This window comes from Oligoflexia bacterium (assembly GCA_035326705.1).
Taxonomy (GTDB): domain Bacteria; phylum Bdellovibrionota_G; class JALEGL01; order JALEGL01; family JALEGL01; genus JALEGL01.
This window is the reverse complement of sequence record DAOLES010000008.1, coordinates 1-57,671: the sequence shown is the minus strand read 5'-3', so window position 1 is coordinate 57,671 and position 57,671 is coordinate 1. Positions and strand designations below refer to the sequence as shown.

The 57,671-nt window shown below is 36.9% G+C and carries 45 protein-coding genes (1 of these 45 running past the window's edge); 30 read left to right on the top strand and 15 right to left on the bottom strand.

All coding sequences use genetic code 11. The features are described from left to right. Together PKC21_09720 and PKC21_09715 are read left to right on the top strand one after the other, a co-directional pair. Positions 1-2,134, top strand: partial view of a hypothetical protein gene (locus PKC21_09720; protein ID HMR25616.1) — the 3' portion only. The gene continues 1,307 nt to the left of window position 1, outside the view; 2,134 of the gene's 3,441 nt are visible here — the last part of the coding sequence; the start codon falls outside the window, past its left edge; its stop codon occupies positions 2,132-2,134. A gap of 80 nt (positions 2,135-2,214) precedes the next feature. Next, entirely contained in the window at positions 2,215-3,069 is an 855-nt protein-coding gene (locus tag PKC21_09715; protein HMR25615.1) for a DUF4097 family beta strand repeat-containing protein, read from the top strand. Positions 3,070-3,102: 33 nt separating this feature from the next. Here PKC21_09715 and pepE read toward each other — a convergent pair whose 3' ends face one another. Continuing rightward, on the bottom strand, positions 3,103-3,831 hold the full coding sequence (pepE, locus tag PKC21_09710) for a dipeptidase PepE (GenBank protein HMR25614.1): 729 nt from the start codon (positions 3,829-3,831) through the stop codon (positions 3,103-3,105). Positions 3,832-4,075: 244 nt separating this feature from the next. On the opposite strand from pepE, the gene PKC21_09705 reads away from it, so the two are divergent. The 7 genes from PKC21_09705 (at position 4,076) to PKC21_09675 (ending at position 14,233) form a co-directional block, all read left to right on the top strand. Then, entirely contained in the window at positions 4,076-5,512 is a 1,437-nt protein-coding gene (locus PKC21_09705; GenBank protein ID HMR25613.1) for an OmpA family protein, read from the top strand. 131 nt (positions 5,513-5,643) lie between these two features. Continuing rightward, the gene (gene recF, locus PKC21_09700; GenBank protein ID HMR25612.1) at positions 5,644-6,753 is read left to right on the top strand and encodes a DNA replication and repair protein RecF; all 1,110 of its coding nucleotides are present in this window, start codon (positions 5,644-5,646) and stop codon (positions 6,751-6,753) included. 160 nt (positions 6,754-6,913) lie between these two features. Further along, positions 6,914-9,322 carry a DNA topoisomerase (ATP-hydrolyzing) subunit B gene (gyrB, locus tag PKC21_09695; protein HMR25611.1) on the top strand — a complete coding sequence of 803 codons (2,409 nt, stop codon included), beginning with the start codon at positions 6,914-6,916 and terminating at the stop codon, positions 9,320-9,322. Positions 9,323-9,455: 133 nt separating this feature from the next. After that, on the top strand, positions 9,456-11,921 hold the full coding sequence (gyrA, locus tag PKC21_09690; GenBank protein ID HMR25610.1) for a DNA gyrase subunit A: 2,466 nt from the start codon (positions 9,456-9,458) through the stop codon (positions 11,919-11,921). Between the two features lie 280 nt (positions 11,922-12,201). Continuing rightward, a complete protein-coding gene (locus PKC21_09685) occupies positions 12,202-12,681 on the top strand; it encodes a hypothetical protein (protein HMR25609.1) in 480 nt (159 codons plus the stop codon). Between the two features lie 33 nt (positions 12,682-12,714). Next, positions 12,715-13,329: a hypothetical protein gene (locus PKC21_09680; GenBank protein HMR25608.1), complete on the top strand. Its 615-nt coding sequence runs from the start codon at positions 12,715-12,717 to the stop codon at positions 13,327-13,329. A gap of 124 nt (positions 13,330-13,453) precedes the next feature. Further along, complete coding sequence (locus tag PKC21_09675) at positions 13,454-14,233, top strand: tetratricopeptide repeat protein (protein ID HMR25607.1); 780 nt, start codon at positions 13,454-13,456, stop codon at positions 14,231-14,233. Positions 14,234-14,239: 6 nt separating this feature from the next. On the opposite strand, the gene PKC21_09670 is transcribed toward PKC21_09675, so the two are convergent. Next, positions 14,240-14,815, bottom strand: coding sequence for a hypothetical protein (locus PKC21_09670; GenBank protein HMR25606.1), 576 nt, complete (start codon positions 14,813-14,815; stop codon positions 14,240-14,242). A 250-nt stretch (positions 14,816-15,065) separates the two neighbouring features. Here PKC21_09670 and hemL point away from each other — a divergent pair, with 250 nt between their 5' ends. The 8 genes from hemL to PKC21_09630 all read left to right on the top strand — a co-directional run bounded on the left by hemL (position 15,066) and on the right by PKC21_09630 (position 22,135). Next, positions 15,066-16,355, top strand: coding sequence for a glutamate-1-semialdehyde 2,1-aminomutase (gene hemL / locus PKC21_09665; protein ID HMR25605.1), 1,290 nt, complete (start codon positions 15,066-15,068; stop codon positions 16,353-16,355). A gap of 42 nt (positions 16,356-16,397) precedes the next feature. Continuing rightward, positions 16,398-16,859, top strand: coding sequence for a YHS domain-containing (seleno)protein (locus PKC21_09660; protein HMR25604.1), 462 nt, complete (start codon positions 16,398-16,400; stop codon positions 16,857-16,859). 37 nt (positions 16,860-16,896) lie between these two features. After that, positions 16,897-18,015 carry a permease gene (locus PKC21_09655; protein HMR25603.1) on the top strand — a complete coding sequence of 373 codons (1,119 nt, stop codon included), beginning with the start codon at positions 16,897-16,899 and terminating at the stop codon, positions 18,013-18,015. A 75-nt stretch (positions 18,016-18,090) separates the two neighbouring features. Then, positions 18,091-18,471 (top strand): hypothetical protein, encoded by a 381-nt coding sequence (locus tag PKC21_09650; GenBank protein ID HMR25602.1) that lies wholly within the window; start codon positions 18,091-18,093, stop codon positions 18,469-18,471. Positions 18,472-18,501: 30 nt separating this feature from the next. Next, entirely contained in the window at positions 18,502-19,251 is a 750-nt protein-coding gene (gene atpB / locus PKC21_09645) for a F0F1 ATP synthase subunit A (protein HMR25601.1), read from the top strand. A gap of 246 nt (positions 19,252-19,497) precedes the next feature. Beyond that, the gene (locus PKC21_09640) at positions 19,498-19,836 is read left to right on the top strand and encodes an ATP synthase F0 subunit C (GenBank protein HMR25600.1); all 339 of its coding nucleotides are present in this window, start codon (positions 19,498-19,500) and stop codon (positions 19,834-19,836) included. Between the two features lie 184 nt (positions 19,837-20,020). Continuing rightward, positions 20,021-21,136 carry a molecular chaperone DnaJ gene (dnaJ, locus tag PKC21_09635; GenBank protein HMR25599.1) on the top strand — a complete coding sequence of 372 codons (1,116 nt, stop codon included), beginning with the start codon at positions 20,021-20,023 and terminating at the stop codon, positions 21,134-21,136. Between the two features lie 186 nt (positions 21,137-21,322). After that, a complete protein-coding gene (locus PKC21_09630; GenBank protein ID HMR25598.1) occupies positions 21,323-22,135 on the top strand; it encodes a hypothetical protein in 813 nt (270 codons plus the stop codon). A 4-nt stretch (positions 22,136-22,139) separates the two neighbouring features. On the opposite strand, the gene PKC21_09625 is transcribed toward PKC21_09630, so the two are convergent. From PKC21_09625 to PKC21_09610, 4 genes are read right to left on the bottom strand one after another with little or no spacing between them, the layout of a single operon-like run. After that, positions 22,140-25,349 (bottom strand): UvrD-helicase domain-containing protein, encoded by a 3,210-nt coding sequence (locus tag PKC21_09625; GenBank protein HMR25597.1) that lies wholly within the window; start codon positions 25,347-25,349, stop codon positions 22,140-22,142. Next, positions 25,337-28,267 carry a PD-(D/E)XK nuclease family protein gene (locus PKC21_09620; GenBank protein HMR25596.1) on the bottom strand — a complete coding sequence of 977 codons (2,931 nt, stop codon included), beginning with the start codon at positions 28,265-28,267 and terminating at the stop codon, positions 25,337-25,339. The genes PKC21_09625 and PKC21_09620 overlap by 13 nt, the downstream gene beginning before the upstream one ends. An 8-nt stretch (positions 28,268-28,275) precedes the next feature. Further along, on the bottom strand, positions 28,276-28,848 hold the full coding sequence (locus PKC21_09615; GenBank protein HMR25595.1) for a hypothetical protein: 573 nt from the start codon (positions 28,846-28,848) through the stop codon (positions 28,276-28,278). Between the two features lie 17 nt (positions 28,849-28,865). Then, on the bottom strand, positions 28,866-30,713 hold the full coding sequence (locus PKC21_09610; GenBank protein HMR25594.1) for a S41 family peptidase: 1,848 nt from the start codon (positions 30,711-30,713) through the stop codon (positions 28,866-28,868). Positions 30,714-30,907: 194 nt separating this feature from the next. Between PKC21_09610 and PKC21_09605 the strand changes: the two genes are divergently transcribed. Further along, positions 30,908-31,399, top strand: coding sequence for a hypothetical protein (locus PKC21_09605; GenBank protein HMR25593.1), 492 nt, complete (start codon positions 30,908-30,910; stop codon positions 31,397-31,399). 112 nt (positions 31,400-31,511) lie between these two features. Here PKC21_09605 and PKC21_09600 read toward each other — a convergent pair whose 3' ends face one another. Further along, on the bottom strand, positions 31,512-32,198 hold the full coding sequence (locus PKC21_09600; GenBank protein ID HMR25592.1) for a uracil-DNA glycosylase: 687 nt from the start codon (positions 32,196-32,198) through the stop codon (positions 31,512-31,514). A gap of 376 nt (positions 32,199-32,574) precedes the next feature. On the opposite strand from PKC21_09600, the gene PKC21_09595 reads away from it, so the two are divergent. The 7 genes from PKC21_09595 to PKC21_09565 all read left to right on the top strand — a co-directional run bounded on the left by PKC21_09595 (position 32,575) and on the right by PKC21_09565 (position 39,815). Beyond that, positions 32,575-34,146, top strand: coding sequence for a phosphoenolpyruvate carboxykinase (locus tag PKC21_09595; protein ID HMR25591.1), 1,572 nt, complete (start codon positions 32,575-32,577; stop codon positions 34,144-34,146). 97 nt (positions 34,147-34,243) lie between these two features. Beyond that, entirely contained in the window at positions 34,244-35,638 is a 1,395-nt protein-coding gene (locus PKC21_09590) for a TolC family protein (GenBank protein ID HMR25590.1), read from the top strand. Between the two features lie 90 nt (positions 35,639-35,728). Then, positions 35,729-36,505 carry an ABC transporter substrate-binding protein gene (locus PKC21_09585; protein HMR25589.1) on the top strand — a complete coding sequence of 259 codons (777 nt, stop codon included), beginning with the start codon at positions 35,729-35,731 and terminating at the stop codon, positions 36,503-36,505. 130 nt (positions 36,506-36,635) lie between these two features. Next, positions 36,636-38,057: a radical SAM protein gene (locus PKC21_09580; GenBank protein ID HMR25588.1), complete on the top strand. Its 1,422-nt coding sequence runs from the start codon at positions 36,636-36,638 to the stop codon at positions 38,055-38,057. Then, complete coding sequence (locus PKC21_09575; protein ID HMR25587.1) at positions 38,054-38,827, top strand: DUF547 domain-containing protein; 774 nt, start codon at positions 38,054-38,056, stop codon at positions 38,825-38,827. The genes PKC21_09580 and PKC21_09575 overlap by 4 nt, the downstream gene beginning before the upstream one ends. After that, positions 38,814-39,368: a chalcone isomerase family protein gene (locus PKC21_09570; protein ID HMR25586.1), complete on the top strand. Its 555-nt coding sequence runs from the start codon at positions 38,814-38,816 to the stop codon at positions 39,366-39,368. The genes PKC21_09575 and PKC21_09570 overlap by 14 nt, the downstream gene beginning before the upstream one ends. Further along, positions 39,369-39,815: a hypothetical protein gene (locus PKC21_09565; protein ID HMR25585.1), complete on the top strand. Its 447-nt coding sequence runs from the start codon at positions 39,369-39,371 to the stop codon at positions 39,813-39,815. On the opposite strand, the gene PKC21_09560 is transcribed toward PKC21_09565, so the two are convergent. Further along, on the bottom strand, positions 39,797-41,842 hold the full coding sequence (locus PKC21_09560) for a DUF2298 domain-containing protein (protein ID HMR25584.1): 2,046 nt from the start codon (positions 41,840-41,842) through the stop codon (positions 39,797-39,799). The genes PKC21_09565 and PKC21_09560 overlap by 19 nt on opposite strands. 352 nt (positions 41,843-42,194) lie before the next feature. On the opposite strand from PKC21_09560, the gene PKC21_09555 reads away from it, so the two are divergent. Next, complete coding sequence (locus PKC21_09555; GenBank protein ID HMR25583.1) at positions 42,195-42,683, top strand: hypothetical protein; 489 nt, start codon at positions 42,195-42,197, stop codon at positions 42,681-42,683. A 1-nt stretch (position 42,684) separates the two neighbouring features. On the opposite strand, the gene PKC21_09550 is transcribed toward PKC21_09555, so the two are convergent. The 5 genes from PKC21_09550 to PKC21_09530 all read right to left on the bottom strand — a co-directional run bounded on the left by PKC21_09550 (position 42,685) and on the right by PKC21_09530 (position 47,264). Further along, positions 42,685-43,020, bottom strand: coding sequence for a PilZ domain-containing protein (locus tag PKC21_09550; GenBank protein HMR25582.1), 336 nt, complete (start codon positions 43,018-43,020; stop codon positions 42,685-42,687). Positions 43,021-43,214: 194 nt separating this feature from the next. Beyond that, positions 43,215-44,264, bottom strand: coding sequence for a hypothetical protein (locus tag PKC21_09545; GenBank protein HMR25581.1), 1,050 nt, complete (start codon positions 44,262-44,264; stop codon positions 43,215-43,217). Further along, positions 44,261-45,814: an apolipoprotein N-acyltransferase gene (gene lnt, locus PKC21_09540; protein ID HMR25580.1), complete on the bottom strand. Its 1,554-nt coding sequence runs from the start codon at positions 45,812-45,814 to the stop codon at positions 44,261-44,263. Before lnt ends, PKC21_09545 begins: the two co-directional genes overlap by 4 nt. 1 nt (position 45,815) lies before the next feature. Beyond that, a complete protein-coding gene (gene ybeY / locus PKC21_09535; protein ID HMR25579.1) occupies positions 45,816-46,271 on the bottom strand; it encodes an rRNA maturation RNase YbeY in 456 nt (151 codons plus the stop codon). A gap of 9 nt (positions 46,272-46,280) precedes the next feature. Beyond that, positions 46,281-47,264 carry a PhoH family protein gene (locus PKC21_09530; GenBank protein ID HMR25578.1) on the bottom strand — a complete coding sequence of 328 codons (984 nt, stop codon included), beginning with the start codon at positions 47,262-47,264 and terminating at the stop codon, positions 46,281-46,283. A 302-nt stretch (positions 47,265-47,566) separates the two neighbouring features. On the opposite strand from PKC21_09530, the gene PKC21_09525 reads away from it, so the two are divergent. Together PKC21_09525 and PKC21_09520 are read left to right on the top strand one after the other, a co-directional pair. Beyond that, positions 47,567-48,088 carry a hypothetical protein gene (locus tag PKC21_09525; GenBank protein ID HMR25577.1) on the top strand — a complete coding sequence of 174 codons (522 nt, stop codon included), beginning with the start codon at positions 47,567-47,569 and terminating at the stop codon, positions 48,086-48,088. 66 nt (positions 48,089-48,154) lie between these two features. Further along, entirely contained in the window at positions 48,155-49,870 is a 1,716-nt protein-coding gene (locus PKC21_09520; GenBank protein ID HMR25576.1) for a proline--tRNA ligase, read from the top strand. A gap of 157 nt (positions 49,871-50,027) precedes the next feature. On the opposite strand, the gene PKC21_09515 is transcribed toward PKC21_09520, so the two are convergent. Both PKC21_09515 and PKC21_09510 read right to left on the bottom strand, forming a co-directional pair. Then, a complete protein-coding gene (locus tag PKC21_09515) occupies positions 50,028-50,516 on the bottom strand; it encodes a hypothetical protein (GenBank protein ID HMR25575.1) in 489 nt (162 codons plus the stop codon). A 297-nt stretch (positions 50,517-50,813) separates the two neighbouring features. Continuing rightward, positions 50,814-51,665, bottom strand: coding sequence for a hypothetical protein (locus tag PKC21_09510; protein ID HMR25574.1), 852 nt, complete (start codon positions 51,663-51,665; stop codon positions 50,814-50,816). A 163-nt stretch (positions 51,666-51,828) separates the two neighbouring features. Between PKC21_09510 and mfd the strand changes: the two genes are divergently transcribed. Together mfd and PKC21_09500 are read left to right on the top strand one after the other, a co-directional pair. Continuing rightward, positions 51,829-55,266: a transcription-repair coupling factor gene (gene mfd / locus PKC21_09505; GenBank protein ID HMR25573.1), complete on the top strand. Its 3,438-nt coding sequence runs from the start codon at positions 51,829-51,831 to the stop codon at positions 55,264-55,266. Between the two features lie 97 nt (positions 55,267-55,363). Continuing rightward, on the top strand, positions 55,364-57,535 hold the full coding sequence (locus PKC21_09500) for a GLUG motif-containing protein (GenBank protein ID HMR25572.1): 2,172 nt from the start codon (positions 55,364-55,366) through the stop codon (positions 57,533-57,535). Positions 57,536-57,671: the final 136 nt, after the last annotated feature.

Genomic DNA, 57,671 nt, shown 5'->3' with positions numbered 1-57,671 from the left:
TGAATATGTTCCAGATGATGACAGCTTAGAAAGTTGGAAAAGAGTTTTGGCCCAGCTAAGCCAGAACAAAGCATTTGAACAAGATCTTTTTTTTATGGATATTTTTAAAAAATTGAATCAAACATTTTCCAGTGAGAAAAGCGCCTGGGATGAAAGTATTGTCAAAGCCGGTTTTTTACAGACACCGTATATTTTTGTAGGTGTCCCAAGTCAAAAGCTCAGTCAAAAAATCAAACAAGCAAAAAAACAAAGAGTTCAGAAGCAGCTTGCTCACTTAAAACAAATGTATGTCCAGGACAATGAGCAACACGCTTTGCAGGCTTTTGCTAAACAAGAAGAAAGTAAACAAAAACAGTTTCACTATGAACGCTATCCCGATTTTCCAAAACAGTTTATTCTCAGCCCAGATCCAGAGCTTAAATACAAGCACTATAAAAAACAGGGTGTTGAATACATTGAAACCTATTTTGAGCATAAAAACAGTTTGGATTTGAACATCTTAATTAATATGGATGATTTACCGCAAGCGTATCAGCTCTATGCCAACGCCTTGCCCTATTTGCTTAAACGCATAGGTATCCATAAAGACGGTCAGCGTTACAGTTACCAAGACCTAGCCGATGAATGGTACAAAAAAGGAAAATCTTTTGCTTACGGTTATGAGAATATCAAAAAACAAAATTATTTTAACTTAGGTTTGACAGTGCAAAATATCAAGTATTTGGACGAAGCTTTACAAGCTTGGCAAGACAATCTTTTGTATGCTGATTTTAGTCTAGAGAACTTAAAAGAGTTACGTTACTTGGTGAGTCGAGGTTTAGAGAGTTCAGAGCAGCTTACCCAAGATCCTGGAGATCATTGGGTCCCAGATTTATTCAAAGATATCGAGAATGGTATAGAAGGCCAGGAACTCAAGTTAAATTTAAACAGTTATTACAGCAGTCGATATGATGACTATCGTTTAAAATGGTTATTGACCGATCCCGTTACCAACAAAGAGTATCAAAGCATTAAAAACTATTTTGCCCAGTTAACCCAGCAGACAAGTAATAAAAGTAAATTGATAGAACAGCTTAATCAAGAACATGTTGATAAAACAATTGCTGCCATTGCCAAAGATCTTAAGTTAATTTTAGCCAATGTTCCGCAAGAGACGATGGCGGAAGATTATCAGGCAAGCATGAACATGATTTTGACCGCTCTGCAAACACCCATAGAGGAGAGTTTACAACAATTTAAAAACTGCATAAGCTTTTTGCTCAACAAACATAAGCTCAAAATTGTTATGGTAGGCAATCAAAACAATATTCACCTAATGCAAGTCCAGCTCAATAAACTGTTGCCCAAGTTTTTGCCCAAAAAAGCCAAAAGCAAACTGTTAAAGGCAAACAAACCAGCCCTGCCCTATTTTTTAAGTCGTCTGCAAAGCCGATACCCGCAAATGGATAAAGCCTACCCTAAACATTTATTTTTTGAGACTGCCAACAAAAGCAAAGCCAATGTAAAATTTAAAAGCAAAGGTCCTGGACTCAAAGATACAAAAAATAGGGATATGATTGATTATATGTCTAGCTTGATGTTTTCTGGTTCTGGCCCCAAGAGTTTTTTTTACCAAACCTGGCAAGCAGGTCTAGCCTATAGCAACGGTATATCTGCTGAGAAAGAAAATGAGAAAGTATCTTATGCTGCGTATAGGGTTGGTGATATGGAAGCCTTACTGGCTTTTGTTGAACAAGCGGCCCAAGAAGAAAAAAACTTTGATCAAAAAGATTTGGATTTACTTTACGTTGATTATTTTAATGATTTATCGCGCAGAGACCAATCTTTAAGTTCACGTGGTTGGAACCAGGCTCTGGATATTTTTTATCAACAGCAGCCAAAAGTGTTCATCAAGCATGCAAAAAAAATGTTAAAGTTGCGCAAAAAAAAATCAACCCTTAAAAAAGTTCAACAAGCATGGGATCAAACTTGGGCAAGCATTTGGCCAACAAGTAACAATAAAAAAATGCAGCAAAAAAGAGAAAGTGTGTTTTTGTATGTTGGGGATGAAAACGACTATCAAAGCATCCAAACCAAGCTGCCCAATCAAACTTTATATAGAGTATATGCCCGAGATTTTTGGTTTATTGATTAAGGGAGTGTTAACAGAAATGTCGATGTATTTTCTATTAGATAGAATTTGTCAAAGTAAGATAGAAAGACTATGCTAAGTCCATGATGATAAGATTGTATTTATTCCAATGTATCGTTGTTACATTATTTACAAGTTTAGTTTTTGCCTTTCAAACAGAAAACTTTTCTGCAAAGGGCTTAAAAGAATTGCACTTAAAAAATTTATCTGGGGATGTTGTGATTACCGCCAGCAAAAGCAATCAACTTAAAGTAGATTATGAAAAGATTAAATTCTCCGAGCATTGCAGTCTTGCCGTGGATAAAAAACCAGAAAGCATCTGGATTGAAGTTAAAAAAAATAAAAAGCCTTGGGGGGAAGATTGCAAAGTTAATTTTGAGATCAGTTTACCCAAAAAAACGGATATGGAGATCAACATTGGATCAGGTAATTTAAATATTATTGGGGTTGAAGGAGAATCCAAAATCAATATCGGTAGCGGTGATTTAAGTTATAAGGCCGCTTGGATTGATGAAATTACAGTTAAATCTGGTAGTGGTGATATTAATATCCATGGCCTTGCCGGTGAGGTTGATATTTTAACCGGTAGCGGAGATGTTGATCTTGATTATGCAGAGCATGCAGTTCCGGCCTCTTTGGTGTTGCGCAGTGGTAGTGGCAGCATAGCAGCCAAAGGTTTAAAGGGAGACACAGACATTATTACAGGAAGTGGCAGTATTGAGCTTTCTTACAACCAAAAGTTACAAGACAAAGGTGAAATCTCAATCAAGTCCGGCAGTGGCGATGCAAAAATCCACTTTCCAAAAAGCCTGAGTGCTGTGAAAGTGGATCATAAAGCGGCCAGTGGCAGAGTCAAAAGCGATATTGCTCAAAAAGACGACGCAGCATGGAGCATCTACATGCGCAGTGCCAGTGGTGATCTAAAAATCATCCAATAATATCAAAAGGTAGGCCGTACCTTTTGATGCAACTTAATCTATTTTTACTGGGGCATTGCTTTTAAAGATAATAGCATCTTGTTTAGGTTTTAACAGCTTAGCGTAGCCAACCGGTCCCAAGGTGTAAGCATGACCATTTACTTTTAAATAGGCCCCTTCAGCCATGGCCAAAACGGGGGTGTCATTTTCTTCATGGTATTCACGCAAGCGGTCATCACGGCTCTCCCCACCATAGGGTTGTAAGTGTTCTTGATCAGGACCATAATAGAGTTTGCCCTCTGTATAATGAGCATTGATTTGAAATGGAATAAGATTTAAAGCGTTAAAACCCTTGGGTGGGCACATGATGGGCATGTCATTGGTATTAGCAATGGTGGGGCAAGCCACATTGGTTCCCGCACTGATCCCTATATACGGCATGCCGGATAAAACTTTTTCACGAATCACGTCCAACAAGCCATGCTCTTGCATGCGATACAACAGTCTAAATGTATTCCCACCTCCAACATATAGGGCCTGTGCTTGTTCAATGGCCTTGAGTGGCGAGTCAAAACGATGAATCCCTAAAAACTCAACATCCAAACCACTGAAATATTGCTCCTGAACGTTTTTTTCATATTGGTCATAATCTGCTACAGCATAAGGAATAAAAATGATCTGCTTTACTTGGGTGCTATGCTGTTTAACGGCCTCTTTCCAAGCATTCACCCGCTCAGGAATTTTATTGGTACCGCCACTACCTAACAATAATGTTTTACTCATAGGCGCAAACCTGCATTTTTTTTTGAAAATGGTCAAGCATCCTATTTGTTTTTATAAAAAAGAGTAATGGTATAAAAAAAACCTATGATTTCAATAAGAAAAACTAAAAAATAGTAAAAAAGCTTGCTTTTACAAGGTTTTTTTAAGAGACTTTGCAAACGTTATGCAAGGCTTGTTTTAACAGCGCAATTTCGCCCTAATGAATCAAGCTAAATGTTTAATAAAAAGAAGGAGTATAAAAACAATGTCAAAATTGAAACTATTAATTGCGTCCTTCTTGTTAGCCGGCGCGAGCTTTGCTGACCAAGTAGATACGCATTTATTTAACTTTTCAAATACACTGGAAACAGTGAGTGTTCATGGTGCATTGAATCCAAACAGTGAACTTGCTAAGCATGGTTCACGTGTTGTTTTTCGTGTTGCCTATGATTATCAAAATGACCCGTTAGCTATTGCAGCAGGGGGTAACCAAATTGATCAATTGGTTGATGATATCCAAACCATCAATGCTGGTTTTGGTATTTTGGTTCATCCAAGAGTTTTGTTGGGTGTAGACGTGCCTGTGCATTATGTTGATTTAAACCCAACAGGCGCAGCAGCAACAGGCGTTACAGACCAAGAAAACTGGACTGTAGGCGATGTTGGAGTGCATGCAAAATTAAGATTAAGTGGTGATGATTCTAAAGTTGCAGTTGCTTTAATGCCATACGGTATTTTGCCGACAGGTGATGCAGATTACTTTGTATCTGATGATAGCTATGCTTTTGGAGGTAAAATCTTAGTTGATACTAGAGTTGCTGATCGTGTAGGCTTGTATGCAAATGCAGGTTATACTTACTCTAAAGATGCTAACTTCCAAAATATTGATCGCGACAACCGTATTGAGTGGGGTGCTGCAGCGAGCATAGATTTGGTGCAAGGCAAAGGTGCTTTAGATGTTCTCGGTCTTAACTTAGAGGGTCTTGGGTCAGTTAATGTGGTTGACTATGAAGATGATCAAAACCCAATTAATGTTCGTGGTGGTTTAAGAGCAAAATTAGGCAAAGCTGTTTTGTTTGGTGGTGCCTCATGGGACGGCTGGGGAGAGTCTGAAACTTCAGACTTTAGTTATTATGGTGGATTAAAGCTTGCTTTAGGTGGTGCAGCTCCTGTTGCAGCTCCAGAGCCAGCTCCAGCTCCAGAACCAACACCTGAACCAACACCTGAACCGCAAGTGATTAAAGAAGTTATCAAAGAGAAACTTGAAGTGGTTAAAAAAGAGTTGAGTGTTGTTCGTGAGATCAACTTTGCAACCGGCAGTGCTCAAATCAAACCTGAAAGTCATGCAATCTTAGACAGTGCAGCAGAAAAACTGAGTCCATTCATGGATCAAATTTCTACCATCACTGTACATGGACACTCAGATACAACAGGTGGTGCTGCGTTTAACAAATCTTTAAGTCAAAAACGTGCTGAAGCTGTAGCGGCTTACCTTGCTGGTCAAGGCATTGACGCTTCTAAACTTAAAGCAGTAGGTCATGGTGAAGAAAATCCAAAAGTATTCCCAGAAAAAACTGCTGAAGACAGACGTTTGAACAGACGTGTTGAGTTTGTGGTTAAAGATACAGTAACCGTAGAGAAAAACTTGGATGTACAAAAAGAAATCGTACCTGCTGATGCAGAAGAAGAAGGTGACGAATAAAATTTTTTTGGAACAACCAAAGAACTTAAAAAAAGGCGCCTATACGGCGCCTTTTTTATGTTGAATGACAAGTGTATGGATAATGAGAGAAGCTTTACTTCAAACCAAGAAATGTATAGGTTTCTTGCTGCATGATTCGTATTGATAAAGTGAAGTTGGAAAATGCTCGCCCCTATGACTTATGTCAGATTGAGCCGCATGCGCACCTTAATGTTATTGTTGGAGACAATGGCTGTGGCAAGACCACAGTTTTAGAAGCCATTTATATTGCCTTAACCGGAAAATCGTTTAAAACCAGCAAACTCAAAGAATTTATTCAAAATGAAAAACCCTACTGTAAAATTCAGGTGACCTTAAATCAAGAAGAAAGCAGAGAAGTTGTCTTAAAAGCACGCAGCAAAGAGTTGTATAAAAATGGTGCAAAAGCAAAAGCTTTAAGTGAATTTTGTCAGGGCATTGCTTGTATATCTTTAATTCCTGAAGATGTAGCCATGATTAATGGGGCTTCACAGTACAGAAGAAGATATTTAGATCACATTTTGTTTTATCAAGACCCCGCTTATGCTGGTCTTTTGCAAGACTATAAAAAAGCGCTGACTCAAAAAAACAGTCTGCTTAAAGCCAAGCTTGATATAAAAGTTTATCTGGACCAGGTATCTCCTTGGCATCAACAGATGATTCAATACAATCAAAAAATTCGTCAAAAACGCAAGAGCGTAATAGACCAACTTTTTCAACCGATTACTAATTATTATACTGAGATCAGTGCAGGCAAAGGGCAACTGACAGTTAGCTATAAGCAAAACGAATCAGATTTTGCACAATCCATTGCAGAAAAGTCAGTGCTTGAGCATGCATTGGCCAGAAGTTTGTATGGCAGCCATAAAGATGATGTTCAGCTGGACTTGAGAGGTTATGACCTCAATCATTATGCTTCACAAGGAGAAAGAGCCTCAGCCTTGTTGGCCCTTAAATTTGCTGAACTGAACCATATTAAACAAATCAATCAAAATATTATATTGCTCCTGGATGATATAGGTGGAACTTTAGATGCAAAGCGACGCCATGTCTTATTAGAACAGCTAAAAACAGAAAAATATCAGACTTTTATTGCCAGTGCTGATAAAAACATTGAAGAAATGAGTCAAAAATTGGGGGCAAGTATCTATAAACAAAAGCAAATTGAGTCAGGTTTTACAGAACATTCACTGAAATCTCTGCTCTGGAAACAGCAAGAATAACTCAAAACAAATCTATATAACTATTTAATTTTAAAAGGTTTTTTGCGCATATTTTGATAAATTTATGCTGGCCATTGTGCGCCAAGACGTGTATAACAAGCAAGTTTTGAAAAATAAAAAGGGTGAAATACGCTCTTAAAAAAAAGAAAAAGGATTTATTTTGGCTAAAGATACATCAAATTATTCAGCATCGAGCATTAAAGTTTTAGAGGGTTTAGAAGCCGTAAGAAAAAGACCTGGTATGTATATTGGAGACACCCATACTCGTGGTTTACACCATTTGGTTTATGAGGTGGTTGATAACTCCATTGATGAGGCTTTGGCGGGCTATTGTACTGAAGTAAATTTGATCATTCACGATGACAATTCTATTACGGTTAAAGATAATGGTCGCGGTATTCCAGTGGGCATCCATGAAAAAGAAAAAATTCCAGCCGCACAATTGGTGCTGACTAAATTGCATGCAGGAGGTAAATTTGATCATGGAACTTATAAGGTTTCTGGGGGTTTGCATGGTGTGGGTGTATCGTGTGTGAATGCCCTTTCAGAAAAGCTGGAGCTTGAAATTCATCGAGAAGGTAAAAAACATCAACAATCTTATGAACGAGGTGTTCCCACCAGCAAGCTAAAGGTTGTGGGTGACTCTAAAAAAACAGGAACCACAGTCACATTCAAACCAGATACACAAATTTTTGAAGTCACCAAGTATTCGTATGAAACTTTAGCCAGTCGCATGCGGGAATTGGCTTTTTTAAATTCTGGTATCACCATTACCATAGAAGATGAACGAACCGATAAAAAACAAAAATTTAAGTATGAGGGTGGTGTTGAAGAGTTTGTTAAATACCTCAATAAAAATAAAGAGACTTTTCATAAGCCGGTTAGCTTAAAAGGCAGTAAAGATAACATTGAAGTAGAGCTTTCCATTCAATACAACGATGGCTATTCAGAAAATGTTTTTACCTTTGTTAACAATGTTAACACCATTGAAGGGGGAACCCATTTAATTGGCTTTCGTTCAGCCTTAACTCGTAGCATTAACAACTATGCAACTGAAAATAATTTGCTCAAAGGCGTGAAAGAAAAACCTTCAGGGGATGATGTCAGAGAAGGATTAACCGCTGTTATTTCAACCAAAGTTCCAGATCCTCAATTTGAAGGACAAACCAAAACCAAATTGGGTAACTCTGAAGTAAAAGGTATTGTTGAGACCATTGTTAATGAGGGCTTGTCTAACTATTTAGCTGAGCATCCTAGAGAAGCTAAAAAAATAGTTTTAAAAGTGGTTGAAGCTGCCCGAGCGCGTGAAGCTGCCCGTAAAGCCAGAGATCTAACGCGTCGTAAAAGTGCGTTGGAGTTTTCATCTTTGCCAGGAAAGTTAGCAGATTGTCAGGAAAAAGATCCAGCTTTAAGTGAGTTGTATATTGTTGAGGGAGATTCAGCGGGAGGTTCTGCCAAACAAGGACGTGAACGCAAGAGTCAGGCTATTTTACCCTTAAGAGGTAAAATTCTTAATGTGGAAAAAGCACGTTTTGATAAAATGATTCAATCCAATGAAATTCAAACTTTAATTCAAGTATTGGGCACGGGGATTGGTAAAGCAGATTTTAATATGGAAAAATTGCGTTACCATAAAATTATTCTTATGACCGATGCGGATGTCGATGGTGCACACATTAGGACGCTGTTGTTGACTTTCTTTTACAGACAAATGCCAGATATTGTTGAGCGTGGTTATTTGTACATAGCGCAACCACCGTTGTACAAAGTTAAAAAGAAAAATAGTGAAAAGTATCTCAAAGATGAAGCCGCACTCAACAGCTATTTGTTAGATTTGGTGGTGGAAGATATAGAGTTACACTTGCCTAAGAGTAAACAAAAATTAACCAAGAAAAAATTGCAAGAGTTTGTCAGTCAGTATTTAAGCTATCAAGATAGCTTGTTGCGTGCCAGTGGCAAAAATGAATGGCGTGTGGTTGATGCTTTGTTGATGCAAAACTTGGCCAGCATGGAAGCATTTAACAATAAAACCAATTTTGAAAATCTACAGAAAAAAGTTACAGCTTATATACAACAAAATTATCCACATATTATGCCAGCAGTTTACCAACTTCAAGAAAACGAGGGTGAACCAGTTTGTGTGATCAGTAGCAAAGATAAAGGCATGAAGCGAGACACTGTTTTAAATGCAAAGTTTTTAAATAGTGAACGCATGCAAAACTTGATCAAGAAAGCAAAAGCAATGCAAGCTTTTCTAGATGAAAGCTATGAGTTGGTTGCCAAAGATAAAAATGTTGAAAAATACAGTTTGTTTGATGTGGTGAAATATATTCTAAGTTTTGCCAGAAAAGGTTTAAACATTCAGCGTTACAAAGGTTTGGGGGAAATGAACCCAGATCAATTGTGGGAAACCACCATGGACCCTAGTAAACGCAACTTACTTAAGGTTACCATTGAAGATGCTGTAGAAGCCGATGAAATTTTTACGGTGCTGATGGGGGATGCGGTAGATCCACGTCGGCAATTTATTGAGCAAAATGCCTTGGCAGTTAGAAATTTGGATGTATAGGGATTAAAAAATTTTTAAAATATATGATAACAAAGCAAAAAATAAATTTCGTACTGCGAGTTTGGGTTGCATAGCAGTCTATTGTTTGAGCAGATAAAAATTGTTTTTTGTTTTGTAAAATGGAAGGAACGTTATGTCATTAATGACAATAGATAGAGAAACACCAAAATCCATTGTGGAGGAAATGAAGGCCGCTTATTTGGATTATTCCATGAGCGTTATTGTTGGGCGTGCTTTGCCTGACATCCGTGATGGTCTTAAGCCGGTGCATCGCCGTGTTTTGTATGGCATGTATGAAATGGCCAACTATCACAACAAACCCTATAAAAAGTCGGCTCGTATTGTGGGGGATGTCATGGGTAAATATCACCCACATGGTGATACAGCTATTTATGATACCATTGTGCGTTTGGCCCAAGACTTTTCTATGCGGCACCCATTGGTGGATGGTCAAGGTAACTTTGGATCTGTTGATGGTGATGCAGCGGCAGCCATGCGTTATACAGAAATTCGTTTGGATAAAATTGCGGAAGAGTTTTTAGGAGATATAGATAAAGATACAGTTGAATTTGCGCGCAACTATGATGATTCTTTGAATGAACCAAAAGTTTTGCCTGCAAAAATTCCTAATCTTTTGGTGAATGGGGCCAGTGGTATTGCGGTGGGTATGGCCACCAATATTCCACCACACAACTTGGGTGAAATTTGTGATGCCTTAAATGCCTTAATTGCCAACCCCAAATTGGAAGACAAAGAGTTATTTAAAATTGTTAAAGGACCAGATTTTCCAACGGCAGGTTTGGTTTATGGCAAAAGCGGAATCAGAAAAGCTTATGAAACCGGTCGCGGTAAATTTAAAATCAGAGCAAAAACTACTTTAGAAGCCATCAACAAAAAAGGCGACAAGCAAGCCATCATTGTCAATGAGTTGCCTTATCAGGTTAACAAAGCCAGATTGCTTGAAACCATTGCTCAACAAGTTAGAGATAAAAAAATTGAAGGTATATCTGACTTAAGAGATGAGTCTGATCGCGATGGTATGCGTGTTGTTATTGAACTTAAAAGAGACGCAACACCAGAAGTTGTTTTAAATAAACTTTATGCCAATACACAAATGCAAACCTCTTTTGGGGTGATTATGTTGGCTTTGGTTAACAACAAACCCAAAGTAGTCAGTTTGCGTGAAGCCTTAAGTTTGTTTATTGCACATCGCAAACAAGTGGTAACCCGTAGAACTTTATTTGAACTTAAAAAAGCCCAAGCCAAAGCCCATATTTTGGAAGGTTTAAAAATAGCTTTGGATAATTTGGATGCAGTGATTGCTTTAATCAGAAAATCTAAAGATCCAGTGATTGCTAAAGAAGGTTTGTGCAAAAGTTTTAAACTGAGTGAAAAACAAGCCACCGCTATTTTAGAAATGCGTTTACAACGTTTAACCAATCTTGAGCGTGATAAAATCATTCAAGATTACAAAGACATTATAAAACTGATTGAAAAACTTAAAACCATCTTGGCAGATGAGAGTTTGGTTTACGAAATTGTCAGCAATGAGTTGGGCGAAATTAAAGAACAATTTGCTAACCCAAGACGCAGTCAAATCAAAGCAGAGATTCAAGAATTTGATGAAGAAGATCTCATTGAAGAAGAGGAAATGGTGGTTACCTTAACCCATGCTGGTTACATCAAACGTAACCCGGTGAGTTTGTACAAAAGTCAAGGTCGTGGCGGTAAAGGTAAAGTGGGTACCGGTGTTAAAGATGAAGATTTTGTGACCGATGTCTTTGTGGCCAGCACCCATTCTTATATCATGGTCTTTTCTGATCGTGGCCGTGCGTATTGGTTAAAAGTGCATGAAATTCCACAAGCTGGAAGAGCAGCAAAGGGTAAGCCTATTGTAAATTTGGTTCAACTAAAAGGCACTGAAAAAATCACAGCTATTTTACCGGTAAAAGAGTTTACAGAAAATAAATTTATCATGATGGCTACACGCAAAGGAAGCATTAAGAAAACAGACCTTATGCAGTTTGCAAACCCGCGTTTATCAGGGATCATTGCTTGTAATATCAGTGATGGAGATCGTTTGATTGGAGTAGAGATCACTGATGGTAAAAACGATGTCTTCTTAGCCACTAAAAATGGATTGGCCATTCGCTTTGGTGAAAAAGATGTGCGTAGCATGGGTCGCCAAGCCGGAGGTGTAAGAGGGATTACGCTTAAAGGTGATGATGAAGTTGTTGGTATGAATGTTCTTGTAGAAGAGAGCACCATTTTAACCACAACTGAAAACGGTTATGGTAAGCGTACTGACACCAAAGAATACAGAGCACAAAGCAGAGCAGGTAAAGGGATTATAACCATTAAAGTAACCGATAAAAACGGGCCAGTTGTAGGGATTACACAAGTCACGGATGAAGATGATGTGATGTTAATCAGCAATCAAGGCCAGATTATTCGGACCAAAGCCAGTGGTATCTCAGTGATGGGTAGATCCACGCAAGGCGTTCGTTTAATGAAGGTTAAAGCTGGTGAAAGTCTGGTATCACAAGCAAAAATTATTAATGAAGATACTGCACAAGAAGATTTACCTTTGGATGAGTAATCAATAACCTTGTGAAAACCAAGCTTGATTTTGCCTGGAGGTTTTCTGGTGTTTTAAATGCTTAAGGAAAAACACATGCAGTATGGTCCCCTAGTTAAGGGTTTGTATTTAAGGATACAAACCCTTTTTTATAGCAAAAATTATAACTATTCGCGTTATTTTGAAGGCACATAATAATTAATATTATTAATTTAAAAAAAAATATTATTAATTTTGTTGTTTTTATGGCCTGTGTTAGCAGAAGAGTGTTGATAAAAATATTCTTTCAAAGGGGGATGACGTGGTAAAAAATATCTTAAGTTTGCTTGTCGTTGGTTTTTGTTCAGTGGGTTTTGCGCAGCAGCCGGGTCAGTATAGCATCACACAAAAAACATCTGATTTTTACCAAGCTTCATTAAGCTTAAATGAAGGTTTGGTTTTTGAACCTAGAGATGTTAGTTTTGTCAGTGGTACCATTACCTTTAAAGATACCTATTCAAAATCTCCTGATAGAGCAGAATTAATCACTGAAGCATTTGCCATTGATCTTAATGGTAAAGAAGCCCCTTTGGCAATATCAGAAGGTGAACACATTTGGGTAGAAGCAAGCATCATTCAACCCAAAAAAACTAGCAATCAAAGTTATGTTCCTTGGGAAGTTAAGCCGCAGCATCAACCAAATCCATGGGAAATAGAGCAATTCAATTTGCCTCGTCTCTATATCAAAATAACGAGCGCTTCAGGGATTGTTTTGGCAGAAGTTACAATTGAAAAAAAATAAAATTAAACAAAAAATAAGGAAGGGAAAAATAAAATGAAAAAAATAATGACAGTGTTAATCATGGTTGCTTGTACAAGCGCTTTTGCACAAGAGAGAATGGGTTTAGAACAGTTCTATCAACAAAACGGTAGCGACGCCATGCCAACACGTAATACGAACCCTATTGACTACAATGATTTGAATGATCGTCAGGATAGATGTGTAAATCCTACACAGAACAATTACAATGATGATGCCATGGGTGAAGGGCGTTACAAAAATTGGAATGAAGTTGATCCAGAAAACTGTAGCAATGACCCTGAGGCATGCAACTGTTTAAATCATGGTGATCAAAAAAATGGTCAGTTATCTGATGAACCCATTTATAGAGGAAGTGACTGCGTTCCTGTTCAAGTCTATGATTGGAATGCCGGTGAAAAAATGTGGTTTGAATCTGGTCAAGAGTACCCTCCCTACTGGTGTGAGCCAATTCAGGAAGAAACTCAGCGTGATAACTACAATGATGATGGCTTAGAGTCAGAAAACTGGAATTATGAACACCCAGACTACTGGAAAACACATAATCCAGAAGCTGGTGATCCTGATTACATCAAAAATAAAGATGATGACGGTTTACAACGCAGAGGTGGCGGCCCCAACGGCGGCTAATAGCAAGCAAAATAACCATTTTATCCGTTTAAATAAACTTAAAAAACCAGTAGAGTTTACGATTGAAACTCTGCTGGTTTTTTTTATGGGCAGGGCGGTGTATTTTTGCTATCAAAGTGGACAGATGAAAAAAGTTATTATTATAATAAGTTTGTTCAGCGTTGTTTTTTTGAGTAGCTGTGCTCAATATGCTTTTTATCTAGCAGAAAAACAACAAAGCAATAAACGCTATTTTCAAAGTGTGGCAGCGTATTTAAAATTTGCGCAAAAATATGCAGATCATAAAAAAGCAGCGCAAGCTGTTTATAGAGCAGCCAAAATTCAACAAGATATTCTTTTGGATATCAAACAAGCCCATCAAAATTACAGTATGTTGGTGGATAAGTTTCCTGTGGGCAATTACACCTTGCTGGCACAAGAAGAGATAGCGCATATACAAAAAAATATATTCAGACGTTACGATCAAGCCATTATTGAATATGAAAAGCTTTTGGATATCTCACCAGACTACCCCAACAAATATCAAGTAAAAAAAGCCATGGCAGAATGTTATAGTAAGCTTAACCAGTATGAGCAAGCTGATATAGAGTACATGGAGCTGCTTAAAGACTTCCCAAGTCAAGCTCAAAGCCAAGAAGTTTTTTTTGCCATTGCCAACAATGCCTATGTTGGCAACATGCCAAAAAAAGCCATAGAGTATTATCATAAAGTTTTAGAGCAGGCACCCAAGGATGATAAAAAAGGGGAGGCCTTATTCAATATTGCAGCTGCATATGAAGAAATGGATAATTTTGCCAAAGCTAAAAGCTTTTATTTGCAGGCTAAAAGTTTTTATCCCAATCCAGAAATTATTGATATCCGAACCAAGGCCTTGCGCAAACGTCAGAATAAAAAATTTAAATAAGCAAAACTATTCCTTAACAAAGTAGTGTTTTTGTAAATGTAAAACAATAGCATCGTATTGTTTATTGAGGGTGTTTTCAATGTCTGCTGTAACTTTTTTAAGACTTTTATTGGGCTCTTTTTTGCTGATCACATGACTTAGATGTCGCATTTGATTGCATATTGCTGCTGTAGAAAGCAGCAAAGTGTGTTCAAACTCTATACCTTTTTTACCAACCAAGGGTGCTAGACTCAACAACCTATCTTTGGTCACGCGAGCATTTTTTTCTAAGATAATTGTGGGTTGTCCTGTGCTTGAATAATCTAAAGCAGGAAAATCTTTCTGCAAACGATCCAAGTCTTTAATGATTTGACTGGCCATACTTTGCATATCCTGCATGAACGTTCTAAAAGAAGCTTGTTCTTGTTTTATCAACAAGTAATGATCTGCTAAAACCAAGCCTTTAACCCCATTGTAGAGTAAGGCATAGCCATAGTTTAACTCTTGCCTAAGAGCATCTTTTTTAGATGCAGAATGTTTTGCTGCCGCAATAAGAGAGTGAGCGTTTAACATTAAAAACACAATCAACAAACTATTTTTCATAAGCATAATTTAAGCATGTAAATTAGATAACGGCAAACAAAGTATTATAAAAAGGCTGTTCTGGCTTTGTATGGTGGGCATTAGGCTGGAATGATAATGCAATTGCTTTTTATAAAAAATTTGATGTTAAAGGAATGAAAGATTGGTTGATATTTAGAGCCGCTGTTAGCTGCTTGAAAGAGCTGTCACAAAAATTGTGGTTTTAAAATGGTTAGTTGTCACTCTCTATGCTTTTGTTTATAGTCTTTTCATGACTTTAAAAAGACCTTTATCTGAAGAATTGTTCATGTCTGCCCAAAAAATCATGCCTGGAGGGGTGAACTCACCGGTTCGTTCTTTTGCATCTGTTGGGGGACATCCTTTTTATGTAGAAAAAGGTAAGGGAGCTAAAATAACAGATGCAGATGGCAACACCTATATAGATTATGTGATGAGCTGGGGGCCTCTCATTTTTGGGCATGCGCATCCTGATATATTGGCAAAAATAGAAAAAACATTACGTAACGGTACATCTTTTGGTGCTTGTAGTGGTTTTGAAATAGAATTAGCAAAACTGGTTACACAAAGTGTCCCCAGTGTAGAAAAAGTTAGATTTGTAAACTCAGGTACAGAAGCTTGCATGAGTGCTATTCGCTTGGCACGGGGTTATACCGGACGTAAAAAAATCTTAAAATTCAATGGTTGTTACCACGGACATGCAGATGCATTTTTAGTTGAAGGGGGTTCGGGAGTAGCAACATTAGGCATTCCAGGCTCACCGGGTGTTCCAGAAGAAACGGTCAAGAACACAGTGAGTATTCCCTATAATAATTTAGAAATGGTGGAGCAAACCATTAAAACATCTCCTAAAGATTTTGCAGCTATTATTATAGAACCGGTTTCCGGTAATATGGGATTGGTAGAACCAAAACCAGGGTTTTTGCAAGGCATTAGAAAACTGTGTGATCAATACGGCATTGTTTATATTTTTGATGAGGTGATGACCGGTTTTAGAGTGCATAAACACAGCGCCCAAGGCTTGTATGATGTAAAACCTGATTTAACCTGTTTGGGTAAAATTATTGGCGGCGGTATGCCGGTGGGCGCTTATGGTGGTAAAAAAGAAATAATGGATTATGTTGCTCCAGTAGGACCTGTGTATCAAGCTGGGACATTGTCTGGTAATCCCGTATGCATGGCGGCGGGCATTAAAACCTTAAAGATGCTTAAAGATGAGAACCCTTATGAAAGCCTTGAGCATCGTAGTCGATATTTACAAGAAGAGTTAGAAAAAGAAGCAAAAAAAGCAGATGTGGCAGTCAAAGTGAACCGCGTGGGTTCAATGTTAACCCTGTTTTTTACAGAGAGTGAAGTGACAGACTTTGCAAGCAGCAAACAGAGCCATCAAGAAAAGTTCAGTAAGTACTTTCAAGCCATGTTAGGGCAAGGGGTTTATTTGCCACCCTCAGCCTTTGAGTGTTGGTTTGTCTCTACCGCCCACGATGAAACTATATTGCAACAAACCATCAGTGCGCATAGAGAAGCACTGAAAAAAATATAGAGTCAAATAATGAATATTAAACCAATCGTGTTTGTAAAGAGCATGCGCAAGAATATTGGAATAAGCATATATTTAGGGCTTTTTGCTTTCAACATGATTTATGCCAAGCAAACAGTGAGTTATTATCAAAGCAAAGGTGCATTGATTGCTGGCTATGATCCAGTGGCTTACATCAAGCAAAACAAAGCCATCAAAGGTCAAAAAGATTTTGAGTACAAATATGATGGAACTGTGATTTACTTTAGTTCTAAAGCCAATCAACAAGCGTTTATAGACAATCCAGAAGCATATTTACCCCAGTATAAAGGTTGGTGTGCCTATGCCATGGCAGATAATGGTGACTTGGTAGAAATAGATCCAGAAACATTCAAGGTAATTGATGGAAAAGTGTATCTGTTTTACAAGGGTTGGTTAGGAAACACCTTAAAAAAGTGGAATAAACAAGATGACTCTTCTCAAATTGAACAAGCCAACCAACATTGGCAACAAAAACACAAGCCATAAGTAAACTAAATTTAATAACAGTATGTAAGCAAAGACTATGGCAAAGATCAGCAGCTGCGTTGACAAGGCTAGTTTTGCGGCGTATGGTCTGAGCATGGATTGTTGCTCAACAGAAGAAAAACCAAGCAGTTGTCACCCAAGCAACAACAAGCAATCTTGGTATTCTTTTTTTAGATTAATGGTGCTTTGTGCCTGTGTATTGTACGGCGGGCATTTACTCAATCGTCTTTATTTTAATATTGATAATAAATTTGCTCATCTTCTGCATGCTTTTTATGAATTGATGAATTTAATGTCTTGGGGCATTGCCTTAGGGATTGTATTTGTGGGTTTGTTATCGTTTGTTCCTAGAGAATATGTGATCTCAGTTTTAGGCAAACCTCGGACCAAAGTTGGCTTATTGCGGGCAACATTGGCCGGCTTACTCTTGGATTTATGCAACCATGGTATTTTAATGGTGGGCATGAAGCTTTATGAACGGGGAGCAAGTCTGGGACAGACCATGGCCTTTTTAATTGCCAGTCCATGGAACTCTTTTTCTTTAACGCTTATTCTTTGGGCTTTGATGGGTTTTAAGTGGATGATGGTTTTTGTCATTCTTTCTGCGCTGATTGCTTTTGTATCTGGGATGGTTTTTGATTTATTGGAAAATAAAAGAATATTACCCTCTAACCCTCACCAAATTGAATTGGCGCCTGACTTTAAGCTCTGGACACAGTTAAAACAGGATTGGGCAGCGTATCACTTTCAATGGGAAGATGTAGGTAGAATGCTGATCAATGGCTTTAAAGATTCTAAAATGATTATCCAGTGGATTGTTTTTGGGGCGCTGCTTTCAAGTGTTATTAAAACTTATGTGCCTGCAGATATTTTTGCCCAGTACTTTGGTCCGAGTTTATTAGGCTTGGGGGCAACCCTTGTTGCTACCACGCTATTGGAAGTATGTTCAGAAGGCGCAGCACCAGTGGCCGCTGATTTTATGAGCAGAGCAGCCGCGCCAGGCAACAGTTTTACCTTTTTAATGGCCGGGGTTTCTACAGATTATACTGAGATTATGTCTTTAAAAGAAACGACAAAGTCGTGGAAAATAGCCTTATTTTTACCTTTGGTCACAGTGCCTCAGGTTTTGATCATTGGCTATTTATTAAATCAATAATATCAGCCACTTAAAAAAGAAAAAAACTTTACCTAGACTTGACGGATAATGACAGAGGCATTATGCCTAGCAGTAATGAACAAGTTGATGCACAGTGGTGCTATTGTTTTTGCTGTTTTGGCAACAACAAGTGCTTATTTTGTTTCTGGTCAAACTGCGGCCAGGTCCGTGATCTGCGGTGCTGGTCTTATGTATTTGAATTTTTTACTGTTGTTTAAAATTGGCAAAATGATTTTTATGGCCAAAAAAAGTGGTGAACAAGTCAAAGGTGGCTTTTTATTGCTATTAAAGCTTTTAGGCCTATTTGCAGGGGCGTATATTTGCCTGACTTATATGAATTTGGATGCTCTGTGGTTTGCTTTAGCAGCAACTGGAATGATCTTGACGATTACACTTTTTACAGCTAAAGAGCACACCGGAAGGCGTGAAGATTCAAATGAGTCTTTAACAGTATAATAGCTTATAAATTTTTTAAGGACGTAAAAAATGGGACATCATCCAAAAACTTGGTTTCACATTATACCTGGAGTTGATCATCATAATGTACATATGGTGACAGCAAGTTTTATTGTACTGATTTTGATAGCAGGTACTTGGATTGTATATCCAAGAGTACGAGATATTAGGGCAAACTTGGTGCCGGAAAAAAAGTTTAATTTAAAATCATTTTTTGAATTGTTGGTTGAAGTTTTAGCGGGTTTAAGTCGTGATATTATAGGGCCGCATCATTATAAGTATCTGCCTTTTGTAGGAACAATTTTTATATTTATTTTCTTTTCAAACTTGATTGGTATGGTCCCTGGGTTTTTACCACCTACAGAAAACTGGGCAACAGGTACAGCTATAGCAATTATTTCATTTATTGCTTACAACTATTTTGGTTTTTCTGAGCATGGTCCATCTTACTTAAAACATTTTTTAGCGCCAATATCTATCCAAGGTGTAAAAAGCGTAGCCTTAAAATTATTTTTAATTATTCCATTGGTGGCATTTCATTTACTGTTTGGCACAATAGAAATCATGTCAAATTTTATTCGTCCAGTGACACTTTCAGTGAGATTGTTTATTAATATTTTTGTAGATCATTTGGTTCTTGGAATTTTTTCAGGGTTAGTTCCAATCTTACTACCTATTATATTCATGGTACTGGGAATTTTTGTTTGTTTTATGCAAGCATTTATATTTACCGTTTTATCAATGGTGTATATATCTCTTGCAACGGCGCATGATCACTAATAAAAAATTTGTGGAAGGTGTGTAAGCAAAATATAAGTTTTTAAAGCTTGGGCATGCAAACATACGCATGCCTACATGTTCTGGTGAAACAGAGCATGAGACCGGTGGCCAAACGCTACAGGTCGAAAAGAAAGTCTCTCCTCGAGACTTTCCTGCGTTGGCAAAATAGGTTTGTTGAGGCGGTTTTTTAAAAAAAGGATATTACGTTAATTTTGTAATATAGAGGAAATCAAATAAGGAGAAAACATGTCAATTAAACATATTTTTGGATTGGTGTTGGTATTAGGTTTTGGTGTAGCTTTTGCTGATGATAGCGCAGCAGCTACAGAAGCAGTTAATACTGTGGCTGGATCAGCAGCAAACATGTGGTATGCAATTGCAGCAGCATTTTGTATGGGTATTGCTGCTTTTGGTGGTGCAATGGGACAGTCAAAAGCACTATCATCAGCTTTAGATGGTATAGCAAGAAACCCAGGAGCAGCTGATAAAGTATTCATGCCAATGATTGTGGGTCTTGCTTTGATCGAATCTTTGGTGTTGTTTGGTCTTGCTATTGCGTTTTTGATTTTACGTAATATTGGATAATTAACAAATCAATAAATACTAAATAAAAGCCAGCTTAAGCGCTTTATGCTCAAGCTGGCTTTTTTTATGGACTTAAGCTCTTGCAAATTAGGAAAAATGCACTATATTGTCTCATCAAAATAGATAAATCGATTTTCCTCTGGGTAGTCGCGGCGCAACCGTAGAGGAAGGTAAGGTATAGGGTATGGCGACACAACGAGATTATTACGAAATTTTATCGGTATCAAAAACAGCATCTGCAGTAGAAATAAAAAAAGCTTATCGGGTCTTGGCCCGTCAGTACCACCCTGATCTTAATCCAGATAATCAAGAAGCAGAAACCAAGTTTAAAGAATGTTCTGAAGCTTATGAAGTGTTGAGAGATGAAAAAAAACGTGCCATCTATGATCAATACGGTCATGCAGGTCTCAATCAACAAGGCTTTTCTGGCTTTAACAATATGGACGACGTTTTTTCATCCTTTGGAGATATTTTTGATAGTTTTTTTGGTGGTGGTGGTTTTTCATCTGGTTCACGGCGTAGAGGTCCAAGACGTGGCAGTGATTTGCAAGTTCAATGCAGAATAGAGTTTAAAGAAGCAGTGTTTGGCTGTGAAAAAGAAATTGAAATTGAACGTGAGGTTTCTTGTCAAACTTGTGATGGCCAAGGGCATGATAAAGAGCATGAACCTGTTGTATGTGATCAATGTCAAGGTTATGGTCAAATCCAACAAAACCAAGGCTTTATTTCTATTGCACGTACCTGCCCACAATGTAGGGGGGCAGGTAAAGTCATTACCCATCCATGCAAGGACTGCTCAGGCTCTGGCAGAAATCTTGAACGAAAAACAGTGAATGTTAATATTCCAGCAGGAGTAGAAAATGGTATGCAGGTTCGTTTAAGTGGTGAAGGTGAAGCAGGCAGCAAGGGGGGGCCAAACGGTGATTTATTTGTATTTTTAGATATTGCTGAGCATAATTTATTTGAGCGGCAAAATGAACATTTATACCGTAAGTTAGACATTGGTATGGCGCAAGCAGCCTTAGGCACAACATGCAGCGTAGAAACATTGGATGGTCATGAAGAAATTACCATTCCAAAAGCATCGCAGCCGGGAGATTTAGTGACCATCAAAGGTAAAGGCGTTCCTTATCTAAGACGCAATGGTCGTGGAAATTTATATGTGCAGTTGAATGTTAAAGTTCCAGAGCGTTTAAGCAGCAAACAAAAAGAACTCTTAGAAGCCTTTGCTAAAGAAAGCGGTGAAAAAATCACGCACAGTAAAGGTATCAAAGAAAAAATAAAAAAGACCTTTTCTTAAATACTTAGTCATAAACAAACCTAAATAGCGTGAAAAAAATGTCTCAACTCGCAATTATATTTTGCTAAGCTACTGAAAATACTGATTTTTGTGTGGCACTAAAAATGCAGACCTCTAAATTAGGCTGCTCAACCAATATTGAGATAAGTTTAAAATTAACATAGCATATATAGACTGGGGTGGGTCATGAAAACATATCAACAATTGATTATAGGGTTAATCGTTTTCGTAGCCTTTGTAGCCAATGCAAAAAGTAATTTTGATTCTGATATTGAAGAACTTTCAAATATTATTGAAGCTGTTGAGAATAAAGTTTTCAGAAATGAAAAAGCTTATCGTAAGCAGGTGGTTGATTTCATCAATAAAGCCAGTGCCATGCAATTGCAACAAGCAGAAGCTTTGCGTTACAAGTATGAAATTATTCCATACAATGATGAACAAGTGAATGCATTTAATTTGCTTGTGCTTAAAGCATTTCAAACGGAAATTAGCTTTAAAAAATCTGATGAGTCAAAAAACTTTATCGATGAAAATATGGCATTTTACACGATGATACCCACTGATGAGTACATGAACAACTTTACCCAACAAGAATTATTTTCACAAAATATGATTGATACTGAGTTAAGAAAGCTAGCTGTAAACCGAAGAACACGTTTTGGTTTTGCCTATGAAGAGTATCAGATTGATTCTTTAGGAAAATTATTATTGATGGCATTACTCAAGGCTAAAGGTTTTTATGATCCGGATATTTATTTTTCTATAGGCATAAACAAACTCAATGCCCTGGTTGACAGTGTTAATAAAGCAAAAAATAAAGAACAAATTTTGGCCTTGTTTCATATTTTTATCAATCTTTACAATCCAGATCTTTACCGTGCTGAAGAGAATAGTGTTATGCTTTCACGATTAATGCGCAATGTATGTACTATTATTGACTGTACAAGCAATTTAGAAAAAAGAGGAAGAACAAACACCAATAATGATCATAAACATTAGAAAACTAAATTTTTAAATCAACGGCATGTTGATGTCTAACAAAAAAGACAAAGGCTTGATTAAGCTGAATGTTATAATGTTTTAACGCTTCTTGGTAAGCTATAATTTGTTTTTGATAAATTAAAGCATGCTGTTCCAAATTTTTATGCTCTAGTTCATCGGTTTTATAATCAACCAAAATCCAATGCTTACCATCAAAAAATAAAAGATCAATGTACATGGAATGTGTAAGGTTATTTTGTTTTTTAATGAGTAAAGGAAACTCGGCATGGCAAATCGGTGCTTTTTTAGCCTGTAGTATAAGCTGATGGTCTAAGCACTTTTGAATTAAAGGTTGGAGTTGACTATGTTGTTTTTCATCAACAGCATGCTGCAATAAAACAGTACCAATATATTCAGGCTTAAAGTTTAATTCAGTCAGATCTTGCATAATTTTATGAAACGCACTTCCAAAAGAACTTTTTTCAATTGTGGCTAAAGACTGTTCTAAAGTATGTTTTTTTAAGGTCTCTTGCTGGCTTACAGAAACAAGTGCATTAAGCTTGGTCTGCCAATTTATTATGGATGTCATGGCTTGTTGATAATTGGAAAAAACAGTCTTAGCATCTTGTGTGATAACATCAGGATTACGATTTTGATCAGTAAACAGTGATTTTTGTATTAAATCATGATCATTCTCAATTTTAAATGGCGTAAGAAGAGATTGAGTTTGCTGTAAAATAGGCTGCAAAAGCGCATGGTAGCTGTCTTTATAATTGTTACTAGAAAACTGGCTAATCACCAAACGATCTTTGGCCCGTGTACAAGCCACATACAACAAGCGTTTTTTTTCTTGTAAAATAGAATTGCGTTCATAGTTGATCATCTGAGCGTAATCATGGGTATACATGTTTTGCCCACTATGGGTGTAGCCAAAACCATAGCGCTGAGCATGACTTTGTTTTAGAAAGTTTGGATAAGGCATAGGTTTGCTGGCCAATTGCGCCATAATCACAACAGGAAACTCAAGACCTTTAGACTTATGCATGGTCATCAGTTGAACGGCATTGATGTTTTGGGTATTGATAGCGGCTTCTGGTTGATCATGACTTTTGTCTTGATTGGATAAACACCAATGGGTGAAGTCATATAAGTGTGAAGACACCGACTGTTCATAATACTGAGTAAGAAGCATAAACTTTTCTATATTGGCATGTGCTTGAGCTTGATGCTTTCTTAAAGCCAGTGCGGGATAAACAAAAAAACGTTCTAAAATACAATCTAAAATTTCTTTAAGACTATAAGAAGCAGTTTGATGTAAGTCATGGTAGCTTTGATTTAAGCTTTGCAATGCTTTCGCTAGAGGCGGGCTTAAATTTTCTAAAGCAGTATTGTCTATATCCAATAAACAAAAATTTTGTTTTTGCTTGAATAAAGTAAACAAGTCTTGATCATCAATGGCAAGATAACAGGTCTTTAAAGCTGCGGTTAAAGCAATAGAATCCGTTGGCTGGGCCAAAGCATTTAGAATATAAATTAAACCTTCAACTTCAGATCGTTTAAAAAATGAGCGACTGCTTTGTGATAAAAAAGGAATACCATGTTTTCTCAAGTGTTCTTCTAAATAATCTAGGCCGGTACTGGTTGGGTAAATCAGCGCAATATCATTTGCTTGCGCTGGGCGATAAGACTGAGTTGTTTTATCATAGATAAAATGCTCTTGGTCTAACAAAAGTTTTTTGATGTACAGCGCTATGCATTGAGCTTCAGCTTGCAAAGATGCATGTGAATTTAGATCTTCTTGATCTTCACTGGGTTGTAAAGTAACAACGGCAGGATTTTTTCCAGTATGTGCAGGTAAGGCTTTTAAAGGGTGGTAATGCTCTTTGAGCAGATGAGAAAAACTCATATTGACCCAATCTAGAATTTTTTCTGAAGATCTAAAGTTTTGTACAATGGGTTTGTGTTGCTGCTTGCTTTTAAAATCTTGTGTTGCATGGGCATAGGTTTCTAAGCTTGCTCCCCTAAATCTGTAAATGGACTGTTTTGGGTCACCTACTATGAATGTGCTGTGCTTTAGGTCACTTTGATACAAGCCGCTGAGTAACCAAATAAGTTCTTTTTGTATGGGATCAGTATCCTGAAACTCATCAACAAAAAAACAACGGTACATGCTTTGAAAATATTGGCGGACAGAAGCATTGTCTTTAACCAAACGCAAGGATAAGAGCAGTAAATCATCAAAATCCAAGATGCTTTGCTCTTTTTTTTGTTGATCAACAAAACTGACAAAATCATTGAGCAAGAATAAGGTGTCATAGGCAATGCAATGACCCAGTTGAAGCTGCATGTTTTCTAATTGTTGTTTTAAGTGAGCAAAACTGGTTTTAATGTATTTTAAAGTTTTTTCATCAGTCCACTTTTTTTGGGCACCATCTCTGGATGATATTTTTAACTGAAACATGATGCTGCTGATATGCTCAAGCATGCTTTGCTCAGTTAAGTATTGTAGTTTATTCAACATGTGTTCAATGGCCTGATAAGCTTTATCGTCTTTGTCTTTGCAGTGCGTTATAGCTAAATCATACAGCTTTTTATAACTGCTCAACAAAGATGCAATAAAGTTTTTAGTGTTGGGCCAAGTGATGTTTTTAAGAAGCGTATGAATGAAAAAAATTCTATTATCATAGGCTTCTAGACATAAAGTTTTAATTTTTCTTAAGTCTATATCGTAAGCATTGAGACGTTGTAAAACTTGACTGGGGTGGCTTGAACTTAAATCTTCTTCACTATTTAAATCTGTTAAGCATTCATTTAAAAAAAGATTGAAACAGTTATTTAAAAAACTTTGTTGTTGGAGCGGATCTAACTGTGAAAAACCAGGGTCTAAATCAACTGCAAGAGGTTTTTGGTGCAATAAGTTTGAACAAAAAGCATGAATGGTAGAAATTGGAGCGCTGTAAACATCTTTGGCCAAGTCAGGACGTTTTTTTTCAAGCAGCAGATCATGAATTCTTTGTTTTAGTTCTAAGGCAGCTTTTTCAGTAAAGGTAATGGCCACACATTGGGCAAGAGGTACATTGTGGTTTAAGATGGTGTTGACATAACGCTGAGAGAGCAAAGTTGTTTTACCGGTTCCTGCACCAGCTTCAATAGACAGATTTTTTTGAGTGTTTTCCGTTGCAAGTAAACGAATATCATTATCTAGCGGAATAAAAGATTCTAGCCGAGACATGATTTCTCCAAGATATTAATTAGTTCCGGACTTTTTTGAATCAGCTGTGATCTTTTAACAACATTGCTTTGACAAATCATTTGATAGTCACAGAACTGACAATGTTGAGCATTGTTGCCAGGTTGCTGAAAAAAAATTCCTTGATTGATGCGCTGACTTAAAGAAAAAATAAGCTGATAAAAATCATCCAGATGTTGCTCTAGGTATTCTCCGCTAAGATGTTTTTCACTAAAGTTTTGCTTGGGATCAACACTGACCATACGCGCATGCATATTTTTTAAAGGAATATGTTTAAAGTATTTTTGGCAAAGTAAAAGATAAATCGCCATTTGTATGGTTTTGCCTTGCGCAAAATCATTGTTTTTAGCAGTAATTTTTCCTGACTTGTAATCAATAACATGCAAATGCTGTTGAGAAAGGTCAATATCTATGCGGTCAATTTTACCTCTAAAGTATAACTTTTTATTTTTATAGTTTAAGCATAAGGCTTCATCTTTAGAATAATTTTGATCTTCATAGCTGCTTTTAAATGAACCAAAACGCATCTCAAGAGCTAGAGGGTAAAAATCATTGTTGCTTAAATGTTCATAAGCGATAAAACTTTTAACTCTTTGATACAAACCAAGCTGCTCAAGGGGCCATAACGGAGGTTTTTTCAGGGTATACTTGCCATGTTGGCTATTAAGGTTTTCAAAGATTTCTTTAAGCCAAATTGTTTTTTGTTCTAAGCTTACTTTTTGTTGGTTTAAACAACGCTGATAAAATAAAAAAAGAATTTGGTGCAAAATCTCACCTTTTTCAAGGGGGTGTAAACCATAAATATCTTCTGGCCAGCTATGGTTTTGTAAATCTAAAACATCATGCAAAAAATATTGGTAAGGACAAGTTGCATAACGTTGCAATGCAGTAACAGAAAAAGTGTCGCGATTTTTTTCTGGCAGAATAGCAAGGTGGCCGCTCATAGCATCAAAGGACGGCTGCGGACTAAGGTAAGATTGCATCCAATTGATTTGCTGAGGTAACCAAGAGTTGTTTTCTGCAAAGATAAGCACTTCATCTTCTGACATACTTTTTAAATCTGAGCTAAGTTTGTTTTTTTGATAATCAATAACAGAGCTATAAATTTTTTCTATGTGTTGACTGTTGGCAGGATGAGATTCTATATAATCAAAAACAACACTTTTTTGTAAGGCTTGATCTTTAAGTTGGTCGTGTTGACCATAAAAAAGATTAGCGTTTTTACAAGAAATTAAAAGTTGTTTAAAGATAGCAATGTCTTTTTCATGTTGATAAACAATAGGAGGCTTAGCTAAGTTAGGCTTCTCAATGGTTAATAGATTCAATAGTTGATCAGGTTTAGGAAAAGCTTGTTGGTTTAAACCTAAAATATAAATATCATCAAAACTAAAAAATGCCGCATAGTCAATAGGAGCTAAAAAAACGCCGTTATCGTACATTTTTTTTGAAAGAGGATCAGAGCACTTTAAAGATAAAAACTGTTTCAAAGCAAAGACCAATGAAGAGCTTTTAAATTCAGAATTAAAACCTTCAAGTGTTTTTAAATATTTTTGTAAATCAAATAAATGTGAATGTTCTTCAGGATTAGATAAGCAGTCTTGATCTATAAAATGATTTACAAATTTGAGAAAGCTCTCAAAAAAATAATTGTAGGATAGAGTTTGCTCAAAAAGGTTGTCAATGGCTTCTAATAAATGCTTGAGCTTAGAAAATTCTTTTATCTCATTTTTTAATAAAATCTTTTGATTAAAAACATGATTTTTTTTCAGCAAAAATAAAATCTCTTTTTTAACTAAAAAATCTTTTTTGCCAGGGAAATCAAGAATCAGTTTAGTGAGGTCAGCTTGTTCTTTTTTGCTTAGATTGTATTGAATCAATAAGTTTAAAATTTTGCCCAAGTTGGTTTTTTCCATAGAGTTGCCTATGGGACAATGATACGGAATACAGTGTTGCTTAAATAAATTTTTGCACAGCTCTAGATAATGTTGATTGGGTAGCAAAACAGCAATTTTGTTTAACTGTTTTGAATTATCTTTGAGGTGTGCAAGCATGAATGTTTTTAGCGTATTAAGTTCATCTTGCTCATTGTTGCAGGTGTGAACAGGAATAGAGGGCTTAGTTTTTTGAGTATCGTCTCCCGCAATGGATTGCGAAGGTAGGGATGAAAAAATTTTGTTAGCAGGAGAGTCAGTTAACAAGTACAAGGATTTTTTTGAGAATTGTGTTTTAGACAATAAATGAGTTTGGACAGGTGAAAAGTCATAAAAACCGTAAACCAAAAGCGTATGGGGTAGTAGGCAAGCATCTGCTTTTTCTAAGCAGGAAGAAACATGCTTTAAAAAAGAATCTTGAGTATAATAATGATTGAAAAAATCTTTCTGATATTTTTTGTACAAGGCCAATAAATCTTCATGCTCATTAGGCCAATGGGAAATAGACTGTTTATCCAAGTAAGTATAGTTACTCAGAAGATTATGAATAAAAGCTGGTTTATTGTTTAAAAAATTTAGACTTGAATTAGGGACATCATAATTAAAAAAATCCTGACACAAATCATGCAATTTTAATAAGCTTAGGGTTTTATCTAAAACAGGTTTAGTTATGTTCATGCCAAGCTTTGACAAAATCATTTTTGCAAGATCAAAAAAAGTAATAAAATACAAAGGATAGTTGGGTAAAGTATCTTGGCCAAGTGAATATTTTAAGTGGTTTGCTAAAAGATTTGAATGCACCAGTATATAAGTTTTTTCTTTGTTAAGAGGCTCTCTTTTTTGCTGTAGAAGATCCTTAAACAAGGCATGTTTAAGGTCAAGGCTGTTAAAGTGGTGATAGACCTTAGCTTGACCAGCTTTTTTTTCTTCATCCAATGAAGTTTGATCAAAAAGTAAACCCTGCTGCATCATCAATCTTATGAAAGAATATGGATTAAGCGATCAATGGTTTCATGAATATCAGAGTCTTCATGATTGAGTTTGGCTAGGCGCAGCTTAGCACAGGCCAAGGCTTTAGCTCCTGTATTTTGCTCTGAAGCATACTCTTGTATTTGATCAAGAACAGCAAACAGTATGCTTTCATCTTCAATATCAAGCAAGGTCATAAGATCATCCCATGCTTTAGGTAAACCATGTTCTTCTATATACAGTAAAGCTTGTTTTTGGAATTCACGCCCGCTGGCTTGAGTGACGCTTTTCCAAGCTTTGCTTTGAGCAGGATTTTTTTTTGGTTTAAAAAGTTCGTCCAGAGCTTTTTTTGCCTGACTTTTCTTTTGCTTTTCTTGATGGGTACTCAGTTTTTTTTGTTCGTGATCAGAAGAGCGGTATGGGTTTTTACCATCTTTTTTTGCATCAATATCACGCCAAGAAGTTTTGTTTTCACGGTCTCTTTGCTTTTCTTTTTTATCAAAATAACTGCTCATGCCACCAATGTATTGAAAGTTGTCAGTAAAGTAAAGAGCTATAATTTCCTGCCATAGGCCAGGCAAGGGCCTTTTATAAGCAGTTACTGCAGTTGTATAAGTTGAGAAAAATAAGCATCAGATATATCCATGAGGCAATCCTCTTGTTCTACAATTTGAGAAAAGTCTTCTGGAATAGAACAACTTTCTGGCAAGGTATTGATTTGCGTTTGCTGGATGTGAGTAATGTCAATTAAGGGTAAAGTGTTAAGTGTATAATTGTCTAGATCCAGTTTGCCTGGGTTGCTTGTTATGGGTGTAGTGGGGTCTTCAAAATTAACCAAACTCAGGTAGTCAGCAATGCTAACAAAATCACTGTGGTCAAAAGGGTTATTGTGTTCTTTGTCTAACAGTTGTGGACTTAGAAAATGTGAGTAACCCAAGGGAGAAAAGAAGTACGTTTGAATCAAGGAGCGCTTTAAGGGGATATCAGCAAACAGTTCATCACGGGATTGTTGCCCTATGAATTTACCAAAAGACTGTTCACCTATAACCATGGCGGCTTGATGATCTTTCATGGCGGCAGCAAAAATTTCTGAGGTGCTGGCGGATCCACGATTCAGTAAAACAACAATTTTTGATGGGCTATTGATAAAGCTGGGATTGCGATGGTCATGTTCAGTTAAAAGCGGGTAGTATAAAAGATTTTTTCCACGCCAAGTGGTGGTCACGGCATTAGAGTTTTTTTGAAAAATTTTCATTTGTCCAGAAGAGATGGTTGTTAACATGTTGCTTAGCAAAGTTTTTTTTGGGAAAAAATACTCTCCTAAATCTTTAGCTAAAGTAAGGTAACCGCCAGGATTGTTTCTTAAATCAATGACCATATTTTTTGGGTATGAGCCATACTGATCGATATAGTGTTGAATATCTGTTTTAAAAATATACTTTAAATCTTCTTTCAATTGTTCAGAGCGAAAAGACCTTATTTTTAGGACAAAAATTGGATTTTCATTTTTCGTGCTAGGATAAAAATAACTGTAGGCAAAAAGTTGTTGCAACTGTTCAAGAGGTAAAGAGTAATTTTCATAAACATCGGTTTCTGGATCGTAGAGTTTGGCAAAAATCTTTTGTGGGTCATTATCTAATGTTTTGTTTAAAGTGATGGAGAGGGAGTGTTCATTGATGTTGAGACAGTTTTCTTCTGAAGAACAAAGGGCAACAATGTATTTACCCACCAGATCCTGACGGTATTGATTTAAAATACTTCTTGGGTGCGTGCCAAGAATATACAAATAGTTTGGATATCTAACTGAGGGACTTTCTTGTTGGCCAAGATTTAAAGGGTGGCTATAGTCTGGACGATCAAGTAAAATAAGACCAAGACGTTTGCTGGTTTCAGGCTCTTCTTTACTGTAGTCTATGCTTGATAAACCACCATCAGAAAAAGTTAAGAAATATCGATACACGGTTAAATAAGTTTCAATGAGCTTTGCATCATCATCTTTACTTAAGTTCAAATTAAAAGTTGTGGTTTGCGATAAGCTTGTAATCATGTCACATTGTTCTTGTTCTGTTGAAGGCAGTGGAACTAAACGATTTTGTTCTTGCATAGCAGTCCACGATTCATGATCAATCTCGGTTTTATCAGGATAGTTATTAAGATAAGATAAAGCATGCTGAAGTATATCGTTTTTATCACTGGCATCTCTTAACAGGTGTTTTGCTAAGGTGTCGTTGAGTAAAGCATGAAAATTATCACACATATCTTTGCGTTCGGTTGTAAAGATTCCTTTGTGTTTAATTGGAGCAACAATGTCAACAATGCTTTTTCCTGCAGCAAAATCAGTTTCTTCAGAAACGTCGGGTGTTTTTTTTTGCGTACAATTTGTTTGTATGAGGAGCAAACAAAAAACAAGGCAAGAAAACAAATATGACCTATAAGTTTTAAACATTAAGATTCCTTATATACAAAATAAAACGACGCAATGCAAAGGGGAAAAAGTATGTTTGGGCATGAAAATTTTTTAATATTAAAAACGCTTGTTTTCTTTACATTTTTTTTTGTGATTGGTAGACATGACACAGCAAAGAAGAAACTTCTTTGTTAAGTTTAATTAAACGGAGGAAAATATAAATGAAAAAACTATTGGTATTAGGTTTAGCCCTATTAACAACTGTTGCTTTTGCAAAAGACAACACTGGTAAAATTGGTATTGGTTACCAAGGCGATATCGCTGGTAACAACTTGATCAACTCTTCAACAAAATATGGTGACTGGTCAGTAAAATATGGTGTTTCTTCAAACTTAACAGTACAAGCTATCATTGGTTTCAATGCTATTGATGCCGCTGACGCTTTAAATGTTGGTGCTCGTGTATTGTATGACGTAGTAGAACAAGAAAACTCAGACTTCTATGTTGGTGCTGGTGCTATCTATAGCAGCGCAGGCAGCGATGTAAGTGCAGTTAGAATTTCTGTTCCCCTAGGTTTTGAGTGGAGCTTTGCAGGTCTTCCAGAAATCGGTTTCAGTGCTGAAGCTGGTTTAGCGATTGACTTAAACACATCTACAGGTGCTGATCAAACAGATCTTTCAACTGTTGGTGGTGGTTTAGGCGTAGGTATTCACTACTACTTCTAAGCAGAAGCTAAACTGAATAAATTTAAAAAGCCGTGTTCGCAAGAGCACGGCTTTTTTTATTTTATCTCAAAAGGTACGGCCTTACTTTTAAGAAACCTTAAAATTAAAAATCTCAAAAGTAAGGCCGTACCTTTTGAGCGGCTTCAAAAAAAATATCATCCAACATGGTTTGGGTTAATTTTTTGGTAAATGTATTTTGTTGACTGGGATGGTAGCTGCATAAGATCTTGTATGGGTTTAGGTCAATCCACAAAGCATGTTTGAATTTTTGTTTGGGGGAGGGCACATGCGCCAAAGTGTTATCTTTCAATGTTTTCAATAATGAATCATAAGCATATTGCCCTAAACAAACTATCAGTTTTAAATGATTTAAAGTTTGAAGTTCTTGAGTTAAAAAAGGCAAACAATTATCGCGTTCATCCGTTTTGGGTTTATTCTCTGGAGGTGCGCAGTGAACCACATTGCTGATCCAGGTATTGGTTAATTGTAGGCCATCATCTTTATGTGTTGATGATGCTTGGTTACATAAACCAGCTTTGTACATAGACCTAAATAACCAATCACCTGAGCTATCCCCTGTAATCAGACGTCCTGTTCTATTGGCACCATGTGCTCCTGGCGCCAAACCTAAAATTAGAATTTGGGCCTTAGGGTCACCAAAAGAGGGAACCGGTCTGGACCAATAAAGTTCATCTTTATAGGAGGCTCTTTTGTTGGCATCAATATGTTTTTGCCAATCCAATAAACGTGGACATTGCTGACAGCTGATAATGGCTTGGTTGATTTTATCCAAAGACATGAGCTTAAGCCATAGCATGTAGAACAAAAAGTTTGAACAGATTATTGCATAGAGGCTATATTGAACTGGCATCTTCAAGGCATCCACAGGTTCCATAAAATAATGAGTATTTCATGTGTTAACAAGCCTAAAAATACAAAAACATCAATAGTCAGCATTTTGGAAAAAGTTTTGTACATGATGTTTAAAGTTTATGATGCACAGCATAAAAAACTTGCTTTTGCTTCAAAAGTGTCATATGAGTGGGTTCTCTCAAAGCCGGGGGCAAGGCTTAGGTTTTTTGATAATCATTTGAAATCAAAAGACTTTTTCTATTAGATTTGAGAAAAAACTAAAAAAATGGTAATAATGGCAAAAATTTTTCAAAGGATGCACAATGATACAAACACAAGTGAAAGAGAATAGCATGGTGACCCAAAACAGCAAAAAACAGCAGTCAGAGTTTACGGTTCAACCCCAAGCGGCAGAGGTTATTAAAAATAGCAGTCGTGAAGAACTGAGAATGATGGCCAAACAAGAGGAAAAGACCACGGAATATTACAGTGCTGCTTATGTTGCCAAATTCAAAGCTAGAAGTGCAGCTTTTACCCGCACAACTGTCGATGGCCAAGTTACTGCGGAAGATAGAAAAGTTATTCAAGAGATTCAGGAGTATTTAAAAACCACCCCTGTCATTGAGGTGGACAGACAGCTTTGTCAAGGTGAAAGTAATGATGTCTATGCTTGTCGTTTATGGGTCACTAAAAAATATGCCCGCTTAGCCCACATGTTTCATGCCAGTTTAGGAAAAATCACAAAAAAATTTGAAAAGCCAGATATGTTTGTAGTGGATGTTCCTGAGTATCCTGGTGAAAGACGTATTTTAGTAGACCCTGATGCCTGTGTAACCTATGTTTTAGGTTCAGATTATTATGGAGAAATCAAAAAAGCGTTTTTAAGAATGGTCATGTACGATGGTAAACAAAAAGGTGGACTAGGTTTGCACGCAGGCTCCAAAGAAGTGTGGGCTAAAAATGTAAAAACTGGCGAGATTGATCGTTCGGGTATTTTGTTTTTTGGTTTATCAGGAACAGGTAAAACCAGTTTGACTTGTCATGATTTTAACTTGGATACAGATGCTGGTGAACAAGTAAGAGTAAGACAAGATGACGTTGTGATTTTGCAAAACAATGGTTCAGCCAAAGGAACCGAGATTGAAGGTTTTTATATTAAAACAGAAGGTTTAAATCCTGTTGACCAAAAAGCATTGTATCAAGCTGCGGTGTGTAAAGAGGCAATCTTTGAAAATGTTTGGGTTGATGATGCGGGTAATGTTGATTTTGATAATTGTGAGATTTCTCAAAATGGTCGTGCAGTGGTTCCTGTTTCTAAGGTTATCAACACTGATGGTGATATTGATATGCCTTTGGCCAATAAGATTTTTTTCATTACACGTAACCCATTGAGTCCGCCTATTTCAAAATTAAGCCAAGAACAAGCTGCAGTGGCCTTTATGTTGGGTGAATCCATTAAAACTTCAGCTGCTGATCCCAATGCTAAAGGTGAGGCTGTGCGTGAAGTGGGTACCAACCCATTTATTGTTGGTTCAAAAGATGAAGAAGGTAATCGTTTTTATGAAATTTTAAAAGCCAACCCTAGGATTGAGTGTTATTTACTGAATACCGGTAAATTTGGCAGCCATGAAAAATCTGAAAAAATTAAAATTTTAGATACCATTGCTATGTTAACAGCAGTATGCAGAAATGCAGTAGAATGGGCCAAAGATGAGATTTTGGATGTAGAGATACCAGTGAATGTTGAAGGTATTGATATGAATCGTTTTTCAGCAGAAAATTTCTGGGATAAAGAAACTTTTAAAACTGCTTTAAAAGAGCTTAGAGAAGCACGCAAAGCCTGGTTAGATCAGTTTCCAGCCTTACAAAGCAAAATAACTGATGCTTTGTACTGATAAAAAAGGAAGGTAAAATGAAAAAGCCCACAAAGTTTTTACTTTGTGGGCTTTTTACTTGGCCAAATTTGGCGAAAACAGGTAGAAAGCCAAGAAAATGAGATATTTAGTAAAATTATGGAGTATGGTTTTTCTCTGCATGGTCAGTGTGCAGGCTTTTGCACAAAATGACAGTAAGGCAAACCCTGCAACAGTCAAAACCATTGGCTTGAAAGATGCTATTGAAGCGGCCACGCAGTATGCGCCGCAGTTGGATATTTCTGAGCAAGAATTGGCTTTGCGTCAAGCGCAACATGGTAGAGCCACTGCGGGCATGATTCTTCCACAATTGGAAGTGGATATCTTAACAGGGGTTGTCCCGGATTTACCAGAGGGTTTTGGTCCGGCCAATGATTTTCCTGACTACAATGCCAATTTGAAAGAGTTGGGTCCATTTATTCGCAGTAAATTAACGTTTGTTCAACCTGTGTTTTTATTCAATCGTTTGAACAATTTAAAAAAAGCCGCGCGCAATGGTGTATTATCGGCAGAACAGGGTTTAAAAGCCAAGCAAAATGAAGTGATAGAGCAAGTGCAAACCGTGTATTGGACACATGTTTATTTGCAAAACATTAAAGATTTTGTAGCAGAATTATTGGATAGAGCCAATCAGGCCAAAGATAGAGTTCAAGAGCGTTTGGACAGTGGTTCGGGTGAAGTGACAGATATTGACTTAATGCGAATCAAAGTGTTTATCAATGAAACCCAAAGACGTGCTGCTGAGGCGCAAAGGGGCTTAGATATTGCTGAGTATTCTTTAAAAATGTTGATGGGTTTAAACAGTGAACAAAAGATTACCATCCAAGACAGTCAGCTGCCTAAACCAACACTTAATCTGCAAAGCAGTGAGCATTATATGGCACGTGCAAAGGTGGCCAGACCAGAAATACAACAATTGGAAAAAGCAGTTTTGGCCCAAAAACACTTAACTTTATCAAAAAGAGCAGAGTTTTTTCCCAATATTTTTATTGCCGGCCAATGGGAGTTATCGGATGCGCCAGGCAGAGCTACTTTTTCTAACCCGTATATCAATGATGGTTTCAACAGAAATATTTTTGGCGCCAGCTTTGGTATCCGCCAGAATTTATCTTTTCACAACATAGCGGCTGAGTACAAAGAAGAAAAAGTGAAATTAAAATTAGCACAAAGCCGAACAAACTTAGCCTTACAAGCCATTGAATTGGATATAAGAGATAAGTACCTGAATCTTAAGGCTAAGCGTGAGGCTTATGATAGTTCAACCCAAGCCTTAAAATCAGCCAGAAGCTGGGTTTTGTCTTCAACACTCAACTTTGGCGCAGGTTTAATGGATGCCCGTGAACTGTTAGAGTCTTTTGTTGGATATGCTAGCGTAAAAGCCAACTTTTATGAGGTACTTTATAATTATCATAAAGCCTATTTTGCCCTTAGACGCGCAATTGGGGAAGATATTAGGGTAGAAAAAAACAACTGATTTGCGCTTGCATGCTTGGCAAAAGGGTTTATCTTGTCTAAAATTGACTGGATTTTTGATGAGGCCGCTTAAAATAGCGAGGAGAATAATATGAAACATTTATGGGTAATGATCTTAACTTTATTGATTGCGTCTTGTGCTAACAAAGGCAATGCAGTTAAAGCAAGCAATGAACAGGCAAAAAAAGCTGATACAGAAATAAAAGCCTTAGATAAAGCTCAGCAAGAAAAAAATACTGCCAATGCTGCAGAAGTAAAACATATTCAAAAAATAGAAAAAACAGATGGCCAAAAAGAACGTATCAAAATTAAATCTGAACAAGAAAATATAGAAGAAGATCAACCTTTAGCGGTGATAGCCAACTATACTAAAAAATTACGCAGTTATGTAGATCAACCTAACTCTAAAAATAGAGAAGATAGTATTGCCCAGCAAGTTAGAGAATTTTTTAATTTTGAAGAGTTGGCAAAGAGAAGCTTAGGCAGACATTGGAACACGCAAAGTGAAAAAAATAAAAAACAATTTTCTGATTTGTTTATTCAATTGGTTGAAGGTTCATATTTAAAGCGCTCACGTCAAATTATAGGTGATTATGAGGTCACATTTAAGAATCAAAAAATAAAAGGTGATAACGCCAGTGTTACATCAACGGTATCGCAACAAGATGCCAATATTGATATTAAATATGATCTGTTACAAAAAGGTAAACAATGGATGATTTACAACATTACTTTGGATGATGTGAATTTGGTTCGTACCTATCAGAGTCAATTTAATAAAATCATCAAAGACAAAGGTTTCCCTCATCTCATCAGTTTGATGAAAAAGCGGGTGGAAGTTCAAGAAAAAGACGATATTGCAATATAATAACGTTCTTAAGCTAGGATGTGTAATACAGCGCACCTAATGAGATAGGCGAAATATAGCTTTATTCTTTGGTTTATCCATGTATGATGATGGCATACAGATAATAGTTTAACGTTTCTCAAAGGCCATCATGAACAAAACTCCCACCTACCTGTCTGATCAACAAATTCAAACTTGGAAACCTTATTCTAATCCACCCAAAGATGGGGTTTATAAAACCCAGACCAAACAACGCATGCAAGATAACAATCAATGGCATGATTATCAGATGGCTGGACGACGTTGGCCCATTGGCTGTGTGTCTTTAGAGATCACCCAGCGTTGTAATTTGGATTGCACTCTGTGTTATCTTTCTGATGCTTCAGAAGCGGTGAAAGATATCCCACTTACAGAAGTATACAAACGTTTGGATGATATTTATGAGCACTATGGGCCAGAAACAGATATTCAAATCTCAGGCGGTGATCCCACACTTAGAAAAAGAGAAGAACTGATTGCTATTGTTGAATATGCTGCCCAGTATCGGTTTAAAACCTCATTGTTTACCAACGGCATTTTAGCCAAAAGAGATTTATTGCTGGATTTAAAACAAGCAGGTTTGGTGGATGTTGCTTTTCATGTTGATTTAACCCAAGAGCGTAAAGGCTTTAATACAGAAGTTGAGCTCAATCGTATTCGTGAAAAATACATTGAAGCAGCGCATGGTACCGGGTTAAACATTTTTTTTAACACCACAGTTTATGAAGGTAACTTTCATGAAATTCCGGATTTGGTTCGTTTTTTTAATGCGAATGCAGATAAAGTAGATTTAGCTTCATTTCAATTGCAAGCTGATACAGGCAGAGGCGTGCTTAGAGAACGTGATTTTATGATTACTCCAGAAACTGTCAGTGAAAAAATTAATGCTGGTGCTGGCTGCACAATTAATTTTGATGTTGCCCACATTGGTCACCACGATTGTAATCGCTATGGCATTGCTTTGGTTGCAGGTAATAAAGCTTTTAATTTTTTAGAAAAAACCAAGCTATTTAAAACCATTGTCCAACAGTCAGCAGAATTTAATATAGATCGTGAAGAAAAAGCAAATACCGGAAATTATTTTGCCAAGCTTGTGTTAACTAAACCTTCACTTTGGTTACCGTTGATGGGGTATGTATTAAGAAAATTATGGGCCATGAAAGGTGCCTTGCTTCAATCAAAAGGTAAAGTACAAAAAATGACTTATTTTATTCATAATTTTATGGATGAAAAGCACCTAGATCAAGAGCGATGTGAAAGCTGTGTATTCATGGTTGCAACCCCACAAGGTCCAATTTCAATGTGCGTGCACAATGCAAAACGTGATGACTTTATTTTGCAAAACCTCACCGTTAAAAATGGTGAACAAGAAGCAACATGGAACCCATTGACAGGGACAACGGTAGACAACAACAAACAAAACCCAAATAAAAATCAATTGGATCTAAATGAATTGCCTGTTAAACGTCTTAAAGGCCGTTATCGACAAAAGAAAATCAATGGTGAAGACAGTGAAATACTGCCAGTGCTATGAAAAAAAATATTAAACATGGCATTGTTGCGATTATGGTGTTGATGGTCTTGTCAGCATGTGTGCGCAAAATACCTCGTCTTAACAGCAAAGCTGAAATTGACCATGTTCAGGCTATCAAGGCTTACGCCAGTGTTTTAAGTCAATATGTCAATGATCAAGGACAAGTTGATTTTAAATGCTTGGTTAAACAACAAGATGATTTAAATCTCTACGTGCATTACATTGCTCATACTCCTTTTTCTGAATTTACTTCAAAAAATGCGCTATTGGCCCATATGATCAATAGCTACAACGCCATGTCCATGTACAATGTGCTAGAAAGTTTTATTCCACAAACCAATCAAGGTTTTGGCAAAATACGCTTTTTCTTTTTAACCAAGTTACACATTGCCCAAAAAAAAATGTCTTTGTACACGCTAGAAAATAAGTACATACGAAAAAAATTTGATGAACGAATTCACTTTGCCTTAAATTGTATGTCGGTTTCTTGTCCGGTTTTACCAAAAAAACCATTCACAGCCGATAACATTGAACAAGAACTCAATGAAGCGCGGCGCATTTTTTTTAGTGAAAAACGCAATTTAGAGATCAATTCAGATAATAAAACGGTTTATGTTTCAGAAATTTTAAGTTTTTATAAAGATGATTTTATCAGTGAGCAAAGCCCAACATTGATTGATTACATTAATCTGCATACAGACTTAAATATTCCCAAAGACTATAAAATTAAATTTATTCCTTATGATTGGACCATTCATGGGCAGGGTTAGATTTATTATTTTTATTGCTTTTAGTTTTTGTTTTTTTCAGCTTCAGGCTGAAGAAAAAAAACTATTCCCAGACACGGTTACAATTAAACAGCAAAAATTGATAAAAATAGGACAAGGTAAGCGAAAATACTATTGGGCCAATGTCTATGAAGCTGCGCTTTATGGGCATGATGATTTAAAACCAGCTAGTACAGATAAATTATTAAAACAGGAAAATCCAATACTGATTCGTTTAAAGTACAACCATAAAGTGGATTTAAAAGCAACACAAGAAGCTTGGATAAAATCAATAGAAAGCAATTGTAATACTTGGTGTGAAGATATTAAAGACAGTAAAAAAAAGTTTATTTCACAAGTGCAAGCTATAGAAAAAGATGAGTTACAAGATTACCAGTTTTTAAAAACAGGCTTAAAAATTTTTAAAAATAAAAAACCATGGATAGACTTGGAAGATACTACCTTTGGTCAAGTCATACTAATGACTTTTATTGGTGAACATCCTCCCACCAAACAGTTAAAAAAAGATTTGTTGGGAGAGTAAATGAAAATTGTTTTATTTATTATTCGCTATCTTTTTGTTCTTATTTATCTGACAACATCTTTGGGTAAACTTTTAGATAACCGTGGTTTTGCGCAAGCCATAACAGCATATCAGTTACCAGGTTTAGGGCAAATGAATGGCTTTGTTTTGAGTTTTGCTCTGGCATTTAGTTTGTTTGAATTATTTTTGGCTTATGCACTAACCACAGGTAAAAAATTGCTTGTGACAGCCTATGCTGTGTTGGCAGTGCAATTGATGTATCTTGTTTTGGCACTTGTAACCCTTTACCGTGGAATTACTATTGATAATTGTGGTTGCTTTGGTGTGTTTTTGCAAAGACCATTAACCACTGCCACCGTTTATGAAGATTTGCTGTTATTGATTATGGCAATAGCGCAAGCCTTGTTGATTAAAAAATACCATCAACATCAAAAAGCTGCTTTATAAATACTGACATGCCCATTGCTAAATGCAAGAGGGTAAGTAGACAATACGTTTTGTAAGCTTTGGCTGTAGATTTCTTTTTCTTTGGCAGAGACAATAATCCACTTAACACGGTATTTTTGTAAAAAAGCATTGCATTGTTCTTTGCTAGGGTTTTTATTTAAATTGATAAAATCTGATAAACGGGCAATAAATAAATTTTTACCATTTTTTCGCCAGGTTACTTGATGTGTATACCAACCAAAAACAGAAGGTCTACCACTGAAGGTAGAAAATTTTGCAAAGCTATGATCGGCACCTCCCATCAGTTCCCAAATAATATCTTGAGCATGCGTGTGTTGTCTTAACCAAACAACTGCTTCAGCTTGGCCGGGGTAGCTGGTTTCCCAGTTACGCATACCATTTAGTGTTAAAGGTTTATCAATGTTTTGTGTTACTCTCTGAGCGCTTGCTCTTATAGGATAATACAATGAAATTAGGGCTCCCAAACATAAAGTCAGCAAGTAGCGTTTTTTGTTGAGCAATTGTGAACGCTCAATAAAAACAGGAACACTAACGGCCAGTCCCCACCAAGCCAAGTAATAAAATTTAAAAACAGTGTTAAGGCGTAAACTTTCTAAAGTGGCATCAACAGATATAAATTCACAGCCCAAAATAGTTAGCAGTGATAGAAGTAAAATAGCTTTATGCCAACTTTGTCCCAAGTTTTGAAAAACCCTGTTTCTGATCAAAAATAAGATGATGGTTATGAGTGTAGCCGCTACCCAACCCAGAACAAAACCCCCAACAAGCAGGCTAGCCAATAGCAATAATAAAGTTATTTTTTTATGTTTTAATTCTAGCAATTGAGAAGATGAAATGTTTTTGACATAAAAAGCAAAAAAAACAAGGAGAATAAAAGAAAAGGGTCCCCAATGCAGCATAAAGTCAGGCCATGGGCTACGAAGAGCTTTTTCTACATAGAAAAGACCCGTTTTGCCTGGGGCTTCATACAAGGCAAAAAAATAAATAAAATAAAAGAAAGCCAAGAATAAATGAATGATTAAATACTTAATATGTTTATGAAAGGCATACAGGCATAAAATGATAACAAAAGGCATTTGCCAACTGTTGGCCATATAATGTACACCTGTCATCAAAGGCGCTAAAAAATAGAGCAAGATCTTTGATTGCTGGGCATGGGGGTTGTTTAAATGCCGTTGACTTTGCATCCAAATATAGACGGTGATGGGAACAAACAAAAGAGCAATATAATGAGCATGCATGTCACCCAGCAAAAAAGAAAAGTAGGGGAACTCTGTAATGACTCCGGGTATGGCTTTGGAAGAGTTGGCCCAGTTAAAACCACCTTTGTAGTCATGCATTTTAGTGGCCCAACGAACCCACTCCCAGTTCCCAGCAAAAAACACTAAAAATACCGAGATTAAGCGTGTACTGAGCTTAGCGGCGTAAAATTTAAGCAGGTCGTAACTGGTGCTGCATAATAAGGCCGCAACCGTACTGGTAATTAAATTCATGGCAAACTCAATAGGAATATTGAGTATTTGAATCAGTGGGACAAATAAAAGATGTGTAAAATAGTAGTAGTTAAGGGCATAGCCGCTTAACCAACGGTCCATGGGCGGAAAACTAGAATCTAAAATCAAGCTTTGCATTAAGGCCATGTCGGAATATTTTTCGTAGTTATCCAGCTGAGGAAAAAAATGCCGTAACAGCAAAGCCAAGATCAAAACTGTCCAAAAAATATAACTCTCTATTGAAAAACGTGGAAGCTTAAAAAACTTGGTGTTTTTTTGAGGTTTAAGGAAGAGAATGAAGCTCGGAAGCAAAGCCAAACAGGCCATCAGTACGGAAGAGTTAAAAGAAAAGACGGATCCTAGAATCCAATAAAAGTAAGCCCAAACAATAAAAAACAGACCAAATAGCAATGACTTTTTGCTTTGCTGGGGCTCTTTGCCGACAAAAACAGAGAGTAAAGTCCTTAATAATAACAGCGCCAGCAGCCACTTGATCAGATGAGAGTTTAACATTTTTGCAATTTAAACATAAAGACTGGCATTAGGCACGCAATTATAGGTGATTGAGCGTGTTATTTAGATGCATGTACTGACGCATAAGTGTGTATAGGCCTGTGGATAAGTCTGTGCAAAACTGGGAAAGTATTGAAAATTAAAGGATCTAAGAAAAAAAGCGTATTTTCATTTACTTTTATAAGTGTCTGAATTTGTTTGTTTTTAAAAGGTCAAATTTTTATTTTTATTTTTTTAATTTTTTAAACAATAAAATGACTTATCCACAGCTGTGGATAAGGTGTTGATATAATGTATGGCAATGTATAGTCACATTAATAGAAAAGCTTAGCGTCTTATGTTATAAACAGATATGACCTTTACAAAACTATCTACATTCTTTACCAATCTACTTTACATGACAGAGCTTGCGAAAAGAAAAATTCAGTCGCGTTATCCGCAGGATACAATTGTGGCCATCAATGCGGCAAAAGCAATTAAAAGTGAACAGAGCATGCAAGTTCAGCGGGGGATGCAGTGGATTAATTCCCGGCGAGCTGTTGTTTGTTTAACAAACAAAAGAATCATATGTAAGGATTGGGAAATTCCACTTGAGTCGATTAAAAATGCTGAAATGATGATTTTTAAGAGTTTTTTGAGCCAAGGACAAGTGTTAAAAATTGAAACGTTTGCAGGAATGCATTACCAATTTGGTATGCAGCATCAGCCAGCGTGGTTAAAACAAACGGTATTTAACATTGAAGTTGTACCCTGCGAGTTAAAAATGTCAAAATTTTCATGGCTGGTCCGGGCGGTACTTATGCTTTATCTCGGCTATGTTTTGTTTAAAACCTTGCTTTAATTTAAGTACTTTGGGTGGCCATAAAGAAGCTCAGTTCTTTAAACGCAAGCTCAGATAAATCAGAAAATTGGACCCCAATCAGGGTTTCTTTATCACTGGCCTGACTGATCCGGGTTATTTTTGCTTTTAGACTTAAAGCAGTGGCACTGCCTGGAAGTATAAACTTTAAGACTACAGATTCATTGGGTGAGATATCATGGTGATTTTGATAGTGAACAACCAAAGCCATGCCTTGCAAAGAAAAATTTTGAGCATAACCAAAAGCAATAGGGTCAATACCTTGACAGTCGACACGCATGGAAACTGGAATACGAGAAGCTTTACGTTTTTCAATCATAAGTTGAGATATGCATACCATTAATGGATGAGGCAAAGCAATTTTATATTGTTTTGGCCGCAGGGGGAGAGCAAATGAAAACGACGTTTTTCATTTGCGAGGGGGAAGGGGGTTTCCCCTATAAAAAAACTAGAGGGTCAATGCCTTGATTGTCAACATGCATGCAAACTTAAATACAAGAAACTTTACGTTTTTCAGCTATCATTAGACACTGACTTATCAGTATTTTTTGAAAAAAAAGAGTTTAAATCACCCAAAAAAGATGCGTTGAGGATTTGTGCCATTTCATCAGTGCTTAAATTGTATTGATTGCGATAATGCAACAAGCTATTCCGACTATGAATGCAGAGGCCAAACAATAAAAATGTTAATGGGATGACATAAAATAATTTTGCTAGGCTAAAGCGTTGGGTTTTTAAACGCAGTTGACTAATTTCCCATTGTATTTTTTCTGGATCTGGGACAAAGTTTTCATTTTTATAGCTGTTGTTAATGTCCTCTAAAAAAGCGGTTTTTTTAAGCAAGCTCTCACGTTCTTGGTTGTTAGTGTTCAACTTGCTTTGGGCAGCAATAAAAGCAATTTGATTGCTGTTAAAGTTTTCTTTTTGTGCATTAAGGCTGCTTGCTTCAAGTTGAAGATCAGCAATACTGGTGTTGATATCCTTTAATTTTTCTTCATAGAGTTCTACATTGTTTTCTTTTTCTTGAGCTAGAGTTATGGCATCTTGAAAAAATCTTAAGCGCTGTTGATTGAAGGATAATTCACTTTCTATGGCTTGCTGTTTACTTTGCCAATCTAAAACTGCTTTTTTATCTTCTTCAGAAAGTTTTTCATCCAAATCAATCAGCTTGAGTTCAAGATCTACATTGTCTTGGCGTAATTGTTGGATTTGGTTAATTTTACTTTCTAATAAGTCAGAGAAGGCTACTTTGCTTAAAAAGCCTTGGCGTTGATTTTTTTGAATCAGGGCATAAGACTGACGTTGCTCAGATTTTTTTAGGCTAGATTGTGTGCAAAAGTAAGTATTATTGTTAGAGCTTTTTTGACATTGAGTATTTTTAGGTAAAAATATTTGTTGTAATTTTAAAACTTGTTCTTCATCAACGGCGTCCTTGTTGATCTGCGAAACAGAAACATAAAAACGCAACCAAAAACTTTGTGGCAAAACATACAAGACCACACTGCTTACCAGCAAACAAGGCAGTATGAGCCAGCGTTTAGGGTATGTATTTAAAAAGTTCACAGTTCATCTTTACGAGCTTTTTGTATATTTAGCAACAATATCAATGATGCAAAGATAATGATGGATGACACAAGGTATGGAAAACGTACATAAAAAGAGCGGCTTGTATATACGGGAATACTAGCTTGTAAACTGCCACGTTCAAATAAAGCAATGGATTGCTGCTGTATTCCACTGGCATCAAACCAAGTAGAAATGCCAGTATTGGCCGCTCTGACCAAGCTGCGCCGAGTTTCAATGGCTCTGAACTGAGCAAATACTTTATGTTGATAGGGGCCTGAACTTTTATTAAACCAAGCGTCATTGGTTAAATTGATTAAAATATCAGCGCCTTGGGCCACCATATTGCGCGACAAATAACCAAATAAACTTTCATAGCAAATTAACGTACCAAATGTTGCTTGTGGAAGTTTGATCATGCTTTGTTCAGATCCAGAAATAAAACTACCTGCTGCGGCTGGAACAAGCTTTTCAATAAAGCTAAAGGGAAAAGGAATGTACTCACCAAAAGGAACCAAGTGGAACTTATCACTCCTGGTTAAAAGGGTATTTTCTTGATTAACGGCAAACACAGAGTTTTGATAATATCTCTCATGCTCGCGATGGATGAACGACGGCGCACCAAACAATAAATAACTGGTATTTAAATAGTCGGCATTGAATTTGTTTTTAGATGAACTCTGATCATAAAGCATGGTCACAGCAGCTTCAGGCCAAACAATAATTTCTGCACCTTTATTCACATGCTCTTTGGATAAAGAATTGTAAATGTCCATCGCCATGGCTTTGCCCTGTGCAGTCCACTTTAAACTTTGTGGAATATTGCCCTGAATCCAGGCCATATTGATTGTTTTTGTGTCTAGCTGTTGAATGTAATGGATTTGATGCTGACCAAAAACCCATAAAAGACCAGTGACAATCAGCGCAACAAAACTAGAAGTTAATGTTTTATATTTGAGACTTTGATAAAGCAAGAATTGAACAAGATACAAGCAGACACTTAGACCCAACACACCAATAATAGAACTGACTTGGCAAATAGACAACAAAGCATGCAAACCGTAGGCTGGCATCAACCATGGGAAGCCGCTAAATGGGGTTATTTGTCTGGCCAACTCCATTGCAGAAAAGCAAAGCACCCCTAGCAATAACCGTTGTCTTTGAGATTTTAAAAAAAAGCTACCGTATGCAAAAGCAGCTGCAGCCAAAGCAGGATAAAGCGCCACTAAGCTTGCGGCCATAATCAGTGCAATTTGTGCCTGCCATAAAGGCATACCGGCATGGTCATGCATGGAGATTCTAATCCAGTTTAATATAAAGTAATAGGCACTAAAGGCTAAGGTAAAAGCTATTTTAAAGGCTGTTTTTGGCGCTTTATTTTCAAGACTTGCTAGAAAAAATAAAAAATAAAAAAATACACACACAGCATTTAACCAAGGTGGGCTGATCAAACGCCCGCCTAAGGCTACGGGGAATGAAAAAACCCATAAGAGAATACAAACAGCGTAAATAAGATAAGTGGCTGGAGTTTTTGCTAAATTAAGTTTCATTTTAATGAGACGCTATAACAGTTTGCTTGAGTTTTTGCACCAGTTCATCTTGTAATGCAAACATAATTTTTTCTTCTTCCGGTTCAGCATGATCGTAACCTAAGAGATGTAAAAATCCATGGGTAAGCAAAAGCCTAATTTCATCAGGTAAAGCTACAGATTTTTCTTGAGCTTGAGCTTGGGCTACGGGCACACAGATGATGATATCCCCTAAACAATGGTATTTTCCAAAAATTTCATTTTGCTCAAAAGAAAGCACATCGGTGGGCTTGTTTTTTTGTCTGTAGTCTAAATTAAGTTGTTGGATGGTAGATTCAGCAACAAAAGCCACAGAAACTTCACAGGCCTGCTGTTGTTGCCATGCTAGCAAATGGGACAAATCAAATTGGGCTTGGTGTTCAAAAATTTCCCAATCAGGGTGTTCACTCGATGTTAAAACATGATGTTGATTACGCACATTATGCTTTTATGTGTTTAATTCGTAAGCTTCAACTATTTTTTGCACCAAGGGGTTACGCACCACATCTTTTCTATCCAGTTTGGCAAAACCAATGCCAGGGACATTTTTTAAGATATCCAAGGCTTCAACCAAGCCAGAAACATCACCTCTGGGTAAATCTATTTGAGTGACATCACCGGTAATCACAGCTTTACTGCCAAAACCTAGGCGGGTTAAAAACATTTTCATTTGGGCGGCCGTGGTGTTTTGTGCTTCATCTAAAATCACAAAAGCATTGTTGAGTGTGCGTCCGCGCATAAACGCTAAGGGAGCAACTTCAATAATACCGCGTTCAATCAAAGAGAATGCACGCTCAGCTTCTACCATATCATGCAAAGCATCCAATAAAGGACGCAAGTAGGGGTTTACTTTTTCTGCCAAGTCACCGGGTAGAAAGCCCAGTTTTTCTCCAGCTTCCACGGCAGGGCGGGTGAGAATAATTTTTTTAACCAAACGTTTTTGTAAAGCAGCGACCGCCATGGCCATGGCCAAATAAGTTTTACCGGTTCCTGCTGGACCCCAAGCAAAAACAATATCGGACTTTTGTAAAGTATCAATGTAAATTTTTTGGTTTTCAGTTTTAGGTGTAATGGCTTGATTCAGTTTATTTTGCCCCAATGAGTGATCATAATAATCTTTGATTTGGGTGTCTTCTCCATGTTGAGCGCCACGAATCAACATATCTATGTCTCTTTGTGCCAGCCTTTTCTGTTTAACCAAGATATCTTGTAGTTGCTTTAGCGTTTCAATAGATTTTCTAATGTTTTGCGGATTGCCCTGAAAATGCAGTTGGGTTCCACGCGGTAAAATATCAACATTAAAGGTTTTTTCTATCAATTTAAGATTGCTATCATTTTCTCCAAATAAACTCTGTGCGTATTCTGGATAAGAGAGTTCAAAGACATGATCTGGGTTATGCGATGCATGTTTGATTAATTTTGGTTTTTTCAAATAAAACTCCTTTGTTGGATAAAATCCGGATGACCTAAAATAGGTAAAAGTTCTTGTGTATGGAATAAGACATACAGATATGTAATGCTTAATAAGATAAGTCTATTGTACCATATTCAGCAAAAATACAGAGGAAAAACTTTTTAGGTTGTTCATTTTAGGTTCATCTGAATACGGTACTAACACAGCATGATAAACAGGTTTAAACAAAAAGGAGTGCTGTCATGAAAGATGTGTTAAGTTTGGCCATTGTGCTTGTCTTAATGGTACTTTATATTTTTTAAAGGGTATTGGGAGAAAAAATGAGAGTTAATTATTTGCTGCTTTTGGGATTTGTTTTGGTTAGCGCGTTAGCGCAGGAAAATTTAAACATTAAGCTACCACAAATTAAAATAGTTGTGAATGATACAGAGGCTGAAAATGGTGTACAGACCTGCTCAAAACGCTATTCAGAAGCCAGCTGTAAGCGTTCTTTTGTAGGCTCTGTTTGTTCTAACGACGGTGCCAATGGTGTGTGTTCCGTTCAAGCTTATAAAAATGAACACGCCATTTGTATGTGTGGAGAGGCTTCAATGATAGAAGAAGTGATTGAAGAAGCACCCAGGGCTTATCAATGTGACAATCACAATGTTTTTGGCAATTACCCTGAGGGCGGTGGTTGCAATACCTTTGGCTGTTATGAACCTGGAGGGGGTTGTAATACCTTTGGCTGTTACGAGGCAGGCGGCGGTTGCAACACTTTTGGCTGTTATGCCCAAGGTGGCATGTGCTCAGCCACACAATGCACAAAAAAACGTGAATCCAAAAAGCTTGTTTGTGAGTAATCCACCTATACGTTTTATGCTTAAGTAATTGTAAGAAAAACTGGCAATCTGTGTTATAGGGCAGACATGAAGTTTTCACAGTTTTTTTGCCCTACACAGAAAGAAGTTCCAGCTGAAGCTGAGATTGTTAGCCATCAACTGATGCTTAGAGCTGGCATGATCAGGCAATTGGCTGCCGGCATTTATGATGTTTTGCCTTTGGGTTTAAAAGTGTTTCGTAAAGTAGAACAGCTGGTCCGGGAAGAGATGAACGCGGCCGGCGCCATGGAAGTAAGTTTACCGGCCATTCACCCCAAAGAATTATGGGAAGAAAGCGGCCGTTGGGAAAGCACTGGCAAAGAACTGTTAAGAATCAAGGACAGAAAAGACAGAGACTATTGTTTTGCACCCACGCATGAAGAAGCTATTACGGATTTGGTGCGCCGTGAAATTCAATCCTACAAGCAATTGCCGGTGAATCTCTATCAAATTCAAACCAAATTTAGAGATGAAGTGCGGCCCCGCTTTGGTGTGATGCGCTCACGTGAATTCACCATGAAAGATGCCTACAGTTTTGATGTTAGCTCTGAAGCGGCAGATGAGAGTTATCAAAAAATGTTCAAGGCCTACCAAAATATTTTTACCCGTTGTGGTGTACGCTTTAAAGCTGTTGAAGCAGACTCTGGCAATATTGGGGGGCAACTCTCGCAAGAGTTTATGGTCATGGCTCAGACCGGGGAAGACGCTGTTTTGGTATGCAGCAACTGTGACTATGCTGCCAACAGTGAAAAAGCTGATGCGTTCATTGATCAAACAGTAAACAATCCAAATAAGATAGAGCAAAAAAAGATTCATACCCCGGACATGAAAAAAACCAAAGAGGTGGCTGATTTTTTAAACATTGAACTCAACACCGTTTTAAAGACTTTAATTGTGGAAGTGGATTCTAAATTTTATGCGGTGGTCTTGCCAGGGGATAGAGAGCTCAATGAAATTGCTTTGCTCCGTTATCTTAAAGGTCAACATATGCGCTTGCCAGAAGAAGAAAAAGTAAAGCAATTGGTGGGTGTTTATCCAGGCTCCATTGGCCCACAAAATTTAAAAACCGAGCAACTGGCAGCAGTGATTGTGGATAAATTTATTGTTAAAGACCAAGCTTACACCAGTGGTGCCAATGAGCAAGGCTACCACACAAGTGGCGTTGTTGCAGGACAAGATTTTAATTTGGATCATCATGTTTTACTTAGTGAAGTCAAAGCCGGCGATGCTTGTCCAAAGTGCAAAAACCCCATTAATATTGAACGCGGTATTGAAGTGGGCCATGTATTTAAGCTTGGGACCAAATACAGTGAAAGTTTAGGCGCAAACTTTTTAGATGAAGATGGCAAACAAAAGCCTATGGTCATGGGCTGTTATGGAATTGGTATTGCCAGAACGGCTGCCGCTGCCATTGAGCAAAATCATGATGAATATGGGATTGTTTGGCCCAAAGCCTTGGCGCCTTTTGATATTTACTTAATCAGTACTGATAGCAAACCCGGGCAAGTTCAAGACACAGCGGATACCTTGTACGAGCAGTTAAAGTCTTTGGGCTATGATGTCTTGTACGATGATCGCAAGATGGGTGCGGGCGGGAAGTTTAAAGACGCCGATCTTTTAGGCATTCCCGTGCAAATTACAGTGGGTGCAAAAGCCTTAGCTGAGGGTAAAGTAGAAATTAAACAACGGACAGAACAAGAAAAAAAATTGATCAACCCAGATCAGTTGAAAGACGTGCTACAAGGCATTTTTAAAACAGCGTAGTTCCATCAAAGCAAGCAAAATTATTTTTATGAACATTCGGCTGATCGGGCTTGCGCCCTCAAGGCCTTTATGTTGCATAAAAATAATCTAGCGATGTTTGGTAAAAGCATATTCGATTACCAACGAAAAGCGAGCAAGATCCCCCCTTAGGAAAAGATCAAAATGGAGCCCCAGCTTGTATCCAAGCCAATACTGTTTGGTAGTTGTTACTGCTGGTTCCTCCCCAAGCACTAGGCCCGCCAGCATGGGAACTGCCAGTTGATTGAGGATAATTTAAAAGATAACTGTTTTGAGGAGAGTTGGTATTGACATAAAGGGTGTTACCATTGTTACCCAATAAATAGTCATACAGATATTGAGCTGTATCCTCATTGGGCCCACTGGGGGCGCCATCGCCAATTTGAAAGTTTAAACCCGGAGGATTGGAAACAGCCACTTGGACTGCACCATTACCGTGACACCCAGAACTGGTACATGAGGCAGAAGCAAAAGCCGGTAGGACATCATCTTCAAATGTTGGGGTAGGTCCACCCGTTGGAGGAGGGGTTGGTGTTACAAGATTGGGGTCAAGGTAATCATTGGGGTCTTGATCATTCAAAGCAATATCAAAACAGCCATTTAACAATAATGTACAGTTCAAAAGCATGAAGCATAAAACAAATACTTTAGTAAAATAGCGCATTAATTACAGTATAAAACCTTAAGACAGTAAAATCCAGTATCAAAAAATAGGGGAAAGATTTTTTGATGCCGGATACACACAGACTGAGAAGACTAGGAGTACTCTCTCTTATTTGTTTGATGGATAACGCAGGTTGTTTGAACTTTAGCATTTGAATCAATATAAATTGATGGCGTAATAGTTCACAGCCTCTGTTTATGTCTGGGCTTACTTAAACTTTCTTTTAAGTAATATGGAATGTAAAAAAGTTACATAAAATTTTTATTGTTCAGGGGTATAAAACAAGTAAAGTGAAGACTTGTTGTTGACCAAAATATTTTTTGCAACAATTTTATTTGTAGGGGTTTTAACAACAAAATTTTCAAAACCATTGGCAAAAGATTTTTGCATCATGTTTTCTAAAATATCTTTAAGTTCAGGGTATTTTTTTGACTGTAACTCCTTCTCATCAACAAATAGAGTTAAGCGTCTTCCGTCTATTTCATAGTTAAGCACTTTTAACTGCGTGCTTATATTATCTACTTTAGATCTAATAAATATTTGCCATACTGCAGTAATGACGGGTTTGTGAAAAACAATACTTAAAGTGATCAATAAAGTAAAAAGTAACAAGGTGACGCGTGGTTTGGATTTTTTAGATTCATTGTTTTGAACAGGTTTATTTACAGGTTTTTCATGTTTATCTTTTTTTCTATAAAAAAAGCTTTTTGATTCTTTTAATTTTTTAGAAAACATGTTCAGTTGTTTTTCTAAATTTTCCATTTCATGTTGATAAAATTCTATTTTATCCATGCCAAAATTATTTTCTTTAACGAAAGTATCAATTTTTTGTTTTAAAATAACAAACTCTTCATCCAAGGTTTCAAGCTTTAAGGATTGGTCAGAGTTTTGAAAGCGTTTCTCTAAAGCAAAAAACCCTAATTTTGCTAAATTGATAAAAGCCAAAGGAACATCTGCGCCGTCATTTTTAAAATGAATATCAATAAGAGACTGTCTGTCATTATCCGGAAGTTTATCAATATATTTAAAGGATTTTGAGACCCAAGCAGGACTTGCTCCAGGGTCAGAAAAATAAAACTTAAGAACATATTTTCCAGTGTTAATTAATTGCATGACGATTCAGGCGCCAGCATAACATGAAGGCGCAAAAAAGTTAATCAATGCTTGTTTTTGTAAGAGCATTCTTTTTTGTTAGGATCAAGATCATTTGAAGGGATAAGCTTACAAAGATTTTCAATTGACCTGAACAGCAATATGAGGGATACAGGCAAAGCTTATGAAAAAAGTGTTTACAGGCTTATTGGGTCCAGCATACGCTAAGACTTTTTTAGAGCAAATCTATCAGTCAGGGAAGCAACATGTTTTATTGCTGCCTGATGAAAACGCAGTACAAAATTTACTTGAAGACTTGAAGTTTTTTTTAAAGTTCCATCATAATCAAAAAAAACTTAAAGTTTTTGCCTATCCCGGAAAAGAGAGTTTATTCAAGTCTAAACATTTTTTAGAAGATCAACGTGATATGCAAGAAAGAATAAAGGTTTTGCATGCCCTGGTGCACAAAAAAGCCGATATTATTCTTGTACCAGTGATGGCCTTATCACAAGTGACCATCCCTATAGATGTACTAAAATCCAATAGTTTACACTTATCTGTACAGCAAGAGATAGATAGAGAGCATCTGATTGAACGCCTGGTGTCAATTGGCTATGAACAAGTGACGCAAGTGGATGCTAAGGGTCAATTTTCTGTTCGGGGTTCAATTGTAGATGTTTTTTTAAGTCAGGCAAGAGTACCTTACAGATTAGAATTTTTTGCAGATGAGATTGAAAGCATCCGTAGTTTTGATGTTTTTAATCAAAAGTCATTGGATGAGCTTAAGCAAATTGATGTTGTGCCATCTTCAGAAATTTTATTGAATAAAGCAATCAGTGATCTTGCCAGAAAAAATATCAAAAATTATGTGGATGCCAGAGAAATACCAGCATCCAAAAGAACCAATATTTTGTTGGCCTTGGATGAGCAACAATTTTTACCCATTTATCATGATTTGCTGCCTGTGTTTTATGGGCAGCAGCACAGCATTCTAGATTATATAAAACAAGATGAAAACGCAGTTTGGCTTAGCGTTGATCCATTGGTTTTAAAACGCAGCCAAAAAAAACTAGAAGATAAGCTGTTAGAAAAAAATGATCAGCAGGACCATGCTGAGGTGCGTTGTTTCCCGCAAGAACATTTTATTGAAGCTCAAAAAAATTTTAAATTATGGGATGAAAAAACACATTTTGTTTTACAAGATATTCTAAGCCATGAAGATACTGCTCAATTTAACCATGTGGTTATTGAAAAAAACATCCAAGACCTAGCAAAACTTAGACATGCATTAAAAATTGAACACAAAAAGCAAGAGCCTTTAAAGCCCTTATTAAAATTGATTGACGATCAAAAAAATCAACAAAGGGTGATTTTTATTGTTTGCGAACAAGAAAATGACGCGCATAAATTAAAAAATATTTTGCAACACCATGATCTTTCTGTTGCTTTACTGGCTGAGGGTGAAACCAAAAAAACAGTACAAGATATTGTATTGTGTTTAGGAAGCTTGTCAGAAAGTTTTGTAGATTTAGACAGCAATGATGTTTTTATCAGTAGCAAAGATATTTTTGGTTCAAAAAAGAAAGTTGTTCAGCAAAAAGTACAGGAAGCACAACAGTTTGGTTCTTTACAAGATTTGAGTAAAGGTGATTATATTGTCCATATTGATCATGGGGTGGGAGTTTATCAAGGTTTAGAGCGAATAAAATTCAATAACCTGGAAAACGATTTTTTAAAAATAGAATATGCGGGTCAAGATAAGTTATTCTTACCCGTCTATAGACTGAACAGAATTCATAAATATGTTGGCGGTGAAGGGCGTAAACCGAGCTTAGATAAACTTGGGCAAAATTCTACTTGGGAAAAAACCAAAGCCAAAGCTAAAAAAGCCGTTGAAGAAATGGCACAAGAGCTGATTGAACTTTATGCTAAGAGACAACTGGCTTCAGGTAAAGCTTATCAACCAGCAGATGAAATGTATAAAGCCTTTGAAAGTGATTTTCCTTTTGAAGAAACTCCAGATCAGCTTAAGACCATTGATGACATTGCGCAAGATTTAGAAAGCTCCAAACCCATGGATCGCTTGGTTTGTGGAGATGTAGGGTTTGGTAAAACTGAAATTGCATTGCGAGCAGCATTTAGAACGGTAGAAGAAGGTAAGCAAACGGCAGTATTGGTGCCAACAACCATTTTGTGTCAGCAACATTATGAAACCTTTAAAGAGCGTATGCAGGGTTATCCCGTTAAGGTTGATTTTTTAAGTCGTTTTCAGAGCAAGGCAGCCCAGAAAAAAATTGTAGATCAATTGGCCAAGGGTGAATTGGATATAGTGGTAGGGACGCATCGCTTGCTTTCCAAAGACATCAAATTTAAAAATTTAGGTTTATTGGTTTTAGATGAAGAACATCGTTTTGGTGTTAAGCATAAGGAAACTATTAAAAGTTATCGCAATCAAGTGAATGTTTTAACCTTAACGGCAACACCTATTCCTAGAACTTTACAATTATCCATGACCGGAATTAGAGACTTATCCATTATCAACACACCTCCTTTAGATCGTAAATCTGTCAAGACGTTTTTGTGCAAAAATGATGATGCATTAATCAGAGATGCTATTAGAAAAGAGCTGGCTAGAAAAGGTCAGGTTTTTTTCTTGCATAATAGAGTAGATACCATGGATGCACAATGGTTGCATTTAAAGACTTTGGTGCCAGAAGCTAGAATAGAATATGCCCACGGCCAAATGGATGAAAAAATATTAGAACAAAAAATGTTAGGCTTCATTAAAAAAGAGTTTGATGTTTTGTTAAGTACAACCATCATTGAATCTGGGGTAGATGTTCCCAATGCCAATACCATGATTATCAATAGAGCTGATTGTTTTGGTTTAGCGCAACTGTATCAGCTGCGAGGAAGAGTAGGTCGCTCAGACAAAGAAGCCTATACCTATTTGATGATACCTGGAGAAGACATCATCAGCAGTGATGCTTTAAAGCGTTTAAGAGCCTTGCAAAGATTTACAGATTTAGGGTCAGGCTTAAAAATTGCTATGCATGATTTGGAAATCAGAGGAGCGGGGAATATGTTGGGTTCTGCTCAGTCAGGACATGCAGCAGAAATTGGTTTTGAGTTGTATGCGTCTTTATTAGAAAGAGAAGTGCGTAAACTTAAAGGAGAAAGTCAAACAGAAGAAGAGATTGAGCCAGAAATTCAAACAACACTACCAGCCTATTTTCCGGAAGAATATGTTAGAGATACAGGCGAGAGGCTGGTTTTGTATAAACGCTTTTCTGCAGCCAAAGATGAACAAGCTTTGGAAAGCTTGGTTGCTGAAGTAAGAGATAGGTTTGGACCCATTCCAAGAACAGTTGAAAACTTAGTTGAGGTTATTCAGCTTAAAATTGTAGCCAAAAATTGTGGTGTAAGTGTTTTACGGATCTCCGATGAAGGTCCAAGTATTGAATTTAGTGATAAAGCACCAATCAACATGGACAAGTTGTTAAAGCAAGTCAAACGCAATGAAAAAATTCAATTGCATCCTGATCAACGTTTAAGCATTTCTATTGATCATGATATGGATGCATTCAAAGAAACCAAAGCTTTTTTAAAGAGCGTGGTTTAAGGTAATGGATATCATTGTATACAAAAAGGGATTGATTTGCGAGTAAAAATATGTTATTAACGCATAACATCATTATTTGAATTAGATTAGGGGAAAAATGAAAAAGTTAATTATTATATTAAGTATATGTTTTTTAATTTCGTGTGCTGATCAAAGACAACATGTAGGAGAACAGTCCAACAAAAATTTAGGTTTAAACGGTTTGATTATTAAGCAGTTGGATCCAGAGCTTTTCCTTGACGGTCCTGATCATGGTTTAACCGGAACATGCTTGGGTCCGTATCAAGTAGGGCTAATAAATATTCCTATAAATGCGCCTCAAAACCCTGCACCTCTAGGTGGAATGATAGCATCAAGTTATACACTCAATTTAAATCAAAATGGAAATGCGCAGTTTTTTTCAGATGCATCTTGCAGTCAAGCCATTACCAGTACAATATTATCTAATAGTGATTCTTATAAGAACGAGTTTTATGTTCGTAATCAAATTGAGCAAATTGTTGCAATTTATGCTGTTTTAAATGGTTTAAACGACTTATCAATCAACAAAGAGGTTGAGTTTTTACACTGTACATATAACCAAGACACACATCCAAACTTAGTTGCTTACAATAATTTAGGTAATGGTGAAGTGGGTAATCGTTATGAGTTGTACACACCGGAACAAATTTATTCTTTAGCCTCTGATGTAAATGCGTTTACGAAACATTATTTACTGTGTTCTGATGTTGATTTTACAAATTTTTACTCTGAAGACCATCGTTACTTTACCATAGGTGGCGATAATCAGGGTCAAAGTTTCACAGGTTCTTTGATAGGTTTAAATCATGATTTTGTAGGTTATAAATATGATACTGGCGGTGCCTTTGCACCAACACTTCCTGTTTATGATGTGTCACAAGTTCTCTTGCGGCAAACATCTGATTATATTGGACTATTTTCTCAAATTGACACCTCAAAAATAGTGGATGTTAACCTGGTTGATTTTGATATCAATGTCAATGGATCAGAAGAAAATGTGGTCGGTTATTATGGTTTGCTTGCCGGATCTTCACGTGACTCTGTACTGTCTGGTATTACGGTCAATGGAAATATAATGTCAAACGCTTGGCGTGTTGGCGGGGTTTTGGGACAGTCTACAGGGAGCGATAGCTTTATAGAAAACATCCATTTTTTAAATGGAACAATTCAAGGTCGTTCAAGCGTGGCGGGACTGATTGGAAATACTTCAAACCATACTATTAAAAACTCTAGTGCTTCAGTAGATATTATTGTCAATAGCGCTGATGGCGGAAATGTTGGTGGTTTGGTTGGTTACTTAGGTGGTAGTCAGGCTATGATTACAGAATCATTTTCACAAGGTTCAGTTCGGTGCAATGGCTCTTGTGTCAATGTAGGAGGATTGATTGGAGCAATGTCTGATGCTAGTATTGAAAACAGCTATTCAACAGCCAATGTTGTATTGGTGGATGGACATAGTGCTGGTGGATTAATTGGATCTGTTAATAGAGGAACCATAAAGCATGCACATGCTACAGGAAACGTAGAAGCAAGCGATTTTGCTTATTATTCTGGTGGATTGATTGGTAGTGTCTCTGGTGAAGTTAATATTAGTAGAAGCTATGCTATGGGCAATGTAACGGGTGAATTTGGTGTTGGTGGCTTTGCAGGTTTGGTTGGATCATATGGACGCATTCAAAATATAGAATGGTGCTATGCAACCGGAAATGTCAACGCAATAAAAGAAGCAGGCGGTTTTGCTGGAACGATTAGTAGGGCAAATATTGCTAATGCATATGCATCTGGCTCAGTTGCATGTAATGATACTATATGTGGTGGTTTTATTGGCAAAGTTTTCGATCTAGCTGGAACATTTTCTACAATCAACAATGTATACTCTATTGCTCAAACTGTTTCGAGCAATGGTTTGTCAGGTGGACTTATTGGTGATGTTTATGTCCAAAATAATGCAAAGCTTAAACTTAACAATTCTTTTACAGCTAATAATAGTATTACCGGCAGTCAGACTGGAACATTGATTGCTGCTGGTACGTGGTATACAACTGCACAAAACAATCATTATTTTTCGTGTGTCTTATGTGATAATTGCAACACCAACAGTGCGCAAGAACAAGTGACGCTCGACCATTTTTATAACCAAGATAATGAACCTTTGGATAGTTGGTTATTTTTTATTAATGACAATTATTGGGTTCTTCCAGAAATGGGTGGTTTTCCAGTTATTCCTTTGGCTGGGGCAGACTTATAAGTAAGAAAATGTTGGGGAGTTGATTATTTGAGAGTGGATAGTACTTTATAGATTTACTTGGAGTGCTTTCCTATAAAAAGTTATAGTGCTTTAACAAAGATATAGTACAGATTATTTTTAATGAACACTCGGCTGA

Excerpts from the sequence above, each read along its gene's own strand:
- PKC21_09705 (HMR25613.1), top strand. The coding sequence starts at position 4,076 with ATGTCAAAATTGAAACTATTAATTGCGTCCTTCTTGTTAGCCGGCGCG.
- recF (HMR25612.1), top strand. The coding sequence starts at position 5,644 with ATGATTCGTATTGATAAAGTGAAGTTGGAAAATGCTCGCCCCTATGAC.
- PKC21_09660 (HMR25604.1), top strand. The coding sequence starts at position 16,398 with ATGCGCAAGAATATTGGAATAAGCATATATTTAGGGCTTTTTGCTTTC.
- PKC21_09560 (HMR25584.1), bottom strand. The coding sequence starts at position 41,842 with ATGTTAAACTCTCATCTGATCAAGTGGCTGCTGGCGCTGTTATTATTA.
- PKC21_09510 (HMR25574.1), bottom strand. The coding sequence starts at position 51,665 with ATGCAATTAATTAACACTGGAAAATATGTTCTTAAGTTTTATTTTTCT.
- mfd (HMR25573.1), top strand. The coding sequence starts at position 51,829 with ATGAAAAAAGTGTTTACAGGCTTATTGGGTCCAGCATACGCTAAGACT.
- PKC21_09670 (HMR25606.1), bottom strand. The coding sequence starts at position 14,815 with ATGAAAAATAGTTTGTTGATTGTGTTTTTAATGTTAAACGCTCACTCT.
- pepE (HMR25614.1), bottom strand. The coding sequence starts at position 3,831 with ATGAGTAAAACATTATTGTTAGGTAGTGGCGGTACCAATAAAATTCCT.
- PKC21_09500 (HMR25572.1), top strand. The coding sequence starts at position 55,364 with ATGAAAAAGTTAATTATTATATTAAGTATATGTTTTTTAATTTCGTGT.
- gyrA (HMR25610.1), top strand. The coding sequence starts at position 9,456 with ATGTCATTAATGACAATAGATAGAGAAACACCAAAATCCATTGTGGAG.
- PKC21_09610 (HMR25594.1), bottom strand. The coding sequence starts at position 30,713 with ATGTTTAAAACTTATAGGTCATATTTGTTTTCTTGCCTTGTTTTTTGT.
- PKC21_09555 (HMR25583.1), top strand. The coding sequence starts at position 42,195 with ATGACCTTTACAAAACTATCTACATTCTTTACCAATCTACTTTACATG.
- PKC21_09525 (HMR25577.1), top strand. The coding sequence starts at position 47,567 with ATGAGAGTTAATTATTTGCTGCTTTTGGGATTTGTTTTGGTTAGCGCG.
- PKC21_09590 (HMR25590.1), top strand. The coding sequence starts at position 34,244 with ATGAGATATTTAGTAAAATTATGGAGTATGGTTTTTCTCTGCATGGTC.
- PKC21_09620 (HMR25596.1), bottom strand. The coding sequence starts at position 28,267 with ATGCAGCAGGGTTTACTTTTTGATCAAACTTCATTGGATGAAGAAAAA.
- PKC21_09580 (HMR25588.1), top strand. The coding sequence starts at position 36,636 with ATGAACAAAACTCCCACCTACCTGTCTGATCAACAAATTCAAACTTGG.
- PKC21_09650 (HMR25602.1), top strand. The coding sequence starts at position 18,091 with ATGAACAAGTTGATGCACAGTGGTGCTATTGTTTTTGCTGTTTTGGCA.
- PKC21_09625 (HMR25597.1), bottom strand. The coding sequence starts at position 25,349 with ATGTCTCGGCTAGAATCTTTTATTCCGCTAGATAATGATATTCGTTTA.
- dnaJ (HMR25599.1), top strand. The coding sequence starts at position 20,021 with ATGGCGACACAACGAGATTATTACGAAATTTTATCGGTATCAAAAACA.
- hemL (HMR25605.1), top strand. The coding sequence starts at position 15,066 with ATGACTTTAAAAAGACCTTTATCTGAAGAATTGTTCATGTCTGCCCAA.
- PKC21_09675 (HMR25607.1), top strand. The coding sequence starts at position 13,454 with ATGAAAAAAGTTATTATTATAATAAGTTTGTTCAGCGTTGTTTTTTTG.
- PKC21_09640 (HMR25600.1), top strand. The coding sequence starts at position 19,498 with ATGTCAATTAAACATATTTTTGGATTGGTGTTGGTATTAGGTTTTGGT.
- PKC21_09585 (HMR25589.1), top strand. The coding sequence starts at position 35,729 with ATGAAACATTTATGGGTAATGATCTTAACTTTATTGATTGCGTCTTGT.
- PKC21_09520 (HMR25576.1), top strand. The coding sequence starts at position 48,155 with ATGAAGTTTTCACAGTTTTTTTGCCCTACACAGAAAGAAGTTCCAGCT.
- PKC21_09655 (HMR25603.1), top strand. The coding sequence starts at position 16,897 with ATGGCAAAGATCAGCAGCTGCGTTGACAAGGCTAGTTTTGCGGCGTAT.
- PKC21_09565 (HMR25585.1), top strand. The coding sequence starts at position 39,369 with ATGAAAATTGTTTTATTTATTATTCGCTATCTTTTTGTTCTTATTTAT.
- PKC21_09600 (HMR25592.1), bottom strand. The coding sequence starts at position 32,198 with ATGTCTTTGGATAAAATCAACCAAGCCATTATCAGCTGTCAGCAATGT.
- PKC21_09630 (HMR25598.1), top strand. The coding sequence starts at position 21,323 with ATGAAAACATATCAACAATTGATTATAGGGTTAATCGTTTTCGTAGCC.
- PKC21_09570 (HMR25586.1), top strand. The coding sequence starts at position 38,814 with ATGGGCAGGGTTAGATTTATTATTTTTATTGCTTTTAGTTTTTGTTTT.
- PKC21_09550 (HMR25582.1), bottom strand. The coding sequence starts at position 43,020 with ATGATTGAAAAACGTAAAGCTTCTCGTATTCCAGTTTCCATGCGTGTC.
- PKC21_09515 (HMR25575.1), bottom strand. The coding sequence starts at position 50,516 with ATGCTTTTGAACTGTACATTATTGTTAAATGGCTGTTTTGATATTGCT.
- lnt (HMR25580.1), bottom strand. The coding sequence starts at position 45,814 with ATGAAACTTAATTTAGCAAAAACTCCAGCCACTTATCTTATTTACGCT.
- PKC21_09680 (HMR25608.1), top strand. The coding sequence starts at position 12,715 with ATGAAAAAAATAATGACAGTGTTAATCATGGTTGCTTGTACAAGCGCT.
- PKC21_09595 (HMR25591.1), top strand. The coding sequence starts at position 32,575 with ATGATACAAACACAAGTGAAAGAGAATAGCATGGTGACCCAAAACAGC.
- PKC21_09715 (HMR25615.1), top strand. The coding sequence starts at position 2,215 with ATGATGATAAGATTGTATTTATTCCAATGTATCGTTGTTACATTATTT.
- PKC21_09575 (HMR25587.1), top strand. The coding sequence starts at position 38,054 with ATGAAAAAAAATATTAAACATGGCATTGTTGCGATTATGGTGTTGATG.
- atpB (HMR25601.1), top strand. The coding sequence starts at position 18,502 with ATGGGACATCATCCAAAAACTTGGTTTCACATTATACCTGGAGTTGAT.